At 65.7% G+C, this 55,635-nt stretch carries 50 protein-coding genes; 16 read left to right on the forward strand and 34 right to left on the reverse strand.

Features of this window, described 5'->3' with window-relative positions:
* Positions 1-49 precede the first annotated feature (49 nt).
* The 5 genes from C8C94_RS16470 to C8C94_RS16490 form a co-directional block, all read right to left on the reverse strand.
* On the reverse strand, positions 50-1,918 hold the full coding sequence (locus C8C94_RS16470) for a potassium transporter Kup (protein ID WP_121421466.1): 1,869 nt from the start codon (positions 1,916-1,918) through the stop codon (positions 50-52).
* A gap of 197 nt (positions 1,919-2,115) precedes the next feature.
* On the reverse strand, positions 2,116-3,411 hold the full coding sequence (gshA, locus tag C8C94_RS16475) for a glutamate--cysteine ligase (protein ID WP_055395416.1): 1,296 nt from the start codon (positions 3,409-3,411) through the stop codon (positions 2,116-2,118).
* 103 nt (positions 3,412-3,514) lie between these two features.
* Positions 3,515-4,981, reverse strand: coding sequence for a TrkH family potassium uptake protein (locus C8C94_RS16480; RefSeq protein ID WP_121421467.1), 1,467 nt, complete (start codon positions 4,979-4,981; stop codon positions 3,515-3,517).
* 24 nt (positions 4,982-5,005) lie between these two features.
* Positions 5,006-6,460 carry a Trk system potassium transporter TrkA gene (trkA, locus tag C8C94_RS16485; RefSeq protein ID WP_121421468.1) on the reverse strand — a complete coding sequence of 485 codons (1,455 nt, stop codon included), beginning with the start codon at positions 6,458-6,460 and terminating at the stop codon, positions 5,006-5,008.
* A 60-nt stretch (positions 6,461-6,520) separates the two neighbouring features.
* Positions 6,521-7,801, reverse strand: a complete 1,281-nt coding sequence (locus C8C94_RS16490) for a glutamate-5-semialdehyde dehydrogenase (RefSeq protein ID WP_121421469.1) — start codon at positions 7,799-7,801, stop codon at positions 6,521-6,523.
* Between the two features lie 63 nt (positions 7,802-7,864).
* Between C8C94_RS16490 and C8C94_RS16495 the strand changes: the two genes are divergently transcribed.
* Positions 7,865-8,149: a hypothetical protein gene (locus C8C94_RS16495; RefSeq protein ID WP_121421470.1), complete on the forward strand. Its 285-nt coding sequence runs from the start codon at positions 7,865-7,867 to the stop codon at positions 8,147-8,149.
* Positions 8,150-8,249: 100 nt separating this feature from the next.
* Here the strand turns inward: C8C94_RS16495 and holA are convergent, their stop codons facing one another.
* The gene (gene holA / locus C8C94_RS16500; RefSeq protein WP_121421471.1) at positions 8,250-9,305 is read right to left on the reverse strand and encodes a DNA polymerase III subunit delta; all 1,056 of its coding nucleotides are present in this window, start codon (positions 9,303-9,305) and stop codon (positions 8,250-8,252) included.
* 194 nt (positions 9,306-9,499) lie between these two features.
* On the opposite strand from holA, the gene rocF reads away from it, so the two are divergent.
* A complete protein-coding gene (gene rocF, locus C8C94_RS16505; RefSeq protein ID WP_121421472.1) occupies positions 9,500-10,450 on the forward strand; it encodes an arginase in 951 nt (316 codons plus the stop codon).
* Between the two features lie 96 nt (positions 10,451-10,546).
* Here rocF and lptE read toward each other — a convergent pair whose 3' ends face one another.
* The 6 genes from lptE to C8C94_RS16535 all read right to left on the reverse strand — a co-directional run bounded on the left by lptE (position 10,547) and on the right by C8C94_RS16535 (position 16,766).
* Positions 10,547-11,044 (reverse strand): LPS assembly lipoprotein LptE, encoded by a 498-nt coding sequence (gene lptE, locus C8C94_RS16510; RefSeq protein WP_121421473.1) that lies wholly within the window; start codon positions 11,042-11,044, stop codon positions 10,547-10,549.
* Between the two features lie 5 nt (positions 11,045-11,049).
* Positions 11,050-13,773 (reverse strand): leucine--tRNA ligase, encoded by a 2,724-nt coding sequence (gene leuS, locus C8C94_RS16515; protein WP_121421474.1) that lies wholly within the window; start codon positions 13,771-13,773, stop codon positions 11,050-11,052.
* 135 nt (positions 13,774-13,908) lie between these two features.
* Positions 13,909-14,358: a biopolymer transporter ExbD gene (locus tag C8C94_RS16520; RefSeq protein ID WP_121421475.1), complete on the reverse strand. Its 450-nt coding sequence runs from the start codon at positions 14,356-14,358 to the stop codon at positions 13,909-13,911.
* The gene (locus C8C94_RS16525) at positions 14,355-15,146 is read right to left on the reverse strand and encodes a MotA/TolQ/ExbB proton channel family protein (protein WP_121421476.1); all 792 of its coding nucleotides are present in this window, start codon (positions 15,144-15,146) and stop codon (positions 14,355-14,357) included. The genes C8C94_RS16520 and C8C94_RS16525 overlap by 4 nt, the downstream gene beginning before the upstream one ends.
* A 132-nt stretch (positions 15,147-15,278) precedes the next feature.
* Positions 15,279-16,124, reverse strand: coding sequence for a 4-hydroxy-tetrahydrodipicolinate reductase (dapB, locus tag C8C94_RS16530; protein ID WP_121421477.1), 846 nt, complete (start codon positions 16,122-16,124; stop codon positions 15,279-15,281).
* Positions 16,125-16,205: 81 nt separating this feature from the next.
* Positions 16,206-16,766 carry an outer membrane protein assembly factor BamE gene (locus C8C94_RS16535; RefSeq protein ID WP_055395435.1) on the reverse strand — a complete coding sequence of 187 codons (561 nt, stop codon included), beginning with the start codon at positions 16,764-16,766 and terminating at the stop codon, positions 16,206-16,208.
* A gap of 88 nt (positions 16,767-16,854) precedes the next feature.
* Between C8C94_RS16535 and fur the strand changes: the two genes are divergently transcribed.
* On the forward strand, positions 16,855-17,271 hold the full coding sequence (gene fur / locus C8C94_RS16540) for a ferric iron uptake transcriptional regulator (RefSeq protein ID WP_121421478.1): 417 nt from the start codon (positions 16,855-16,857) through the stop codon (positions 17,269-17,271).
* A gap of 160 nt (positions 17,272-17,431) precedes the next feature.
* Here the strand turns inward: fur and hprK are convergent, their stop codons facing one another.
* From hprK to C8C94_RS16560, 4 genes are all read right to left on the reverse strand, one after another.
* Entirely contained in the window at positions 17,432-18,388 is a 957-nt protein-coding gene (gene hprK / locus C8C94_RS16545; protein ID WP_055395437.1) for an HPr(Ser) kinase/phosphatase, read from the reverse strand.
* Between the two features lie 35 nt (positions 18,389-18,423).
* Complete coding sequence (locus C8C94_RS16550; RefSeq protein WP_055395439.1) at positions 18,424-18,891, reverse strand: PTS sugar transporter subunit IIA; 468 nt, start codon at positions 18,889-18,891, stop codon at positions 18,424-18,426.
* A gap of 113 nt (positions 18,892-19,004) precedes the next feature.
* Complete coding sequence (gene hpf, locus C8C94_RS16555; RefSeq protein WP_010464246.1) at positions 19,005-19,340, reverse strand: ribosome hibernation-promoting factor, HPF/YfiA family; 336 nt, start codon at positions 19,338-19,340, stop codon at positions 19,005-19,007.
* 237 nt (positions 19,341-19,577) lie between these two features.
* On the reverse strand, positions 19,578-20,804 hold the full coding sequence (locus C8C94_RS16560) for an MFS transporter (protein WP_121422916.1): 1,227 nt from the start codon (positions 20,802-20,804) through the stop codon (positions 19,578-19,580).
* A 271-nt stretch (positions 20,805-21,075) separates the two neighbouring features.
* Between C8C94_RS16560 and C8C94_RS16565 the strand changes: the two genes are divergently transcribed.
* Positions 21,076-21,996, forward strand: coding sequence for a phosphoribosylaminoimidazolesuccinocarboxamide synthase (locus tag C8C94_RS16565; RefSeq protein ID WP_121421479.1), 921 nt, complete (start codon positions 21,076-21,078; stop codon positions 21,994-21,996).
* Positions 21,997-22,072: 76 nt separating this feature from the next.
* Here C8C94_RS16565 and trxA read toward each other — a convergent pair whose 3' ends face one another.
* The gene (gene trxA / locus C8C94_RS16570) at positions 22,073-22,981 is read right to left on the reverse strand and encodes a thioredoxin (RefSeq protein WP_121422917.1); all 909 of its coding nucleotides are present in this window, start codon (positions 22,979-22,981) and stop codon (positions 22,073-22,075) included.
* A 157-nt stretch (positions 22,982-23,138) separates the two neighbouring features.
* Between trxA and purE the strand changes: the two genes are divergently transcribed.
* The 4 genes from purE (at position 23,139) to C8C94_RS16590 (ending at position 26,931) form a co-directional block, all read left to right on the forward strand.
* The gene (gene purE, locus C8C94_RS16575) at positions 23,139-23,630 is read left to right on the forward strand and encodes a 5-(carboxyamino)imidazole ribonucleotide mutase (protein WP_121421480.1); all 492 of its coding nucleotides are present in this window, start codon (positions 23,139-23,141) and stop codon (positions 23,628-23,630) included.
* Positions 23,631-23,709: 79 nt separating this feature from the next.
* Entirely contained in the window at positions 23,710-24,882 is a 1,173-nt protein-coding gene (locus C8C94_RS16580) for a 5-(carboxyamino)imidazole ribonucleotide synthase (protein ID WP_121421481.1), read from the forward strand.
* A 2-nt stretch (positions 24,883-24,884) separates the two neighbouring features.
* Complete coding sequence (locus C8C94_RS16585; protein ID WP_121421482.1) at positions 24,885-25,901, forward strand: L-threonylcarbamoyladenylate synthase; 1,017 nt, start codon at positions 24,885-24,887, stop codon at positions 25,899-25,901.
* Between the two features lie 76 nt (positions 25,902-25,977).
* Positions 25,978-26,931 (forward strand): SGNH/GDSL hydrolase family protein, encoded by a 954-nt coding sequence (locus C8C94_RS16590; protein WP_055395451.1) that lies wholly within the window; start codon positions 25,978-25,980, stop codon positions 26,929-26,931.
* A 124-nt stretch (positions 26,932-27,055) separates the two neighbouring features.
* Here C8C94_RS16590 and C8C94_RS16595 read toward each other — a convergent pair whose 3' ends face one another.
* The 3 genes from C8C94_RS16595 to dacB all read right to left on the reverse strand — a co-directional run bounded on the left by C8C94_RS16595 (position 27,056) and on the right by dacB (position 30,278).
* Positions 27,056-28,354 carry a lipase family protein gene (locus C8C94_RS16595; RefSeq protein WP_121421483.1) on the reverse strand — a complete coding sequence of 433 codons (1,299 nt, stop codon included), beginning with the start codon at positions 28,352-28,354 and terminating at the stop codon, positions 27,056-27,058.
* A gap of 131 nt (positions 28,355-28,485) precedes the next feature.
* Positions 28,486-28,755 carry a SemiSWEET transporter gene (locus C8C94_RS16600; RefSeq protein WP_055395455.1) on the reverse strand — a complete coding sequence of 90 codons (270 nt, stop codon included), beginning with the start codon at positions 28,753-28,755 and terminating at the stop codon, positions 28,486-28,488.
* A gap of 50 nt (positions 28,756-28,805) precedes the next feature.
* Entirely contained in the window at positions 28,806-30,278 is a 1,473-nt protein-coding gene (gene dacB / locus C8C94_RS16605) for a D-alanyl-D-alanine carboxypeptidase/D-alanyl-D-alanine-endopeptidase (protein WP_121421484.1), read from the reverse strand.
* Between the two features lie 97 nt (positions 30,279-30,375).
* On the opposite strand from dacB, the gene C8C94_RS16610 reads away from it, so the two are divergent.
* The 5 genes from C8C94_RS16610 to corA all read left to right on the forward strand — a co-directional run bounded on the left by C8C94_RS16610 (position 30,376) and on the right by corA (position 34,616).
* A complete protein-coding gene (locus C8C94_RS16610) occupies positions 30,376-31,374 on the forward strand; it encodes a DMT family transporter (RefSeq protein WP_121421485.1) in 999 nt (332 codons plus the stop codon).
* A 30-nt stretch (positions 31,375-31,404) separates the two neighbouring features.
* Complete coding sequence (gene tsaB / locus C8C94_RS16615; protein ID WP_121421486.1) at positions 31,405-32,121, forward strand: tRNA (adenosine(37)-N6)-threonylcarbamoyltransferase complex dimerization subunit type 1 TsaB; 717 nt, start codon at positions 31,405-31,407, stop codon at positions 32,119-32,121.
* Positions 32,122-32,140: 19 nt separating this feature from the next.
* Positions 32,141-32,620 (forward strand): ribosomal protein S18-alanine N-acetyltransferase, encoded by a 480-nt coding sequence (rimI, locus tag C8C94_RS16620; protein WP_121421487.1) that lies wholly within the window; start codon positions 32,141-32,143, stop codon positions 32,618-32,620.
* A 28-nt stretch (positions 32,621-32,648) separates the two neighbouring features.
* The gene (locus C8C94_RS16625; protein ID WP_199731280.1) at positions 32,649-33,431 is read left to right on the forward strand and encodes a uracil-DNA glycosylase family protein; all 783 of its coding nucleotides are present in this window, start codon (positions 32,649-32,651) and stop codon (positions 33,429-33,431) included.
* A gap of 198 nt (positions 33,432-33,629) precedes the next feature.
* Positions 33,630-34,616, forward strand: coding sequence for a magnesium/cobalt transporter CorA (gene corA, locus C8C94_RS16630; RefSeq protein ID WP_055398450.1), 987 nt, complete (start codon positions 33,630-33,632; stop codon positions 34,614-34,616).
* 294 nt (positions 34,617-34,910) lie between these two features.
* Here corA and C8C94_RS16635 read toward each other — a convergent pair whose 3' ends face one another.
* The 8 genes from C8C94_RS16635 to C8C94_RS16670 form a co-directional block, all read right to left on the reverse strand.
* Complete coding sequence (locus tag C8C94_RS16635; protein WP_121421488.1) at positions 34,911-35,678, reverse strand: 5'-methylthioadenosine/adenosylhomocysteine nucleosidase; 768 nt, start codon at positions 35,676-35,678, stop codon at positions 34,911-34,913.
* A 70-nt stretch (positions 35,679-35,748) separates the two neighbouring features.
* Positions 35,749-37,428 carry a long-chain-fatty-acid--CoA ligase gene (locus C8C94_RS16640; RefSeq protein WP_121421489.1) on the reverse strand — a complete coding sequence of 560 codons (1,680 nt, stop codon included), beginning with the start codon at positions 37,426-37,428 and terminating at the stop codon, positions 35,749-35,751.
* 91 nt (positions 37,429-37,519) lie between these two features.
* Positions 37,520-38,932 carry a Re/Si-specific NAD(P)(+) transhydrogenase subunit beta gene (pntB, locus tag C8C94_RS16645; protein WP_055398453.1) on the reverse strand — a complete coding sequence of 471 codons (1,413 nt, stop codon included), beginning with the start codon at positions 38,930-38,932 and terminating at the stop codon, positions 37,520-37,522.
* 35 nt (positions 38,933-38,967) lie between these two features.
* The gene (locus C8C94_RS16650; protein WP_121421490.1) at positions 38,968-40,569 is read right to left on the reverse strand and encodes a Re/Si-specific NAD(P)(+) transhydrogenase subunit alpha; all 1,602 of its coding nucleotides are present in this window, start codon (positions 40,567-40,569) and stop codon (positions 38,968-38,970) included.
* Between the two features lie 63 nt (positions 40,570-40,632).
* The gene (locus C8C94_RS16655; protein ID WP_121421491.1) at positions 40,633-41,367 is read right to left on the reverse strand and encodes a hypothetical protein; all 735 of its coding nucleotides are present in this window, start codon (positions 41,365-41,367) and stop codon (positions 40,633-40,635) included.
* A 317-nt stretch (positions 41,368-41,684) separates the two neighbouring features.
* Positions 41,685-42,749 carry a class II fructose-bisphosphate aldolase gene (gene fba, locus C8C94_RS16660; RefSeq protein ID WP_055398457.1) on the reverse strand — a complete coding sequence of 355 codons (1,065 nt, stop codon included), beginning with the start codon at positions 42,747-42,749 and terminating at the stop codon, positions 41,685-41,687.
* Between the two features lie 79 nt (positions 42,750-42,828).
* The gene (locus C8C94_RS16665; protein ID WP_121421492.1) at positions 42,829-44,220 is read right to left on the reverse strand and encodes a histidine kinase dimerization/phospho-acceptor domain-containing protein; all 1,392 of its coding nucleotides are present in this window, start codon (positions 44,218-44,220) and stop codon (positions 42,829-42,831) included.
* Complete coding sequence (locus tag C8C94_RS16670; RefSeq protein WP_121422919.1) at positions 44,217-44,924, reverse strand: response regulator transcription factor; 708 nt, start codon at positions 44,922-44,924, stop codon at positions 44,217-44,219. Before C8C94_RS16670 ends, C8C94_RS16665 begins: the two co-directional genes overlap by 4 nt.
* A 79-nt stretch (positions 44,925-45,003) precedes the next feature.
* Between C8C94_RS16670 and C8C94_RS16675 the strand changes: the two genes are divergently transcribed.
* A complete protein-coding gene (locus tag C8C94_RS16675; RefSeq protein ID WP_233573494.1) occupies positions 45,004-45,744 on the forward strand; it encodes a phosphatase PAP2 family protein in 741 nt (246 codons plus the stop codon).
* Between the two features lie 19 nt (positions 45,745-45,763).
* On the opposite strand, the gene pyk is transcribed toward C8C94_RS16675, so the two are convergent.
* From pyk to C8C94_RS16700, 5 genes are all read right to left on the reverse strand, one after another.
* Positions 45,764-47,200 (reverse strand): pyruvate kinase, encoded by a 1,437-nt coding sequence (gene pyk, locus C8C94_RS16680; RefSeq protein ID WP_055398460.1) that lies wholly within the window; start codon positions 47,198-47,200, stop codon positions 45,764-45,766.
* 113 nt (positions 47,201-47,313) lie between these two features.
* Entirely contained in the window at positions 47,314-48,099 is a 786-nt protein-coding gene (locus tag C8C94_RS16685; protein ID WP_121422920.1) for a CPBP family intramembrane glutamic endopeptidase, read from the reverse strand.
* A 14-nt stretch (positions 48,100-48,113) separates the two neighbouring features.
* Positions 48,114-49,511 (reverse strand): aminopeptidase P N-terminal domain-containing protein, encoded by a 1,398-nt coding sequence (locus C8C94_RS16690; RefSeq protein ID WP_121421494.1) that lies wholly within the window; start codon positions 49,509-49,511, stop codon positions 48,114-48,116.
* Positions 49,508-50,293 carry a nucleotidyltransferase family protein gene (locus tag C8C94_RS16695; RefSeq protein WP_121421495.1) on the reverse strand — a complete coding sequence of 262 codons (786 nt, stop codon included), beginning with the start codon at positions 50,291-50,293 and terminating at the stop codon, positions 49,508-49,510. The genes C8C94_RS16690 and C8C94_RS16695 overlap by 4 nt, the downstream gene beginning before the upstream one ends.
* Entirely contained in the window at positions 50,290-50,679 is a 390-nt protein-coding gene (locus C8C94_RS16700) for an S-adenosylmethionine decarboxylase family protein (protein WP_121421496.1), read from the reverse strand. Before C8C94_RS16700 ends, C8C94_RS16695 begins: the two co-directional genes overlap by 4 nt.
* A gap of 123 nt (positions 50,680-50,802) precedes the next feature.
* Between C8C94_RS16700 and tkt the strand changes: the two genes are divergently transcribed.
* Entirely contained in the window at positions 50,803-52,884 is a 2,082-nt protein-coding gene (tkt, locus tag C8C94_RS16705; RefSeq protein ID WP_121421497.1) for a transketolase, read from the forward strand.
* An 88-nt stretch (positions 52,885-52,972) separates the two neighbouring features.
* Positions 52,973-53,971 (forward strand): type I glyceraldehyde-3-phosphate dehydrogenase, encoded by a 999-nt coding sequence (gene gap, locus C8C94_RS16710; protein ID WP_121421498.1) that lies wholly within the window; start codon positions 52,973-52,975, stop codon positions 53,969-53,971.
* A 211-nt stretch (positions 53,972-54,182) separates the two neighbouring features.
* On the opposite strand, the gene C8C94_RS16715 is transcribed toward gap, so the two are convergent.
* The gene (locus tag C8C94_RS16715) at positions 54,183-55,331 is read right to left on the reverse strand and encodes a mechanosensitive ion channel family protein (protein ID WP_121421499.1); all 1,149 of its coding nucleotides are present in this window, start codon (positions 55,329-55,331) and stop codon (positions 54,183-54,185) included.
* Between the last annotated feature and the right edge of the window lie 304 nt (positions 55,332-55,635).

Raw genomic sequence — 55,635 nt, forward strand, 5'->3', positions numbered from 1 at the left:
AGATTTGAGGCCGCCAAGCGCCAGGGCCTGAAAACACCTTAGAACCTGTTCAAATCTCGATCTTGGACCCGAGTTCGACCACGGCATTGTTCGGCAGGTGCAGGAAGTCTGCCGCGCCGCTGGCGTTGTGGTGCATCTGGGCAAACAGCTTTTCGCGCCAGGGGGCCATGCCGCCGCCCATGGTGGGGATGACCGTATCGCGCGAGAGGAAGTAGCTGGTCGTCATGGCCTCCAGCTCGCAGCCCCGGCCGCGCAGCAGTTCCAGCGCGCGGGGCACATCGGGGTCGTTCTTGAAGCCGTAGTGGATCACCACCTGCCAGCAGTCGTGGCCCAGCGGTTCGACCTGCAGGCGCTTGTCCAAGCCGATCCAGGGGGTTTCGTGGTTGTGCACCGTGACGAACAGGTTCTGCTGATGCAGCACCTTGTTGTGCTTGAGATTGTGCAAAAGCGCATTGGGCACCGCGCCGGTTTCGGCAGTGAGGAACACTGCGGTGCCATCCACGCGCGTGGGCGGACTGACGAACACCGACTCTAGGAAGTCCTTGAGGTCGATTGCGTCGGCACGCAACTTGTCATTCAGCAGGCGGCGCCCTTCTTTCCACGTCATCATCAACGAGAACACGATGCCCCCAATCAGCAGCGGGAACCAGCCGCCCTGGAACAGCTTGAGCAGGTTGGACGCAAAAAACGCCAGGTCCACCACAAAGAAACAGCCGGTGGCCGCAATACACAGCGCCAGCGGGTAGCCCCAGCCATAGCGGATCACGAAGAAAGTCAGCGTGGTGGTGATCAGCATGTCCAGCGTCACGGCAATGCCGTAAGCCGCCGCCAGGTTGCTGGACGAGCGGAACATCACCACCGCAAGAACGATGGCGGCGAACAGCCCCCAGTTGACCAGCGGCATGTAAATCTGCCCCGTGTCGCGCACGCTGGTGTGCTGGATATTCAGTCGGGGCAGGTAGCCCAACTGAATCACCTGCTTGGTCACGCTGAAGGCGCCAGTGATAAGGGCTTGCGACGCGATCACCGTGGCCATGGTGGCCAGCACCACCAGCGGGATCAGCGCCCAGTCGGGTGCCATCATGTAGAAGGGGTTCTTCACGGCTTCGGGCTCGGCCAGCAGCAGTGCGCCCTGGCCAAAGTAATTGAGCGTGAGCGCCGGCATGGCCACGCCAAACCAAGCCAAGCGAATGGGCCGCTTGCCAAAGTGGCCCAGATCGGCATACAGGGCCTCGGCGCCGGTCACGCACAACACCACCGCACCCAGGATGATGAAGCTGGTGCCCGGGTTGGCCCACATGAACCCGACTGCATGGTGCGGGCTCAACGCCCAGAGGATTTCGGGGTGGCCCACGATGTGAGAGACCCCCAGGAGGGCAATGCTGAAAAACCACACCAGCGTGATGGGCCCGAAGAACTTGCCGATCCCGCTGGTCCCGCGCTTTTGTACGGCAAACAGGCAAAACAGCACGACCAGTGTGATGGGAATCACGTACTGCTTGAAGTGGGGCGAGACCACCTCAAGCCCTTCCACCGCCGACAACACCGAAATGGCGGGGGTGATGACGCCGTCACCATAAAACAGCGAGGTGCCGAAGATGCCCACTGCCAGCAGCACGCCACGCAGCCGGGGTTTGTCCTTCACGGCCTGCGAAGCCAGGGCCAGCATCGCGATCAGCCCGCCTTCGCCATGGTTGTCGGCGCGCAGCACCAGCACCACGTATTTCAGCGAAACAATGACGGTCAGCGTCCAGAAGAAGATCGAAAGAATGCCGTAGATGTTGTCTTGCGTGAACGGCACATGGCCGGACCCGAACACTTCTTTGACGGCATACAGCACACTGGTGCCGATATCGCCATACACAACACCGATGGCGCCCAGCGTGAGCGCTGCGAGCGATGACTTGGAGCTTTGCACTGACCGCACCCGGCACACAAGGGTCGCCGGGTTCCGTTACTTTTGGGAACGCTATTGTGCGCTTGCGCCCAATCAAGCGCCTGGAGGCCACACCCTATGTTGCAACGCAGCAACTCACCCTTGGCAGTCGTGGGCCGACGTGGCAGGCAGCGTCCCCTGCCTGGCAGGAACGCGCCGTGGGCAATTCAGGGAAGAGGCTAGTCGTACACCTCGGCGTCGGGGTTGGTGGCCTCCAGCTCATAGCTGGCTGCCAGCATCGCCAGGCGACCCACCACGCCATACATATAGAAGCGGTTGGGCGCACTCACCCCCGGGCGCACGCCAGGCTGGGGCATGTGGGTGCTGTGCTCAAAGGCCAGCGGCACGAAGCTGGCGCCCGGTGCATTGAGGTTTTCGTCCACGCCGCGCTCGGCATGCATGCGGTAGAAACCGCCCACCACATAGCGGTCCATCATGTAGACCACAGGCTCGGCCACGGCCTCGTGCACACGCTCTTGGGTCAACACGCCTTCCTGGATGATGAGGTCGTTGACCGGCTGGCCGTCCTTGATGACGGCCATCTTGTTCTTGGTCTTGCGGTTGACCGCGTCCAGCTCCTTGGCATCGCGCACGGTCATGATGCCCATGCCGTAGGTGCCGTTGTTGGCCTTGACGATGACAAACGGCTTTTCGTTGATGCCGTATTCCTTGTACTTGCGGCGCACCTTGGTCAAAAGCGCATCCACCGTGGTCTGCAGCTTGTCCATGCCTTTGTCTTCGGCAAAGTCCACCTCGTCGCACTGGCTGTACATGGGGTTGATGAGCCAGGGGTCGATGCCCAGCATCTTGCCAAAACGCTTGGCCACCTCTTCGTAGTTCTTGAAGTGGGTGCTCTTGCGGCGCACGCTCCAGCCCGCGTGCAGCGGGGGCAGCAGGTACTGCTCGTGGATGTCTTCCAGGATGCCGGGGGCGCCGGCCGAGAGATCGTTGTTGAGCAGGATGGTGCAGGGGTCAAAGTCCTTGAGACCCAGGCGGCGCTTGGTGCGCACCACGGGTTCCAGCGTCACCGTGTCTCCGTTGGGCAGCTCGATCAGCGTGGGCTTCTTGATTTCGGGGCTGATGGAGCCCACGCGCACGTTGAGCCCGGCCATGTTGAAGATGCGCTGCAGCTGCACCACGTTGGCCAGGTAGAAGGTGTTGCGTGTGTGGTTCTCCGGAATGATCAAGAGGTTGCGCGCCTCGGGGCAGATCTTCTCGATGGCAGCCATGGCGGCCTGCACGGCCAGGGGCAGCATCTCCTTGGTCAGGTTGTTCCAGCCGCCGGGGAACAGGTTGGTGTCCACGGGCGCGAGCTTGAAGCCGGCATTGCGGATGTCCACCGAGGTATAGAACGGCGGCGTGTGCTCCATCCACTCCAGCCGGAACCAGCGTTCGATGGCGGGCATCGAGTCGAGAACGCGCTGTTCGAGTTCGTTGATCGGCCCTGTCAGGGCCGTGATGAGATGCGGAACCATGGGAAGCCCTCAGAGGAGACGGGAACGATTGCAATCCATTGTAGGGTTGGGGCGTGACCGGCCTTCGCAAGCCCGCCGGGCGGATTATTCGGGCTGCCCCCGCTCAGCGCCGCCAAAACGCCGGGGTGAGCAAGGCCATGAAGCTCAGAATCTCCAGCCGCCCCAGCAGCATGGCCAGCGTGCACACCCACACCTGAAAGTCCGTCAATACGGCGTAGTTGGACGCTGGCCCCACGCTGCCCAGCCCCGGCCCCATGCAATTGACGCTGGCGATCACAGCGGAGAACGCGGTCACCGGATCCAGGTCGGTGAGCAGCAGCACCATGCTCAGGCCAATGATGGTGGCGCCATACACCAGCATGAAGGCGAGCACCGAGAAGATCACCCGGTTGTCCACCACCGCATCGCCCAGGCGCACCGGCTGCACGGCGCGGGGGTGCACCAGGCGGTTCATCTCGCGCCGCGCCTGCTTGAGCAGGATGAGCATGCGGACCATCTTGATGCCGCACCCGGTGGAGCCCGCGCTGGTCGCCACGCCCGACAGCAGCAGCATGAACACGGGCGCAAACACCGGCCAGCTCAGGTAGTCCACCGTGGCGTAGCCGGTGGTGGTGGCAATCGACACCAGGTTGAACATGCCGTAGCGCAGCGCATCGAGCGGCGCATACACGCCTTTCACCCACAGCAGCACCGACACCAGCAGCCCCCCGCCCACCAGCGTGAACAAGGTGGCGCGCAGTTCGGGGTCGCGCCAGAACCCCTGCCAGTGGCCTTTGCGAATAGCCACAAAATACAGCGCAAAGTTGCAACTGGCCACCAGCATGAAGCCCACGGCAATGGCTTCCAGCAAGGGCGACTGATAAAAACCGAAGCTGGTGTCGTGGGGCGACAGTCCCCCCAGGCTCACCGTGGAAAACATGTACATCAGCGCGTTCACCGGGTCCATGCCCCCCGCCCAGTACGCCAGCGCACACGCCGTGGAAAACAGCGCGTACACCCCCCACAGCCCTTTCGCGGTTTCGGTCATGCGCGGGGTGAGCTTGGCATCCTTCACCGGGCCCGCCGCCTCGGCCTTGAACAGCTGACTGCCGCCCACGCCCAGCAAGGGCAACACCGCCACGGCCAGGATCAGGATGCCCATGCCCCCCACCCACTGCAAAAAGGTGCGCCACACGTTCATGGACACGGGCAATGCGTCGAGCCCGGTGAGCACCGTGGACCCAGTGGTGGTCAGGCCCGACACCGCCTCGAAGTACGCATGGGTGAACGACATGGGCCGGCCGATTTCATGGGTGACCAGCATCAGCGGCAGCGCCGCAAACAGCGGCAGCAGCACCCAGACCAGCGTGACCAGCATCACGCCATGGCGCGGCTGCAGCTCGCGCCGAAACAGGCGCAGCTTCCACCACAGGCCGCAGCCTACGGCCAGGGTCGCAGCCATGGCCACGGGATAGATGTGCCACACCCCATCGCGCAGGAACCACGACACCGACAACGGCAGCCCCATGGTCAGCGCAAAGATCATGATCAGGATGCCCAGCACCCGCAGCACGGGAAACATGTCCACCATGGCGTCGTCCTCGCAGGCCCTGCGTCAGAAGAAAGTGGCGCTCACGCGGAAGAGCTTTTCCACGTCACGCACCAGCCGCTTGTGCGGCAGGAAGAACACCACGTGGTCGTTGCTCTCGATGACGGTGGAGCTGCGCGGGATGATCACTTGGGGTTCGCGCAAATCATCAGACGGCACGTCCGGCGAATCCGGCAGGCCGCGCACGATCAGGCCCATGTGCACCTCGTGCGGCAACTGCAGGTCGCTGACCTTGCGGCCGACCACGCGCGAGCTTTTGCGGTCGCCGCGCGCCACGATCTCCAGCGCTTCAGCCACGCCACGGCGCAGACTGTGCACGGCCTGCACATCGCCCTGGCGCACATAGGCCAGGAGCTCGCCCAGCATGGCCTGCGCAGGCGACAGCGCAATGTCGATCTGCGTGCCGTGCATCAGGTCGGCGTAGCTGCGCCGATTGATAAGGGCCAGCACCCGCTTGGCGCCCATGCGCTTGGCCAGCAGGGACGACATGATGTTGTCCTCGTCGTCATCGGTCAGCGCCAGGAAGAGGTCGATCTCTTCCACGCTCTCGCCGCCCAGCAGGTCTTCGTCCGTCGTATCGCCCTGCAGCACCAGCACATCGGACGGCAGACTGGACGCCAGCTCGATACAGCGATCAGGGTCGGACTCAATCATCTTGATGTGAAACCGCCCCGGCTCCTTGCTGAGCTGGCGCGCCAGCCGCAGCCCCACGCGGCCACCCCCGGCAATCATGATGCGCCGGACAGGCTGCCCCGGGCGGTCCCCGCGCCGGTGCAAGGCCGTGAGCACGTTGGCAATGTGGCCGCTGGCCGCCAGCACAAACACCTCATCGCCCGGCTCGATGCGCGTGTTGCCATCGCAGGCCACAAAGCGGTCCGGCTCGTCCTGAAACCGCCGGTAGATCGCCACCAGGCGCATGGCCACGTCGGGCAAGCTCTCGCGCAGCTCGCTGATGGTGTGGCTCACCATGGGCGCCCCGGCGCGCGCGCGCACCGACACCAGGCAGGCGCGGCCGCCCGCAAACTCGCGCACCTGCATGGCCTCGGGGTATTCGATCAGCTTGCCGATGTAGCGGGTCAGGGACTCTTCGGGGCAGATGATGCGGTCCACGCCAAAGCCCTCGGGGCCGGTCAGCCGCTCATCCAGCGTGAATCCGTTGGAACGCACCCGCGCGATGCGCTTGGGGATGTTGAACACCAGCTGCGCCACCTTGCAGCACACCAGGTTGGTCTCGTCCTGTGCAGCGCAGGCGATCAGCAGATCGGTGTCCTCGGCGCCCGCCTCGGCCAACACGGCCGGTTCGATGCCATTGCCCACCACACCGCGCAGGTCAAAGCGCGACTCCAGGTCGCGCAGGCGGGCGGCATCGGTGTCGATGACTGTGATGTCGTTGCGCTCGGACACCAGGCTGTCTGCCACGCTCTGGCCCACACGGCCCGCGCCGAGGATGATGATTTTCATAAGAAATTGGGCCTTAGCGCTTTACAGGTAAGCGCTAGCAGCTATGAAACAAGGAGCAAATCACCCCCGCACCTCACCCTCGCCCAGCACCACGTACTTGAGTGAGGTCAGCCCTTCGATGCCCACCGGCCCACGCGCATGGAACTTGTCGGTGCTAATGCCGATTTCGGCGCCCAGGCCGTACTCAAAACCATCGGCAAACCGCGTGCTGGCGTTCACCATCACGCTGGCCGAATCCACCTCGCGCAGGAACTGCTGGGCGTGCATGTGGTCACGCGTCAGGATGGCATCGGTGTGGTGGCTCGAATAGTGGTTGATGTGGGCAATGGCCTCGTCCACACCGGCCACCACCTTCACGCTGATGATCGGGGCCAGGTATTCCTCACTCCAGTCCTGCTCCGTGGCGGGGGTGAGGAGTGCGCCAGGCACGTCGGCCAGCAGCGCCAGCGACTCGGGGCAACCGCGCATCTCCACGCCCTTGGCGGCGTACACCACGCCGATCTGGGGCAAGAATTCGGCCGCCACCCCGCGCGCCACCAGCAGGCCTTCGCTCGCGTTGCAGGGGCTGTATTTGTTGGTCTTGGCGTTGTCGGCCACCTTCACCGCCATGGCGATGTCGCAGGGGTCGTCCACATAGGTGTGGCAGTTGCCGTCCAGGTGCTTGATCACGGGCACCTTGGCATCGCGGCTGATGCGCTCGATCAGCCCCTTGCCGCCGCGCGGGATGATCACGTCCACAAACTGCGGCATGGCAATCAGCTGGCCCACGGCCTCGCGGTCCGTGGTCTGCACCAGCTGCACGCCGTGCTCCGGCAGGCCCGCCTCCGCCAGTGCCTGCTGCACCAGCTTGGCCAGCGCCTTGTTCGAATCAATCGCCTCGGAGCCACCACGCAGGATGCAGGCATTGCCGCTTTTGATCGACAGCGACGCGGCCTCGATGGTCACATTGGGGCGGCTCTCGTAGATCATGCCGAACACGCCAATCGGCACGCGCATCTGGCCCACGCGGATGCCGCTGGGCTGCTGCTTCATCCCCAGGATCTCGCCAATGATGTCGGGCATGGCGGCGAGCTGCTCGCAGCCTTCGGCGCAGGTCTCCAGCACCTTGGGGCTGAGCTTGAGGCGGTCCACCATGGGCTCGGACAGGCCGTTGGCCACAGCGCGCTCCAGGTCTTTGGCGTTGTCGATCTGCAGCGCAGCCACGTTCTCACGCAGCAAGCGGGCCAGCGCCTTGAGCGCTTTGTTTTTGATAGCTGCTGGCGCTTTGGCCATCAGCGCAGAGGCCGTTTTGGCCTGGAGACCGAGAGAATGCGTGTATTCGGCGACGTTGAGGGCGTTCATCCAGCGATTTTGCCGCACTTGGCTTTACCCTTGCGGCCTTGCCCTACTCGCATATCCTTGGCCATGACCACCACCGCCCCCGCCCAGTTCGTCGCCCTGACCGAAGCCTTGCAGGCCTTTGAACGCGGCGACCACACCGCCGCCACCCTGAGCACCCTGGCCCGCCAGCAAACCACCCTGCTCGCCGCCCTGCCCCCACGCTACGGCGAGGTGCTGCTGAACCTGCTGGACCGGCTGGAGTCGAGCGCGCTGTTTTCGGAGGAAAGCTGCTCATTCAGCCAGAAGGATCTGGTGGCCAACCTGCGGATGTGGGCGGACAAAGCGCGCGGGGCGCTGGAGCAGCTCTGACGTCCACGTGCAGACAAAGCCGTCACTACATCTTTGATAGCTACTTGCGCTTTCTGGATAAGCGCCAGGGGCCAAAAACACTCAAATTTATCGGCCAACCTTACCGCGCGGCCTGGGTCAGCCTGCACACCTGCAGCGCAAGCCTCTGCAGCGCCTGCCACCCATCGGTGGGCCAATCGGGCTGCTTGAGCCCCTTGACGATGCCGTCCACGATATGCGCCGACTGCAGCAGGCGCGCCAGCGCCGCGTCGCTGGCCCTGGGCAGGATGCGTTCGTACAGCTTTTCCTTGGCGCCCCACACCCGGTTTTCGCGCAGGGCCATGGGCAGAGGGCGGCCGGCGTTCATGGCGTCTTTCACGCGCTTCAAGGCACGGATGTCTTCGGCCAGCGCCCAGTGCACCAGCACTTCGGCCTCGCCCTCGGCCTGCAGGCCGTCGAGCATGCGCTGCACGCGGGCGGTATGGCCTGAGAGCACGGATTCAGAGAGCTTGAACACGTCGTAGCGCGCGACGTTGAGCACAGCGGCTTCGACCTGGGCCTGCGCCAGCTCGCCGGGGGGGTGGAGCAATGCGAGCTTTTGGATCTCCTGGTGGGCAGCGAGCAGATTGCCCTCCACCCGGTCGGCAAAAAACTGCAGCGCGCGCTGGCCCTCCTCGCCCGCCACCACGCGCTGGCCCTGGGCGGCCAGGCGCTGGGCGATCCACTGCGGCAGCATGCCGCGCTCGATGGGGTCGATCTGGATCGATGTGCCGCTGGATTCCAGCGCCGCAAACCATGCGCCCGTGCGTGTGGCCTTGTCAAGGCGCGGCAACATCACCAGCGTGAGCGTGCTGTCGTTGCCCTTGGCGGATTCAGCAATCTGCTGCAGCGCCACGCCACCATCCTTGCCGGGCTTGCCCGAGGGGATGCGGATCTCGACGATCTGCTTGTCGGCAAACAGGCTCAAGCTGCCGCCAGCTGCCAGCACAGCGCTCCAGTCAAAGTGAGCGCCTGCTACCGTGTACGAGGTGCGTTCGGTATAGCCCTGGGCACGGGCCGTGGCGCGGATGGCGTCTGCCGCCTCCTGCTGCAGCAGGGGCTCGTCGCCATGCAACACGTAAAGCGGCGACAGGCCCCGTTGAAGATGCGGTGAGAGTTGGGCCAGGGCGACTTGCATGCGGCAAAGTTTATCGCCTGGGCAGGCCCGGCACTGTGCACATTGCCAGCAAATGCCCTCACAGTGCACAAGAGAGACCGCAAACTAATCAGCTGCAGTGCTATTCACTGGCGCCCAAAGCCCCGAGAATTCCCCCGGGGCGCGTACACGCGCCCGTACCGACATCGACTGCCTTCCCAGAAAGCCCCCGCACCATGCCACCCAACGCCCTGCGCAGCGCCCAGCCCACCAGCCTGATCGGCGCCCCCACCGACATCGGCGCCGGGGCGCGCGGCGCCTCCATGGGGCCCGAGGCCCTGCGCGTGGCGGGCCTGCAGGCAGCGCTGGAGTCGCACGGACTGCAGGTGTTTGACCGGGGCAACTTGAGTGGCCCCGCCAACCCCTGGCAGCCTCCCGTGGACGGTTATCGGCACCTGCCCGAGGTGGTGGAGTGGAACCAGCGGGTGTTTGACGCCGTGTATGCCGAGCTGCAACTGGGCCACCTGCCCATCCTGCTGGGTGGCGACCACTGCCTGGGCCTGGGCAGCATCAGCGCCGTGGCCCGCCATTGCGCAGAAATGGGCAAGAAGCTGCGGGTGCTGTGGCTGGATGCCCATGCCGACTTCAACACCAGTGCACTCACGCCCAGCGGCAATGTGCATGGCATGCCCGTGGCCTGCCTGTGCGGGTTCGGCCCCGAGGCGCTGACCGGGCTGGCCCGCATGCCGGGCGGTGGCGCGGCGCTCCGCCCGTCGCAGATCCGGCAGATCGGCATCCGCAGCGTGGACGCGGGCGAAAAGCGCTTTGTGCATGAGCAGGGCCTGGAGGTGTTCGACATGCGCTACATCGACGAGGTGGGCATGCGCCAGACCATGCAGCAGGCGCTGGCCGGACTGGATGCACACACCCACCTGCATGTGAGCTTTGATGTGGACTTTCTGGACCCCGACATCGCGCCCGGCGTTGGCACCACGGTGCCGGGAGGCCCCACCTACCGCGAGGCGCAGTTGTGCATGGAGATGATTGCCGACAGCGGGCGCCTGGCCTCGCTGGACATTGTGGAACTCAACCCCGCACTGGATGTGCGCAACCGCACGGCGGTGCTGGCGGTGGACCTGGTGGAGTCGCTGTTTGGCAAAAGTACGCTCATGCGGACATCCCCCTGAGCACCTGCGCCTCGCCCATCACGAACGCCCGGCACGGCGCTGTCGCTGCCTGCTGCTCTGCGCTACCGCCAAGAGGCCACAGCCCCACGCCTGGGCTCAGCGCTTGGCCGCTGCCAGGCGGCGCATAAGCTGCTGCACCAGGTCGGTCCGCATGTTGCGGTAGAGCAGCGCTTCCTCAGCCTCCTTGGCCAGGGCGATGGTTTCGTTGTAGCTGATGTCGCGCTGCTGCAGCAGCTCGGTCTCGGGAATCAGTTCGGCACCTGCCGGGGTACGCAGCCGGAACCTGATGCGCAGGCGCAGCTGCAGTTCGCGCACCTGGCCCGAGGCATTGAGCCCCACCACCGCGCGCTCCTGCTGCTCCTGCAGCAAATCCAGAATGGCATCGGCCGTGGGCATGGCCGCCGGGTCGCGCAGCAGCTGCAGCTTGCCGCCCGAACCCTCCAGCGTGCGCTGCAACTCCCGCGCGAGGGGCGAGCCTGCAGGTGCTGCGATGTAGAGCGAGTCAAACCCGAACTCGGGCACGCCCCGCAGCCGAAATCCGCAGGCGGACAGTAGGGCCACGGGCGCGAGAGAGAGCAGTGTGCGCTTGTTCATGGGGGCTATACCACCACGTTCACGAGGCGGCCAGGCACCACAATGACGCGCTTGGGCACAGCGCCTGCAGCCTGGGCCACAAACGTCTCGCTGGCCAAGGCAATGCGTTCGATCTCGGCCTTGTCGGCCTGTGCGGGCACATGAATGGAGCCGCGCAGCTTGCCGTTGACCTGCAGCATGAGCTCGATCTCGTCCTGCACCAGCGCGTTCGCATCGACCTGGGGCCAGGGTGCATCCAGCAGGTCGCCCAGTTCGGCCGCGTAACCCAGGCCGCTCCAGAGGCTGTGCGCAATGTGGGGGGTGGCCGGGTACAGGCAGCGCAGCAGGATGCCAAAGCCTTCGATCAGCGCCACCTGAGCACCAGCCGAGTCGGTGGCCTTGAAGTCTTCGAGCGCGTTGATCATCTTCATCGCGCCGGAGACCACGGTGTTGTACTGCATGCGCTGGTAGTCGTAGTCCACCTGCTTGAGCACGGTGTGGATCTCCAGGCGCAGGGCCTTGGCTTCTTTGCCAAATTCAACGTCTTTCAGGCTGCTGGCGCTTGCCACGCTTGCGCTTGCAGCTCCCATATCCATAGCAGACAGCTTGAGGCCGAAGTTCCACACCCGGCGCAGGAAGCGGTAGCTGCCTTCCACCGCCGCGTCGTTCCACTCCAGCGTGGCTTCGGGCGGGGCAGTGAACATGGTGTACAGGCGGGCGGTGTCGGCGCCGTACTTCTCGATCAGGTCCTGCGGGTCCACGCCGTTGTTCTTGGACTTGGACATGGTGCCCACGCCCTCGTAGTCGATGGGCGTGCCCACGGGCAACATACCGTCGCCGCTGGTGGCTTCGTTCTTCAGCTTGGCGCCGATGATCTTGCCGCCTTCGTCCAGCACGTGCTCCACATCGTGCGGCCAGAAGTAGTCCTTGCCGCCCTTGGCGGTGCGGCGGCTGTAGATGTGGTTGAGCACCATGCCCTGCGTGAGCAGCTTGGTGAAGGGCTCATCGACCTTGACCAAGCCCAGGTCACGCATGACCTTGGTCCAGAAGCGCGCGTACAGCAGGTGCAGGATGGCGTGTTCGATGCCGCCGATGTACTGGTCCATGCCGCTGCCGCCAGCGGCATGTTGCTGGTCCCGCATCCAGTAGGCGGTGCCGTCGGCCACCATCGCGTCGGCATTCTTGGGGTCGCAGTACCGCATGAAGTACCACGAGCTGTCCACGAACGTGTCCATGGTGTCCGTCTCGCGGCGGGCAGGCTTGCCGCACACGGGGCAGGTCACGCCCGCGTGGAAGCCTTCGTGCTTGTGCAGCGGGTTGCCCGAGCCATCGGGGATACAGTCTTGCGGCAGCACCACGGGCAGGTCTTTTTCGGGCACGGGCACGGCGCCGTGTTCATCGCAGTGGATGATGGGGATCGGCGTGCCCCAGTAGCGCTGGCGGCTCACGCCCCAGTCGCGCAGGCGCCAGGTGGTCTTCTTCTCGCCCAGGCCCTTCTGCTCCAGCGCATGGGCCACGGCGTTCACGGCTTCCTTGTACGACAGGCCGCTGAAGCTGTCGGAGTTGATGGTCACGCCGCGTTGCTTGTCGCCGTACCAGTCGTTCCATTGGTGGTAGTCGAAGTGTTCGCCATCGACCAGCACGACCTGCTTGATCTCGATGCCGTACTTGAGGGCGAACGCGAAGTCGCGCTCGTCGTGCGCGGGCACGCCCATCACGGCGCCGTCGCCATAGCCCATCAACACGTAGTTGCCGACCCAGACCTCGACCTTTTCGTCGGTGAGCGGGTGGGTGACGAACAGGCCCGTTGGCACGCCCTTCTTCTCTTGGGTAGCCAGCTCGGCCTCGGTAGTGCCGCCGCTCTTGCATTCTTCGATAAAGGCTCTGAGAGCAGGATTGGTCTTGGCGGCGTGGGCGGCCAGCGGGTGCTCCGGCGCCACGGCGCAGAAGGTCACGCCCATGATCGTGTCAGCACGCGTGGTGAACACGTACATCTTGCCGTCGCCGATCAGCGCACCGTCATCGCCCGCAATGTCGTGCGTGAAGGCGAAGCGCACGCCCTCAGACTTGCCGATCCAGTTCTCCTGCATCAGCTTCACGCGCTCGGGCCAGCCGGGCAGCTTGTCGCCGGTCACAAAATCGAGCAGCTCTTCGGCGTAGTCGGTGATCTTGAGGTAGTAGCCGGGGATCTCGCGCTTTTCGACCACCGCACCCGTGCGCCAGCCCTTGCCGTCAATCACCTGCTCGTTGGCCAGCACGGTCTGGTCCACCGGGTCCCAGTTCACGACCTGGGTCTTGCGGTAGGCAATGCCCTTTTCGAGCATTTTCAGGAACAGCCACTGGTTCCACTTGTAGTAAGTGGGGTCGCAGGTGGCCACTTCGCGGCTCCAGTCGATGGCCAGGCCCATGGCCTGCATCTGCTTCTTCATGTACGCGATGTTTTCGTACGTCCACTTGGCAGGGGGCACACCATTCTTCAGCGCCGCGTTCTCGGCGGGCAGGCCGAAGGCGTCCCAGCCCATGGGCATCAGCACGTTGTAGCCGTTCATGCGCAGGTAGCGCGTGAGCATGTCGTTGATGGTGTAGTTGCGCACGTGGCCCATGTGCAGCTTGCCGCTGGGGTACGGCAGCATCGAGCAGGCGTAGAACTTCTTCTTGTTGGCGTCTTCCGTCACGCGGTAGGCATCGGTGGCGGTCCAGTGGCCGTGGGCGGCGCGCTCGACGTCTTGGGGAGAGTATTTGTCTTGCATGGGGGCTCGGGGGTGAGAGGGAGGTGCAGCCGCAGGGCCGCGCTGCGCAGATTTTAGGCTGTCAGGCCCCGCCTTCCGCGCCTGCCGCCGCCAGTGGCCTGTGCAGACCGGCTGGCACGGCGGCGCACGGCGGTTTCAGGGGGCCTTGGCAGGGGCAGACGGCGCGCCTGCGGCCGGTGGCTCGGCCACAAAGCCGATGCGCTGCAGCCCGGCCAGATGCGCTGCGCCCATGACCTCGACCACGCGCCCATAGGGCACTGCGGCGTCAGCGCGCAGCTGGATTTCGGTGTCGGGCAGTTCGGCGCCGATGCGGCGCAGGCGCTCAGCCAACGCGCTCTGCGACAGCGGCTGGTCGTCCAGAAAGGCTTGGCCCGACGCATCGACCACAAGGGTAACGAACTGCGGCGCACTACCGGGCGTGGCGCCCTCGGAGCGTGGCAGGTCGAGCCGGATGGAACTGGCCAGCAGCGGTGCCGTGAGGATGAAGATGACCACCAGCACCAGCATCACATCGACCAACGGCGTCATGTTGATGTCGCTCATGGGCTGTGGCCCGGTGGTGCGTTCGAGTCTGCCGAAACTCATGCCCCCACGCTCCCCGCTGCGCGTGGTTCGCTGCCCCCCATGGGGGCGGACCCGCCTTGGGGCGGCCCGGCGGCGGGTCGGCTCGCATTGCTCAGACCTTCTGTGGTGCCTGCCAAACTCTGGAGTGCCGCCGTGTCAATGACCAGTTCGCGCAGGTCGCGCGCAAACCCTTCCAGGTCCGCCTCGATGCGGCCGATCAGCCGCCCAAACACGTTGTAGGCCAGCACCGCGGGGATGGCCACGGCCAGCCCGGCCGCCGTCATGACCAGGGCCTCGCCCACGGGGCCGGAGACGCGGTCGATGGTGATCTGGCCCGCGCCCGCCATGGCCGTCAGCGCATGGTAGATGCCCCACACGGTGCCCAGCAGCCCCACGAACGGCGCGGTGGAGCCCACCGTGGCCAGCAGCACCTGGCCAAACTGCAGGCGCCCCAGCACGCCATGCAGGGCATCGCGCAGCACCCGGGTCAACCGCTGAGACAGGCTGCCCGCGCTGGCCAATGAGGCCGGGGCATCGGGCAGAGAATGATTTGCTATTGAATTTGCAGCAACCACCAGAGGCAAGACCAGCGCAGCGCGGTCAAAAGACTGCAAACGTTGTGCTGCAACCTCCATGGATGGCGCCTGCCAGAACGCCGCAGTGCAGCGGGCCACGTCGGCACTGGCCTGGCGCATGAGCCGCAGCTTCCAGACGATGACCACCCAGCTTGCCACCGACATGGCCAGGAGCACCAGTGCGGCACCCTGCGTGACGGCGTCGCCCTGGCGCCACCAGTGGAGAGCGTCCATCAATACCTCGTTATTTGGCGCATCGCCCGCAACTGGCGCGCCCGAAGCCAGTGCCACCGTGGAACTGGCTTCGCCAGGCCATGGGTGGCGTCCCCCTGCAGGGGGAAGATGCGAAGCATCTCAGGGGGTTTCTCATTGCAGACCGAGCACGTCGAACATGTCGAACATGCCCGTCTTGTGCCCAGCGAGGAACCGCACCGCCCGCAGGCTGCCCTGTGCATAGGTGGAGCGGCTGGAAGACTTGTGCGTGATCTCGATGCGCTCGCCGATGCCCGCGAACAGCACGGTGTGATCGCCCACGATGTCACCACCCCGGATGGTGGCAAAACCGATGCTCGACGGATCGCGCTCACCAGTGACACCTTCGCGGGCGTACACGCCACATTCCTTGAGATCGCGCCCCATGGCGTCGGCAATCACCTCGCCCATCTTGAGCGCGGTGCCCGAGGGCGCATCCACCTTGTGGCGATGGTGGGCTTCGATGATCTCGATATCGTAGCCCGTGGCCATGGCCTTGGCCGCCATCTGCAGCAGCTTGAGGGTGACGTTCACGCCCACGCTCATGTTGGGCGCCATGACGATGGCGGTGCGCTGGGCAAAGACGGCAATCTCGGCCTTTTGCGCATCGGTGAAGCCCGTGGTACCCACCACGGCTTTTACCCCGAGTTCGCAGCACACGGCCAGGTGGGCCAGGGTGCCCTCAGGGCGTGTGAAATCAATCAGAACGTCGGCGTTTTTCAGGCCCGCAGCAATGTCGGCGGTGATGGCAACACCGCTGGCATGGCCCAGAAACGCGGTGGCATCCGAACCGATGCCGGGGCTGGACGGCACGTCCAGCGCGCCTGCCAGCACACAGTCGTCACTGGCGCGAAGGGCCTCGATCAGCATGCGGCCCATGCGACCGGAGGCACCGGCAACGGCAACACGGAGGGGGCGCGAGGGCGTGGATGCGGGGGCAGGCGAAGGGGTCCCTGTCATGAGTGTCCTGTACGTTGTCGTTGGCTTTGAAGTGAGGCGGGCATCGATCTACCCGTTGCCCCACCGGCCAGATCGCGAAAATCAGCGTGCTGGCGCTTCCAGCGGCGGGTAACTGACAGAAGCAGGCTCCAGCGGGGGCGCAGTCGGGGAGGCTGATGGCCGTTGCGACGCAGGGTAGCGGGCCAGTTGCTCCGGTGTGGCCTCCAGCACAGGCACCTTGCTTTTGGAGCCACGCGAGCCCAGTGTGGCCACGAACTCGGTCTCTGTGGGCATGGGGTCGCCTTCGGAGCGGTCCAGCCCATCGCCCTTGAAATACACGGTCAGCTTGCGGGTCTGGGCTTCTTCACCGGGGCGCTTGAGCGTGAACACGTATTCCCAGCGGTCTGCATGGAACAGGCTGGTGACCAGCGGCGTACCGAGGATTTCACGCACCTGCTGGCGGCTCATGCCGGGCTGGAGCGCCTCGACCTGCTCGCGCGACACAAAATTGCCCTGCACCACATCGATTTTGTAGGGAGTGACAATGCTGGCAATGCGGGTACTGGCACCATCCAGACTACTGCAACCGGCCAGGGCTGCCACGCTGGCACCGACCAAAAGGACCAGGCCCAGGCGGGCGCTGCAACGGGCTTTGACGGGCATGGGTAAAAGGGCTGAGGATATGATCGCCCCATTGTAGCGGCAGGCCTTCTGACCTTGAGGCCGGGCCCGCATCCCGAAAGACCATGCCATGACCAACATCGACGAACTCAAAAGCACGGGACTCAAGGCCACGCTGCCCCGCCTGAAGATTCTGGAGATCTTCCAGAAAGGCGAGCAACGCCATATGACGGCCGAAGATGTGTTCCGCGTGCTGCTGGAAGAGCGTTCGGACATTGGCCTGGCCACGGTCTACCGCGTGCTCACGCAGTTCGAGCAGGCCAGCATCCTGATCCGCAGCAATTTCGAGAGCGGCAAGGCGGTGTACGAACTCAACGAAGGGCAGCACCACGACCACTTCATCTGCACGTCGTGCGGCAAGGTGGAGGAGTTCTACGACCCCGAGATTGAAAAACGCCAGCAGGCCGTGGCCAAGGCCAAGGGCTGGCTGGTGCAGGACCACACCATGGCCCTGTATGGCCAGTGCGCTGCCTGCGCAAAGAAGTGAGCTCCCCCTGAGGCGCTGCGCGCCTTCCCCCTGAGGGGGACGCCCCCGGTGCGGCGGGGCGGCCCTTGCACGGGAGCGCTGGCATCGGGCGGTGGTGGTGCCAACAGTGCGCCCCAGCTTGTTTTGGGGCTGGACTCCTGGCAACCCGACGTTGGCGAACTCAACCGCCGGTGTCACGCTCCATGGCGCGGCGATGGCGCTCCACAAATTCCTGGTAGGTATCAATGCCGCGCAGTTGCAGGATGGTGTTGCGCACGGCGGCTTCGACCAGCACGGCGATGTTGCGGCCAGCCACCACCTGGATCACCACCTTGAGCACGGGCACGCCCAGCACGTCTTGCGTGAGTGGCTCGTAGGGCAGGCGCTCGTAGTCGCGCTCCAGGGTCTCCTTGCGCACCAGGTGCACGATGAGTTTGAGGCGCATCTTGCGGCGCACGGCCGTCTCGCCAAAGATGGCTCGGATATCGAGCAGACCGATGCCGCGCACTTCCAGCAGGTTCTGCAGCAGATCGGGGCACTTGCCTTCGATGGTGGTCTGGTTGATGCGGTACAGGTCCACCGCGTCGTCGGCCACCAGGCCGTTGCCGCGCGAAATCAGCTCCAGGCCCAGCTCGCTTTTCCCCAGGCCAGATTCGCCGGTGATCAGCACCCCCAGGCCAAGAATGTCCATGAACACGCCGTGCATGGTGGTGCGGTCGGCAAAGTGCTTGGACAGGTAGGCACGCAGCACGTCGATCACAAACGCCGAGGACTCGTGCGTGGAGAACATCGGGATCTGCGCGCGTTCGCACATCGACACCAGCGCATCGGGGGCGGTCTGGTCGTCGGCCAGCACCAGCACGGGCGGCTCCAGCGTCACGATGCGGGCAATGCGACGCTTGCAATCGTCGGGAGACGCGCTGCTCAGATAGGCAATCTCGCGCTCGCCCAGGATCTGGACGCGGTAGGGATGGATGTAATTGAGGTAGCCGACCAGATCGGCCCCGGAGCGCGCGGACCGCACGGCCACTTCGTCAAAGCGCCGCTCGGAAGCGCCCAGCCCGGCCACCCACTCCCACTTCAGGGGGCCGCGAAATTCCTCAAACAGAACATCGGCGCTGACAACATTGGGCTTCACGGCGAATCAGCGAAAGTGCGCAGCGCCAGACAGGCTCAAGCCGTTTGCGTGGACTGCCAGCCGGCAATCATGCCGTGCAGTTCGGCAGCATCGGTGCAGGCCTTGAGCCTTTCACGCAGGGCCGAATCGCTGAGCAGTTCGGCAATCTCGGAGAGGATTTCAAGGTGCTTCTGTGTGGCGGCTTCAGGCACCAGCAGAAAAATCAGCAGGCCCACAGGCAATTCGTCTGGCGCATCGAACCCGATGGGGTTCAGCAGCTGGAACACGGCAGCCATCGGTGCCTTGAGGCCCTTGATGCGCCCGTGGGGAATGGCCACGCCATGGCCCAGACCGGTGGAGCCCAGGCGTTCACGCGCAAAGAGGCTGTCGGTGATCAGCGCGCGCGAGAGACCGTGCTGGCTCTCGAACAGCAGACCCGCTTCTTCAAAAGCACGCTTCTTGCTGGTGGCGTCAACGCTCACAAGCACTTGAGCGGAGGGCAGGATGGAGGCGAGTCGGTTCATGGTCAAGGGTAACAATTATGCACATATTGGCGAAAACCCTGAGCGCGGCGCTGTGGGCAACAAAAAAACCGCCCGAAAGGGGCGGCTGCTGTGCCAGGCTCAGGGCTGGCGCATCAAGCGTGCAGTTCGCGCTTGGCGGCTTCGTGGTGGTGGTCCTGCAGGCGATCCTTGTGGCGCACCACCTGACGGTCCATCTTGTCGACCAGTTCATCCACGGCAGCATACAGGTCGGCGTGGGAGCTTTCGGCAAACAGGTCGTTGCCCTTCACATGGATATTGCATTCCGCTCGCTGCCGCTTTTCCTTCTCCTTTTGCTTCTCTACCGTCAGCAGTACCTTGACGTCGACAACTTGGTCAAAATGGCGGGTGATCCGGTCCAGCTTGGTGGTGACGTAGTTGCGCAAGGCTGGGGTAACTTCGAGGTGGTGACCGCTGATCGTCAGGTTCATAAATAAGTCTCCTGTAACACTCTCTGTGGAAGAAGCGCCGCCCTGGATCAGAGGAGCGGCCCGGCGAACTTGGATGCATCCCGTTGACGTGAAGTCACTATGCCCCCGCCCTTCCTGAAAAGCAATCCCATTCCGCCCCGACCCGCTGGGTTATGCCCGCCAAGGTGCCAAGCCCCCAAAAAGCGCGCACAATGGCTGAGTTGCCGGGGAGCACACGCCCCGCCAGTCGGCAGTTGCTCAGCGTGCCGAAGGCGCTGCGCCATGCAGCGTCAACCGCCCTGCCACCACCATCGACAGCAGGCTCGCGGCAATACCCACCAGCGCCGCCATCCAGTAGTTCTGCACCAGTCCCTGCGCGTCGCGGCTGATCAGCATCCCGCCCACCAAAGACGCCGCCCCCATGGCCGCAGACTGCACCGATGCGTTCAAGGTCATGAAGGTACCGCGCAGCGGTGCCTGCGCCGCAGAGGCCACGATGGCCATGCCCGGAATCATCCGGCCGCTCACAAAGGCAAACATCAGGGTGGACACCGCCAGAATGCCCCACAGCGGCAGCCCCTGCACCAGCGTGATGCCCAACAGGCAGGGCGCCGCAGCCAGGGCCAGCCAGCGAAAGGTTCGCACCTTGCCGCGCAGGTCCGTCAACCGGCCAAACAGGCGCGCGGTGAACAGGGTCGCGACACCTCCACACAGGTAGGCCACCGGAATCTGGTCGGCCCGCACACCAGCATTGGTCTGCATGTAGATGGTGATGTAGGGAATCACCGTAAAACCTGTAAACATGAGCAACGCGGAGAACAGGAACGCCCAGCGATGGTTCGGGTCGACAAGCACTTGTCCGATGCCGCCCAGCGCCGTTCGTCCGCTGGCCGCCTGCACATGGGCCGTCATCGCCGGCATGGTGCGCGCCGCCAGCACGGCCAGCAGCCCCACCATCGCGGCAATCGCAATGAACGGCATGTTCCAGCCGCCCACCTCGGCAAGGATCAGCCCCAGCGGAACACCGGCCACGGTCGATACCGAGAACGAGGTCATCACGATGCCCATCGCACGGCCGCGCCGCTCGAACGGGATCACGTCAGCCACGATGGTTTGCGACAGGGCCGACAAGACACCCCCGAATGCCCCCGCCAAAACGCGCGCCACCATGAGCGTGCCGTAGGTGGGCGCCACGCCACAGGCCAGTGTGGCCAGCCCAAACAGGACGTAGAGGACCAGCAGCAGCCGCTTGCGCCCGAACCGGTCGATGTAGGTGGAGGCCAGCAACCCCGACACCCCGGCCGACAGCGTGTAGGCCGAGACCAGCAGCCCGAACTGCGCGTCGCTGATGGAAAACAGCTGCGTGAACCGGGGCCCCAGCGGCATCATGATCATGAAGTCAAGGATGTGGGTGAACTGAATGCCCGCCAGGGTGAGCAGCAGCCAAAGTTCGCGGCGGGGAGTGAGCGCAGAGGTGGAGGGCACAGGGGGCGCGGCCAAACGTGGCGCTGTCAGATTCAGGGCCACACAGTGTGCCGCAAGCTCACCGAGCGCGCAGGTCCGCACTGGAGCCCTCATGCACGCCGGTACATGCCCCTGCCGAGCCCCCACCGAGCCCTTGCCGCAGACACGCGTCAGACCCGCGCGTAAAATCCAAAGGTTGCGCGCACGCACTTGAAGACTTCACCAGGTCCCGCGCTTCACTCCCCGTTTTGCGGCCTGCCTGCAGCGCACATCGATCGCCCACACCGACACCATGACCCAGCCCAGCTCCAACGCCCTGCACACCTCCGCCCTGACATCGCTGCCCCTGCTGGCACGCGGCAAGGTGCGCGACAACTACGCCGTGGGCGACGACCGCATCCTGATGGTGGCAAGCGACCGCCTGTCGGCCTTTGACGTGATCATGGGCGAGCCCATCCCGGGCAAGGGCGAGTTGCTCACGCAGATGGCGCTGTTCTGGTTCGACAAGCTCGGGGATATCTGCCCCAACCACCTGACGGGCGACGCGCCGGAAAGTGTGGTGTCTCCGGAAGAAGCCCCGCAGATCCGTGGCCGGTCCATGCTGGTGCAGCGGCTGCAGCCCATCCCAGTCGAAGCCGTGGTGCGCGGCTACCTGGCCGGCAGCGGCTGGAAGGAATACCAGGAATCACGCGCAGTGTGCGGGGTATCCCTGCCGGAAGGGCTGACCAATGCCGCCAAGCTGCCCGAGCCCATCTACACCCCGGCCGCCAAGGCCGCTGCGGGCGAGCACGATGAAAACATCACGTTCGAGCGCACGGTGGAGATGATTGGCCTGGACCTGGCCACCCGCATCCGCGACCTGAGCATTGCGATCTACAAGGCTGCTGCCGATATCGCGCTCGCCAAAGGCATGATCATTGCCGACACGAAATTCGAGTTTGGCCTGGCGCCCGATGGCACGCTGGTGCTGATGGACGAAGTGCTCACGCCCGACAGCTCGCGCTACTGGCCCGTGGAAGGCTACGAGGCCGCCCTGGCCGCTGGCCAGAACCCACCGAGCTACGACAAACAATTTGTGCGCGACTGGCTGGAGCAAGCCCAGGTGAACGGCAAGCCCTGGGACAAGACCGCGCCCGCCCCCCGCCTGCCGCGCGAAGTGATCGAAAAGACCGCCGCCAAGTACCGTGAAGCGCTGGAGCGGCTGACGGCCTGACGCCTCCGTCTGTTCTGTACAAAAGCAAAGGCCCTTCCCGGGCCTTTTCTTTTTGGTGGGGTGAACCCCGCTCAGCTCAACTGAGCACCACGCTCGACAAACGGCGGCGGTAAGTCGCCACCACCGGGTCGTCGGGCGGGATCTGGCCGTCGGCCACCTTCACCTTGGGCGGCTCGATGATTTCAAGGATGGCCACATAGGTCTTGCGGGCGGCCTCTTCGTCCCAGGCCTTGTCGCGCATGAGGATTTCGAGCAGTTCGTCCATGGCGTCCGTCCAGCGCTGGTCGGCCATGAGCCAGCGGGCGCGGGCGTAGCGGGTGTCAAAGTCGCGCTTGTTGGCGGCGATTTTTGCATCAAAATCGGCACCAGCGCTTTCCCCATAAGCGTTAGAAGCTACGAAATCAATAGCATCCATCCAGGCTTTCAATGCACCCAGCTTGCGCGAGGCTGCGGCCTTGGCGATGACGGGGGCAAAGGCGACCTTGGCGTCGTCCTCGCGACGCAACTGCAGCAGCAGCTTGACGTAGTCGAAGCGCGCGTCGTCATTGGAAGGATCGGTCACCACGGCGTGCTGCAGCTTCTCCAGCGCGGTACTGGTGTCGCCTTCGGCCAGGGCGTCCTGGGCTTCTTCTTCCTCGATTTCCGCCACCAGTTCTTCGGCGGTGGGGATGTGCTTGTCCAGGAAGGCGCGCACCTGGCCTTCGGGCAGGGCGCCCATGAAGCCATCCACGGGCTGCCCATTCATGAGCAGCACGCAGGTGGGAATGCTGCGGATGCCGAACATGCCCGCCAGCTGCTGCTCCTGGTCCGAATCGATCTTGACCAGCTTGAAGCGGCCCGCGTAGTCGGTCTCCAGCTTTTCCAGCACAGGCCCCAGCGACTTGCAGGGGCCACACCAGGGCGCCCAGAAGTCCACCAGCACGGGCACGTTCATCGAGGCAGCAACCACCTCGGCTTCAAAATTTTCTACGGTGACGTCAATCATGGCGGTGTGGAGGCCAGGGGCCTGTGGAGCGGTTTGCGCGCTATTTTGGCCCATCGAAACAGCCCCATGCCGGGAAGGGAGGCGCAAAAAGTAAAATCGCGGGTTCCACCTACAGCGGCATAGCAGGCGCAACCGGCCCGCCAGCGCCCTCCACACCATGAAACCCATCCAGATCGGCGTGGTCATGGGTTCCAGCAGCGACTGGGACACCATGCAGCATGCAGTGCAGATTCTTGAACAGTTCGGCATCGCGCACGAGGCCCGCGTGGTCTCGGCCCACCGCATGCCCGACGACATGTTTGCCTACGCCGAGGCCGCCGCGGGCCGGGGCCTCAAAGCCATCATCGCGGGCGCCGGTGGCGCCGCCCACCTCCCCGGCATGATTGCCGCCAAGACCACCGTGCCCGTGCTGGGCGTGCCCGTGGCCAGCCGCCACCTGCAGGGTGTGGATTCGCTGCACAGCATCGTGCAGATGCCCAAGGGCATCCCCGTGGCCACGTTCGCGATCGGCACGGCGGGCGCTGCCAATGCGGCCCTGTTCGCCGTGGCCCTGCTGGCCAACGAAAGCCCCGAACTGCGCCAGCGCCTGGAAGCATTCCGTGCCGAGCAGACGGAAGTGGCCCGCAACATGACCTTGCCGCCCGCATGAACACGACCCCCACGCTCCACCGCTGCGCGGGTCGCTGCCCCCCGAGGGGGCCGCTTTTTCATCTTGGGGCGGCCCGGCGATGAAAAAATCCACCCATCAACCCCTTCTGCCCGGTAGCACACTGGGCGTGCTCGGCGGCGGCCAGCTGGGCCGCATGTTCGTGCACCAGGCGCAGGCCATGGGCTACTTCACGGCCGTGCTCGACGCCGATCCCACCAGCCCCGCCGGGCTGGTGAGCCACCACCACATCCAGACCGGCTATGAAGATCCGCAAGGCCTGGCCGAGCTGGCCCGCCTGTCGGATGCGGTGACCACCGAGTTCGAAAACGTACCCGCTGCCGCGCTGGCCGCCCTGGCTGCGCAACGCCCCGTGTCGCCCGCCGCCAGCGCTGTGTCGGTGGCGCAAGACCGTGCGCGGGAAAAGGCCCACTTCGTGGCCTGCGGCGTGCCTTGTGCGCCGTATGCGGTGATCGAAACGGCGGAGCAACTGGCTGCAGTTTCTTCTGATCTGTTACCAGGCATCCTGAAGACGGCCCGCATGGGCTACGACGGCAAGGGCCAGGTGCGCGTGAAGACGCCCGCCGAGCTGGCCGCTGCCTGGGACTCTGTCGGCAAGGTGCCCTGCGTGCTGGAGAAGATGCTGCCGCTGGCGCTGGAATGCTCGGTGATCGTGGCGCGCGGCGCGGACGGCGCCACCGTGCACCTGCCCGTGCAGCGCAACCTGCACCGCGACGGGATTCTGGCGGTGACGGAGGTTTTTGAACAAAATCTGCCTCCAGCGCTTGCCCAGCAAGCGGTAGCAGCTGCAGTTTCGATAGCAAATGGTTTGCAATACGTCGGCGTGCTCTGCGTGGAGTTCTTTGTGCTGCAGGACGGCAGCCTGGTGGTGAACGAGATCGCCCCGCGCCCACACAACAGCGGCCACTACAGCCAGAACGCCTGCGATGTGTCGCAGTTCGAGCTGCAGGTACGCACCATGGCGCGCCTGCCGCTCACGCAGCCGCGCCAGCACAGCCCCGCCGTGATGCTCAACCTTCTGGGCGACCTGTGGTTTGCGCACGGCGACGCCGCGCAGATGCCCCCCTGGGCCGAGGTGCTGGCCCTGCCCGGCACACACCTGCACCTGTATGGCAAGCGCGACGCCAAACGCGGCCGCAAGATGGGGCACCTCAACATCACCGCAGCCACCCCGGAAGCAGCGCGCACCACGGCCCTGCAGGCGGCAGCCCTGCTGGGCATTGCGCCGTTCTGACCATGATTCTTGACGGCACCCAGCCCGCATCCATCGCCGCCGCAGCGCGGGCCGTGCGCAGCGGCGCGCTGCTCGGCCTGCCCACTGAGACGGTGTACGGCCTGGCGGCCGACGCCAGCAGCGATGCCGCCGTGGCGCAGATCTTTGCGGCCAAGGGGCGCCCCAGCGACCACCCCCTGATCGTGCATGTGGCCAATGCCGAGGGCATTGCGCACTTCGCCAGCGAAGTGCCGGGCTTTGCGCAGAAGCTGGTCGATGCCTTCTGGCCCGGCCCGCTCACGCTCATCCTGCCGCGCCTGCCCGGCGTGGCCAGCGCCGCCACGGGCGGGCAGGACAGCGTGGGACTGCGCTGCCCCGCCCACCCCGTGGCCCATGCCCTGCTGCTGGCCTGCGCCGCACCCGGCGACAGCGACGCCCAGGGCGGCCCGCCCGTGTGGGGCGTGGCCGCCCCCAGCGCCAACCGCTTTGGCCGCGTGAGCCCCACCACCGCCCGGCACGTGCAGGACGAGCTGGGCGCCGAGCTGCTGGTGCTCGACGGCGGCCCGTGCGAAGTGGGCATCGAAAGCACCATCGTGGACTGCACGCGGGGCGTGCCCGTGCTGCTGCGCCCCGGCGCCATCACGCGCGAGCAGATCCGGGCGGCCTGCGGCATTGCCCCGCTGTCCAAGGACGACATGCCCGCGCTCACGCCGCGCGCCTCGGGCACGCTCGAAGCGCACTACGCGCCCGCCGCCAAGGTGCGGCTGATGGACGCCAAGGCGCTGCAGACCGGCCTGGACCTGCTGGGCGCCGACGCCGCCCACATCGCGGTGTATGCCCGTGCTGCGCTGCGCACCCAATCGTCCAAGCTCGTCATGCGCCGCATGCCCGACGACGCCACCGCCACGGCCCAGCAACTGTTCGCGGTGCTGCGCGGCTTTGACGACGATGGCGTGAAACTGATCTGGATCGAGACCCCACCCACCACCCCCGAGTGGGAAGGCGTGCGCGACCGACTGCAGCGTGCGTCTGCAGCGTGATTCCGGCCGCGCCAGGCGGCTTTACATGCGTTGACGTTGCACCGCTAAACTACCCCCCACTTTTCTGGAGAAATACATGGCAGCAAATTGGATGCGCCGCACCGTACTGGTCGCCGCATGTGCGTCGGCCGCGTTGCTCGCGGCCTGCGGTTCCAGCACCACCGAATCGGCCATCGCGCCCGAGCGCTTCATCGCGTTTGGCGATGCCAACAGCGATGTGGGGCAAAAAGGAACGCGCTATACCGTTAACGACGGCAGCGTGAACAACTGGACCCTGCAGGTGGCTGCCAACTACGGCAAGCCCCTTGCGGCCGCCTCTGCGGGTGGCAAGAGCTATGCCGTAGGCAATGCCCGCGTGAAGATCAAGCCCGACGCGGCAGGCAACGCCAGCACCCCCACCATCACCGAGCAGATCGACACCTTTTTGGCCAGTGGCAGCTTTGGCGCCAGTGACGTGGTGTTTCTGAGCGGCGGCATCAGCGACGTGATTGCCGGCATGGCCGCCGTGCAGGCCGGCACCCAGACCGAGGCCGCCATGGTGGCCGCAGCCCGCCAGGCGGGTGAAGACATGGCCGCGCAGGTGCGACGCCTGGTCGCCGCAGGCGCCAAATATGTGGTCGTGACGGGAACCTACGACCTGAGCAAGACCCCCTGGGCCAAGACCATTGGCCGTGAAGCCCTGTTGGCCGACGCCAGCAGCCGCTTCAACGACGGCCTGCTCGTGGGCATCGTGGACCTGGGTGCCAACGCGCTGTATGTGGACCTGGCTTACTACGTGAACCTGTACACCGGCGTGCCCGCCAACTACGGTTTCAACAACGCCACCACGGCCGTGTGCACCTCGGTGGATGCCACCAACGGCATCGGCATCGGCGCAGGACAGGTCAACTCTGCCCTGTGCACCGCCTCCACGCTGCTGCCAGGCGCCAGCCAGACCTCCTACGTGTTTGCCGACCCGGTGTACCTCACGCCCTCGGCGCAACGCCAGTTCGGCACCTACGCTTACGACCGCCTGCGCGCACGCTGGTAAGGGGCTGCTGACTCGCCCCCAGCCGCCGCTGAGCCTGCTGCTGTGCAGGGGCAGCGGCCCACAAAAAAAGCCGACCCTTGGGTCGGCTTTTTGCTGTGCGGCTTGCTGTGGCAAGCCAGCTGCCTTACTTGACCATGTCGAACACAGCGCGCGCCTGGGCGTGGCAGAACGGGGGTTCGTAGGTGCCATGGTAGGCGCCGTAGTAGGTGGCAAACGCGGCCGATGCGGGGTCGGTGGGGGCCTGGCCACCCGGGCCAAAGGTGGCCTGGATGGCGGCATCGACGTCGACCGAGGTCACGTTGGTCAGGCCCCGGCTGTCGAAGTCGGCCTTCATCACGCGCTGGTGAATGGCTGGCGGCACTGTGGGGTCACCCGCGCCGCCGCACAGCAGCACGCGGGCCTTGGGGCTCCAGCCCAGCAGGTCGTTCTTCTTGGCCGCCAGGTACAGCGGGTGGGTGGTGCTGGTCTGCGAGCCCGTGATGAAGGCGGACTGGAACAGCGCGTCGCGCGCCTGGTTGGGCGTGCCTGCGGGGAGGGTGCCCGAGGTGAGCAGCGTGGTGTAGGTCATCGTGGGGTTGGGCAGCAGATTTTCGATGTAGCCCGAGTACGGTGCCTTGAAGACCTGCTTGACGTCCGTGTAAACGTCGCCATAGACCTTCTGCCAGGCCGTCACCAGATACGGCACGAAGAACTGCACCCCGGCAATCGCATCCGGAATGCGCAGCGAGCCCGACAGGTTGTACGGGCCCGCCAGGTGGGCACCTGCGACCACATTGAATTCGCTGCCGTAGTCGCGTTCCGCAGCGCGGTGTGCGGCCATCGACGAGTGCCCGCCCTGCGAGTAGCCCGTGAACATGACCTTGCCCGACAGATTGGCCCCCACGGTGCCCGCTGCATTGCGCGCGGCACGCACCGAGTCGATGACCGTGGTGGCTTCCGAATCGGCATGCAGGTAGGGGTGGTAGCTGTAGCCCGACTTGGCAAAGCCCAGGTAGTCGGTGGCCACCACGGCATAGCCCTGGGCGGCGTACATGGCGGCGAGCAGGAAGGTTTCGCTGTCCTGCGGGTTGGCCAGGGTGCGGGGCTTTTGCACATCGGTGCCCTTGGCGTAGGCAATCAGCGGTGCGGCCGTGCTGCAGCTGCCAGCGGGCACCAGCATCACGCCCGAGGCGTTGGTGTTCTCTCCGGCCTTGGCGCCGACGGTGGCGTAGTTGAGCGCCACCACCTTGACATCACACTTCGCCTTGCCCGTGATGGCCTGCAGGCCGCTGCTGGAGGTGCCTGCGTCGATCTGCGCGGCCGTCAGCGTGGTCATCACGGCAGGGGGGTCGATCAGCGAGCCACGGTCTGGATCGTCAGAGCCACCGCAGGCGACAAGCAGCACCGCAGCAGCGGCAACACAGGTAAGGCGGAAATACTTCATGGATGGATACCTCAGGTCAAGAAACAACGACGCATCGTGCGCGCACCTGCACTGCACCATCCATAGGGGATAACGCGGACCGAACCAGCGGGCAGACGCCTAGGTGACAGCAGCCCGCCAGCAGTGGCCGCTCAACGATGGCCACGCGCCCCGTAGACCAGCTTCATCCCCAGGATCGTCCCCGCCAGTGCGAGCGTGATGGCGTTGGCCACCACGATGGGCCACGCAGCCAGGACGACGCCATACACCAGCCACAGCGCCACCCCCGCCGTGAACACGCTGTACATGCCCAGAGAGATGCCCCGGACATCGCGGGTGCGGAAGGTGTGCAGGGCCTGCGGAACGAAGCTGCAGGTGGTCAGGAAGGCGGCAACGTAGCCGATCAGCTCGGTGGTGGACATGAAGGGAGGCGGGTGACTGCGCGGCGGATGGCTGCGCGAGTGCGCATTATTCACTGGTCGCGCGCGGTCCAGTCGATCAGGCTGTCGAGCACGGGCCGCGCAGCGCCGGCATTGGCATGGTTGACCACGGCCACCAGCACATACCGCCGCCCGCTGGCCGCGTGCACGTAACCGGCCACGGCCATCACATCGCGCAGGCTGCCCGTCTTGAGGTGGGCCGTGCCCGCACGGCTCTGGCTGCGGCGCAGCGTGCCGTCCACCCCAGAGATGGGCAGCGACGCCACCAGCTCCGGCATCACGGGCGATACCCAGGCCACCTGCAGCATGCGCGCCAGTGCCTGGGCGGTGATGCGCGCATCGCGGCTGAGCCCCGCGCCGTTGTCTGCCAGCGGCAGCTCTGCGTCCCCCATGCGCGATACCCACCACTGGCGCAGTGCCTCGCGGGCGCCGTCGAAGGTGGCCACGCCGTTCTTTTGCAGCGCAAGGGTCAGAAAGACATGCTGCGCCATGACGTTGTTGCTGTACTTGTTCACGTCGCGCACGACCTCGGCCAAGGCTGGCGACGTGACCACAAACGCGGGTTTGAGGCCCGCAGGCACCTTGCCTTCGCGCACGCTGCCCGTGAGCTTGCCGCCCAGTTCGCGCCACATGCCCTCCACGGCCTTCGCCGCAAAGCCGCGCGGGTCGGCGGCGGCCACGGGCCACACCCGCTCCCCGCAGGACGCGGGGTACACGCCCTGAAAGCTCACCTTGGCAGGGTCGGCCAGCTCCGCCCGCAAGGCACCACGCCAGTCGCCACACTCGGTGCCCGGCGCGGCCAGCGCCACGGTGGCCTGGCGCTGCACACCCGCCAATGGCGGGTCGTACTGGATGCGCGCCAGGCCTGCGGCGGCATCCGGCACAAAGGTCATCACCGACGATTTGTAGTTGAGCAGCAGCGCGTCGGGCGCGGCGTTGTAGGGGCGCAGGGGCTCGCCATCAAATCGCGCTGGATCGTGGTCGGGCACCTCAAAGGCGGTGCGGTCGAGCACGATGTCGCCCACGATGACCTGGATGCCCTGGCCCTGCAGGCGGCGCATCAGCAGCCACAGGCGCTCCATGACCAGCTTGGGGTCTCCCTGGCCCTGGATGTAGACGTTGCCCCGCAGGCTGCCGTCCTGCACCGTGCCCTGCAGATAGACCGGGGTGTTCCACACATAGGCGGGGCCCAGTTGCTCCAGCGCGGCGTAAGTGGTCACCAGCTTCATCACCGATGCCGGGTTCACCGGCAACTGCGCACGGTGCGCCAGGCGCACAGGCGAAGTCTTGCCGCCCTGGGCATCCAGCACCATCACCGACAGGGCCTCGCGCGGCAACCTGGCGCGGGCCAGGGCGGCTTCGACCTCGGGCGGCAGCGGGGTGGCGGGCGCCGCCGCCTGGGCCTGGGCCGTGTCAACAGCCCCCACCAGAGCCAACCAGGCCACAACAACACCCAGGGCCCCACGCAGCGCAGCGCGGCGCCAAAAAACAGGAAGCAAAAGCATGGAGCGAGTCTATCGCCCGGCAGGAAGCCCACCTGGGTCGCGCCTGCGTCCAGACCCGCTGCAAGCGCCGCCGCCCCCACCCACCGATAATCCCCCGATGCGTTTTTCTCCTCGTGCCATCGGCCTGCTGGCGGCAGTCGTGACGGTCACCATCTGGACGGGTTTCATCGTCATTGCCCGCGCCTCGGCCCAGCGCACACTCACCCCGTTCGACATTGCGCTGCTGCGCATCGTGGGCGCCAGCCTGGTCCTGCTGCCCTGGGGCTGGTGGATGGTGCGGCAGCGCACCACAGCACTGGGCTCTGCGGCCCCGCCCTCCAGCCTGGCAGGTATCTCGCCCCTGCCGCTGCGCACCACGGTGCTGCTGGGCAGCTTTGGCGGTCTGCTCTACGCCATGCTGGCCTATGCGGGGTTCTTCCACGCGCCCGCCACCCATGCAGCAGTGCTCATGCCGGGCAGCCTGCCGCTGTGGACGGCACTGCTGGCGGCCGTGCTGCTGCGCGACCACATCACCCCGCTGCGCGCGGCGGGCCTAGCGCTGATCGTGGCAGGCGACCTGCTGGTGGGCGGGCGCAGCCTGCTGGCAGCGTTTTCGGGCGGTGATGTGTGGAAGGGCGACGTGCTGTTCATGCTGGCCGCCTCCTGCTGGGCCACCTACAGCGTGCTGGCCCGGCGCCACGCCGTGGACGCCGTGCAGGCCACCATCGCCATCACCGCGTTTGCCTGCCTGGTCTATGTTCCCAGCTATGCCCTGCTGATTGCGCTGGGAACCGTCACCAGCCACCTGGCCATTGCGCCGTGGAGCGAGATCGTCTTTCACATGGCGTTCCAAGGTGGCGGGTCGGTGGTGATCTCGGGCATTGGCTTCACCCGCATGATCCAGCACTATGGCCCTGTGCGCTCCACCATGATCACGGCCCTGGTGCCCGGCCTCTCGGCCATCGGCGCGGTGATTTTTCTGGACGAGCCGATGTACTGGAACCTCGTCGCCGGCCTGCTGCTGGTGACTGCCGGTATCCTGCTGGGCGTGCTGCGCAGGAGCCAGGCGCCTGCGGTCACCCCGCCCACGCCCGTGCCTGGCCCTACCGTCCCCTGACCTCCTTTGCCGCGCAACCCCACTGGCCCCATGAATCTGCTCGCTTTCGACACCAGCACCGACACCCTATCCATTGCCGTCCAGCACGGGGATGCCGTGTGGCAGCACACGGGCCCCGGGGGCGCACAAGCGTCGGCCACCCTGATCCCGACGGTGCGCAACCTGATGGCGCAGGCCGGCCTGTCGTTCGACACGCTGGAGGCCATTGTGTTTGGCCGGGGCCCAGGCTCCTTCACCGGCCTGCGCACCGCCTGCGCCGTGGCCCAGGGGCTGGCGTTTGGCGCGCGCGGGGGCCAGGGTGTGCCGGTGCTGCCCGTGGACACCCTGCTGGCCGTGGCCGAGGAAGCGCGCCACGCGCACGGCTGCACGCAGGTGGTGGCGGTGCTGGACGCGCGCATGGACGAGGTCTACCACGCGCGCTGCGAATGGGTCGCTGCCGAGGGCCGCTGGCACACCGAGGCCGACTTTGGCCTCGGCGCACCGGAATCCGTGCTTGCCCCCGCAGGGTGGACGGTGGCGGGCAATGCGCGCACGCCCTATGGCGAGCGGCTGGCGCCCATGGCCGCCCACGTGGCCGCGCTGCCCACAGCCACGGCGCTGCTGCGCCTGGCACCGGCCTTGCTGGCAGCGGGCGAAGGTGTGCCGGCCAGCGATGCGCTGCCGCGCTACATCCGCGATAAAGTGGCACAAACCACCGCCGAGCGGGCTGCGCTGCGCGCCGCCCAGGCGGTGCCCGCTCCTCTGTGAATCCTTTCTGCCAGACCCCATGAGCGCCCTGCCCACCCCGTCTGCCGGCGCGCCCGAGGCGCGCTTTGAAGCCCTCACGCTCGCGCGGCTGGATGCCGTGCTGGCGGTGGAACAACGTGCCTATTCGCACCCCTGGACACGCGGCAACTTCACCGATGCCATGGCATCGGGCTACCAGGCACAGGTGCTGATGGCGGACGAACACCTGCTCGGCTACTTCGTGGCCATGATGGGGGTGGACGAGGTGCACCTGCTCAACATCACCGTCACCCCCGAGTTCCAGCGCCAGGGCTGGGCGCGGGTGCTGCTGGACGCGCTGGCCCTGTGGTCACGCGGGCGCGGCGCCCAGTGGCTGTGGCTAGAGGTGCGCGTGAGCAACCTGCGCGCCCAGCACATCTACCAGACACACGGGTTCCGACGCGTGGGCGAACGCAAGCGCTACTACCCCGCGGACCTGGGCCAGCGCGAAGATGCCGTGGTCATGAGCCTGGCACTGTGAGCAACACCTTCAACCGGCCCTTTTTTCCATGAGCCTTCACCTCGATGCGCGGCAGCGCGCCATGCTGCAAGAAATGGGCGTCACCGTGTGGGTGCAGCCGGAGGCACCCGTAGCCCGCACCACAGCCGGGGCCCCCGCCGTCGCCGTAGCGGCGCCCGCCCCTGCCGCCCGCATGGCGCCCCCCACCGCCCCGGCACCCGCCGTGGCCAGCCCTCCTGCTGCGCGAGCGCCCCAGCCAGCGGCCCCGCGAGCACCCGCACCGGCACCTGCGGTAGAGAACGCAGGCGCAGCACCGGCCATCCCCAGCTTGCGGCTGCATGCGCCCCAGGTGCTTTACCCCAGCGCCGACCCATCGCAGACCCCGGCCGGGCTGGGTGGAGGCTGGTTGATCGTGACCGAGAGCCTGACGCCGGGCGAGCCGCTGGGTGGCGACGCAGGCCGGCTGCTGGACAACATGCTGCGCGCCATGCAGCTGCACAAGCACCCCCGTCTGTTCCTTGCTGCGCTGGAGCGCACTGCAGCCGGCGCAGAGACCGGTGGCGACAGCAACATCCCCGCCGCGCTGGCCGACGCCGTGGCTGAGTTACAACCCGCCCTGGTCCTGGTGCTGGGCCATGTGGCGGCGCGGGCGGCGCTGGGGCGCACCGAGCCGCTGGGCCGCCTGCGCGCGGGCCCGCACCAGCTGGCGGAATGCCCGGCCGTGGTGACCTACGACCCCGCGTTTCTCTTGCGCTCGCAAGACGTCAAGGCCGCCGCCTGGGCCGACCTGTGCCGGGCGCTGGCCATCGTGCGCCAGGCTTCGCCCGGCTGACCGCTGAGGGCGCGGGCATTTGCAACGACTCCACTGCAGCCGCAGTGCCATAATCCGCCGCCTGTCCATTTTTTTACGGAGAAAGCTCCTTGGAAACCTACCCGAGTTGGTAGCTTTCAGCTCCCCGGCCTGCCGCTGTGGGGTTGAAAGCACCCGATCCCCCACACCGCAGATGCCATACAACAAGGGAGTGAGCCCATGCTCAACATCTTCACGCTCGCCAATGGCCGGCTGTTCCAGGAAGAAATTGAATCGCTGGAAGAGCTGACCAAGTTCCAGCCGATCTGGGTGGACCTGGAAGCCCCCACGCTCGAAGAAAAACGCTGGATCAAGCAGCACTACGGCCTGTCCATCCCCGAGGATGCGATGGACGAGGACATCGAGGAATCCGCCCGCTTCTACGAAGAAGACAACGGCGAGCTGCACATCCGCAGCGACTTCTTGATTGACGACGACGAAGACCCCCGCTCGGTGCGCGTGGCCTTCATCCTGAACCAGCACAACGCCAACCTCAAGAGCCGGGGCGTGCTGTTTTCCATCCACGACGAAGACGTGCCGGTGTTCCGCCTGCTGCGCATGCGCGCACGCCGCGCGCCGGGCCTCATCGAGGACGCCAAGGAAGTTCTGCTCAAGCTGTTCGATGCCGACGCCGAGTATTCGGCCGACACGCTCGAAAACATCTACGACGAGCTGGAGAAAGTCAGCAAGCAAGTGCTGGCCGGCGACGTGACCGACGCCCTTGCTGGCGAGGTGCTGGGCGCCATTGCCCGCCAGGAAGACTTGAACGGCCGCATCCGCCGCAACGTGATGGACACCCGCCGCGCGGTGAGCTTCATGATGCGCAGCAAGATGCTCAACTCCGAGCAGTTCGAGGAAGCCCGCCAGATCCTGCGCGACATCGAATCGCTGGACAACCACACGGCGTTCCTGTTCGACAAGATCAACTTCTTGATGGACGCCACGGTCGGTTTCATCAACATCAACCAGAACAAGATCATCAAGATCTTCTCGGTGGCCAGCGTGGCGCTGCTGCCGCCCACGCTGATCGCCAGCGTGTACGGCATGAACTTCAAGTTCATGCCCGAGCTGGACTGGTCGCTGGGCTACCCGTATGCGCTTGCACTGATGGTGGCCAGTGCGCTCGGGCCCATGTGGTATTTCCGCAAGCGCGGCTGGCTTAAATAGGCTTCCCCCTGTGGCGCTGCGCGCCTTCCCCCTGAGGGGGACTCCTCCAGCGGCCCGGCAAAGCCGGTTCCGCGGTGGCGCTGGTATTTGGGGTGCGCCGGTTTCACGGCGCGGGGGCGAACTTTGTCGCCCCTGAAGCTCTTGCTGATTCTTTGAATCCACGCCCTGCCCGTTCGGGCTGAACCTGTCGAAACCGAAGCGAAGCTGGTGATCGGTTCGTCGTTTATCTCAACGCAAAATATGAGTCAAATTGACCTCTAGCGCTTATCCATCAAGCGCTAGTAGCTATCAATTTCATAGTTTCTGCATGAGGGCAAGCACCATGTGCTCGGCATAGCGGCTGGCTACGGTCTGCACGAAGAGGGGGAAGTCCACGTGCGCGGTGTCGTCGGCGCGGTCGGAGATGGTGCGCACCGCGGCGAAGGGGATGCCGTAGTCGTGACACACCTGGGCGACGGCGGCGCCTTCCATTTCTACGGCCAGCACGTTGTGGCCAGCGTCGTGCAACGTGGTGCGCAGACGGTGGGCTTCATCGGCGGCAGAAACAAAGCGGTCCCCGCTGGCAACCAGGCCGTGGTGCGCGCGGTGCAGGGCATCTTCCGATGTACTCTGCGGCACATACTCCAAGCCAAATTGGCCTCTAGCGCTTGATACACAAGCGTGAGCAGCTTCCAAAAGCGTAGCAGACAATGCCGCATCACAGACCAGGCGGCTGCGTGCGTAGCCCGGCACTTCCCAGCGGGGGAACAGGGGAGAGGCGTCCATGTCGTGTTGGAGGTAGTCCTGCGCTACCACCACATCGCCCACATTCACGCCATCGCCCACACCGCCCGCAACCCCGGTGAAGACGATGCGCGCCACACCGAAACGCTCGATGAGCGCCGTGGCCGTGGTGGCCGCCGCCACCTTGCCGATACCCGACAGCGCCAACACCACCGGGCGGCCCTGCAGATCACCCAGCCAGAAAGCCCGGCCTGCGTGCATCACCCGCTGAGGGTGCAAGAGGTGATCAACCAGCGAGCTTTGCTCTTCGGGCAAGGCGCTGAGGATGGCGGTGGTCATGGGTTCTCCCTGAAAAACAAAGGCGGCCGAGGCCGCCTGGATTGTCAAGCGGGGCACGTGGCCCCACGGGTCACTTCTTGTCCCGAAGTTCGCGGCGCAGGATCTTGCCCACGGGGGTCTTGGGCAGCTCGGTGCGGAACTCGATGACCTTGGGCTGCTTGTAGCCCGTGAGTTCAGCGCGGCAGAACTCCTTGACCTGCGCTTCGGTGAGCGCGGGGTCTTTTTTGACGATCACGAGCTTGACGGCTTCGCCGGTCTTCTCGTCGGGCACGCCCACCACGGCGCATTCGAGCACGCCGGGGCAGTTGGCCACGACTTCTTCCACCTCGTTGGGGTAGACGTTGAAGCCACTGACCAGCACCATGTCCTTCTTGCGGTCCACGATCTTGAAGAAGCCGCGCTCGTCCATGACACCGATGTCGCCGGACTTGAAGAAGCCGTCGTCGGTCATGACCTTGGCGGTTTCATCGGGGCGCTGCCAGTACCCGGCCATCACCTGCGGGCCCTTGATAGCGATCTCGCCGGGCTGGCCGAGGGTGGTGACTTCCTTGCCGTCGTCGTCGATCAGCTTCATCAGGGTGCCGGGGAGCGGCACGCCAATGGTGCCCGTGAACTCCTTGGCGGTCACGGGGTTGCAGCTGACCGAGGGGCTGGTCTCCGACAGGCCGTAGCCTTCGCAGATGGGGCAGCCGGTCTTCTCCAGCCACAGTTTGGCCACAGCGCCCTGCACGGCCATGCCCCCGCCTACCGAGACCTTGAGGTTCTTCCAGTTGACGGTATTGAAATCGGGGTGGTTGGCCAGGCCGTTGAACAGCGTGTTCACGGCCGGGAAGCTGTGGAAGGTGTGCTTGGACAGTTCCTTGAGCACGGCAGGCAGGTCGCGCGGGTTGGGGATCAGGATGGTCTTGCCGCCCGTGCGCATGCTCAGCATCATGTTCACGGTGAACGCAAAGATGTGGTACAGCGGCAGCGCGCAGATGCTGGTCTGCTGTTCGCCTGCGGGCACCTTCTTCATCACGGGGTCATTCCACGCCTCGGACTGCAGCACGTTGGCGATCACGTTGCGGTGCAGCAGCACGGCGCCCTTGCTCACACCCGTGGTGCCGCCGGTGTATTGCAGCAGCGCGATGTCGTCGGGCTTGATGTCGGGCTTCTTGAGCGTGCCGCGCGTGCCCTGGGCCACCGCGTCATTGAAACGCACGGCACCCGGCAGGTTGTAAGCGGGCACCATCTTCTTGACGTTGCGCACCACATAGTTGACGAGCGCGCCCTTGAGCAGGCCCAACTGGTCGCCCATGGCGCACAGCACCACGTGCTTGACGGGCGTGTTCGCAATGCAGCTTTGCAGCGTGGTGGCGAAGTTTTCGATGATGACGATGGCCTTGGCGCCCGAGTCCTTGAGCTGATGCTCCAGTTCGCGCGGCGTGTACAGCGGGTTCACATTGACCACCACAAAACCTGCGCGCAGGATGGCGGCCACCGTGACGGGATACTGCGGCACGTTGGGCATCATGATGGCCACACGGTCGCCCTTGACCAGGCCCAGGCCCTGCAGGTAGGCCGCAAACGCACTGCTCAGGGAGTCGGTCTGGGCATAGGTCACTTCCTTGCCCATGAAGCTGTAGGCCACGCGGCCCGCGTACTTGGTGAACGCCTCGTCCATGAGGGCCACGAGCGACGGGTATTGCGTGGTGTCGATGTCTGCGGGGACGCCTTGCGGATAGGCAGTCAGCCAGGGGCGATGGGTCATTGTTGTCTCCTAATAAGTTTTATTGAGGTCGTGAAATCCGTGCTGCGCCTAACAGCACGGTCGTGCTTTTTTTGCGGTGGAATTATGCCCGTCACCCCTTGAGCGCGGAAAGAACTTCGTCGAGCATTTTCTTGGCGTCGCCAAACAGCATGCGATTGTTGTCCTTGTAGAACAGAGGGTTGTCCACCCCCGCATAGCCCGACGCCATGGAGCGCTTCATCACGATCGAGGTCTTGGCCTTCCACACTTCGAGCACCGGCATGCCGGCGATGGGGCTGGACGGATCGTCCAGCGCGCTCGGGTTCACGATGTCGTTGGCGCCGATGACCATGGCCACGTCGGCATTCGGGAAGTCCTCGTTGATCTCGTCCATCTCCATCACGATGTCGTAGGGCACCTTGGCCTCGGCCAGCAGCACGTTCATGTGGCCGGGCATGCGGCCTGCCACGGGGTGGATGGCAAAGCGCACCTCCACGCCCTTCTCGCGCAGGGTCTTGGTGATCTCGTACACCGTGTGCTGGGCCTGGGCCACAGCCATGCCGTAACCGGGCACGATGATCACACTCTTGGCGTCGCGCAGCAGCTCGGCCGTCTCGGCGGAGCTGACGGGTACGGCCTCGCCCTGTGGCTCGGTGGCCTCGCCTTTTTTGGCGGGAGTTCCAGCGCCCGAGCCAAAGCCGCCCGCGATCACGCTGATGAAGTTGCGGTTCATCGCGTTGCACATGATGTAGGACAGGATGGCGCCCGAGGAGCCCACGAGCGCGCCCGTGACGATGAGCAGGTCGTTGGACAGCATGAAGCCCGTGGCCGCCGCTGCCCAGCCCGAGTAGCTGTTGAGCATGGACACCACCACCGGCATGTCGGCGCCACCAATGGCCATCACCATGTGAATGCCGAACAGCAGCGCGATCGCCGTCATCACCATCAGCGGCACCATGCCTTGTTCAATGGTCTCGGCGCGCAAAAACTCGCGGCCAAACCAGATCACGATCAGCAGCGCAGCCAGGTTCATCCAGTGGCGGCCGGGCAGCAACAGCGGCTTGCCACCGATCTTGCCGTTGAGCTTGCCAAAGGCGATCAGTGATCCGCTGAACGTGATGGCGCCGATCAGGATGCCGACATAGATCTCCACCTCGTGGATGATCTTCTCCGCGCCTTGCAGCTGGATCGAGGTATCCACATAGCTGGCAAACCCCACCAGGCAGGCCGCAAGACCCACCAGACTGTGCATGAGCGCGACCAGCTCCGGCATCTGCGTCATCTTGACGACCTTGGCCGCATACAGGCCGATGCCGCCGCCAATGACCAGCGCGCCGACGATCCAGGCCACCCCTGCGGGGCTGACGCGCGGGCCGAACACCGTGGCCAGCACGGCCAGCGCCATGCCGACCATGCCGAACAGGTTGCCCCGGCGCGAGGTTTCGGGGTTGGAGAGCCCACCCAGGCTCAGGATGAACAAAATGGCCGCGCCCAGGTAGGCCACGGTAGCGAGACTTTGGGACATGTTCTGTGCTCCTCGTTGTTCTTGTCGTTATCGGATTACTTGCGGAACATGGCGAGCATGCGGCGCGTGACCGCAAAGCCACCGAACATGTTGACGGCCGTGAGCACCAGGGCGGCAAAGGCAAGCCACAGGATGAGCCCATCAGGGCGCCCATTGATGCCCGCATCGGGCGGCGCAATCTGCACCAGCGCGCCGATGGCGATGATGCTGGAGATGGCGTTGGTCACGCTCATCAGCGGCGTGTGCAGCGCGGGCGTGACGTTCCACACCACCATGTAGCCGATGAAACAGGCCAGCACGAACACCGTGAAGTGCCCCAGGAAGGCCACAGGCGCATAGGCACCGATGGCCCAGAACAGCACGGCCAGCACAGCAAAAACAATGGTCAGCGTCTTGGCGGACATGGGTGCACCGGGGCCATGGCTGGATTTCTTGGCGGCCACGGGTGCCGCCGCAGCCTTGGGTGCCGGTGCAGGGGCCTGCTTGAGCGGTGGCGCAGGCCAGGTGATGGCACCATCCTTGACCACGGTAAGGCCCCGGATCGCGTCATCCTCCATGTTGACCACGGCCACGCCGTCCTTGGCCTTGCACAGCTCTTCTGTCAGTCGCAGCAGGTTGGTGGAATACAGGGTGGACGACTGCTTGGCCAGGCGCGAGGCCAGGTCGGTGTAGCCGACGATGGTCACACCATGGCGCACCACGGCCTGGCCGGGCACCGTCAGCTCACAGTTGCCGCCTTGCTCGGCGGCCATGTCCACGATCACGCTGCCGGGCTTCATGCTCTGCACCATCTCGGCCGTGATGAGCTTGGGCGCGGGCTTGCCGGGGATCAGCGCGGTGGTGATGATGATGTCCGCGTCCTTAGCTTGCTCCGCGTACATCTTGCGCTGCGCGGCCTGGAAGCCCTCACTCATGACCTTGGCGTAACCGCCGCCGCCCGAGCCTTCTTCCTCATAGTCCACCTTGACGAACTCACCGCCCAGCGACTTGACCTGGTCGGCCACCTCGGCACGTGTGTCGTTGGCGCGCACGATGGCGCCCAGGTTGGCCGCCGTGCCAATGGCCGCAAGACCCGCCACGCCAGCGCCTGCAATGAACACCTTGGCGGGCGGCACCTTGCCCGCCGCCGTGATCTGGCCGTTGAAGAAGCGGCCAAAGGCGTTGGCCGCCTCGATGACGGCGCGGTAGCCGCTGACGCCTGCGGTGGAGGTGAGTGCGTCCATCTTCTGCGCGCGGGAGAGCGTACGTGGCAGGCAGTCGATGGCGAGCACCGTGGCCTTCTTCGCGGCCAACTGCTGCATCAGTTCCGGGTTCTGGGCGGGCCAGATGAAATCGATGAGCGTCGAACCCTCGCGCATCAGCGCCACTTCGTCGCTGCTGGGCGGGCGCACCTTGAAGACGATATCGGATGCAGCCCACAGCGCGGCAGCGTCGCCCACGATCTGGGCCCCGGCGGCGCGGTAGGCGTCATCGCTGAATTTGGCGCCATCCCCAGCCCCCGACTCCACCGTGACCGCGAAGCCCAGCTTGATCAGCTTTTCCACCACATCGGGCACGGTGGCCACGCGCTTTTCACCGGGGAAGGTCTCCCTGGGCACGCCGATACGCTGCGGCTGCGGGACGGGGGTTGTCTGCATTAGAGGTCTCCTCGAGTTTCGTAATCGTTATGCAAGGCCGCCAGGCAGGGAAAAACTGGCGAGCTAGGGCCTGGATGTGGGCGTGGGGAACGGGAAAGGCGGAATGGCCAGGTGGCCGTCCACCATGCCGGCGCTCAGGCGCGCAGCCTGGGCCAGGTCATAGGCCCACTGCTGGAAGGGCAGACCTGCGAGCAGGAACTCTTCGTTGTTGCGCGGCCGGACGCTGATCAGCCGCTGGTCCACCAGGGCATCCACCGCCACCCAGACACCCGCTTCGGTGACGTAGCGGTAGCTCACATGCGCATAGGGGGTGCTCAGCGCGATCTGGCGGCTGGCCATCCATTGGCCCAGATCGGGTCGGTTCTTTTCAAGCCACTTGGGGCTGCTCGCCCAAAGCTTGAAGCGCAGGCAGTCGGCGCGCACGGGACTGCCATCCGCGGGATCTTTGACCACGACGTCCTGTTGCGGCGGGCAGTACCCCACCCCTTGCGGAGACCCGCGCAGATCGCCTGTGCGGTTGGTCTGCACGCGCACCGCAGCCAGCCATTCGCCTTGTGCACCCCGCAGCGCCACCGCACGCGTCTGGAGCGGGGTACGGCCTGCGGGGCTGGATGTGGCTTCTTCGGAGGTTCCCAGGTCCTGCCACGCCCCCGGCGGCAACACCAGACGGGCGCGACCCACGGGATATTCGGACTTGGGAGGAACGGTCAGGGGCGCGCACGCCACCGTGAACACCGTCACAGCCAACACAGGCAAGAGAGGCAACAGCCGCCGGAACTTTGAAATTGTCAGAGTCATAGAGAAAGGTTCATACGAATTCGCCTTCAATCATCCCACGGCACCCGAGTCCGTCCATCGACGGCTTCTGCCATGCAACAACCAGCTCGGTGTAGCTGGTGAGAAATGTGTTGAAAGCGCCCTGGTATCGGACACTTCTTGCGGCGCTGCCGGTGGGCAAGCTGACCGCGAGCTTACATGAAGAAGATCTTGTCGCTGTCACCTTTGTCTGCTGTAGAGGGAACTCCCCAGTCACTGCATGCAGACAGGCAAAAAAAAGCCTGGCAGCACAACGCAGCCAGGCTGGGCAGCGGCCCCGCAGGGCCTCATGCCAACGATCAGTTCACCACTTGGGCCAGCGTACCCGCAGCGTACTGGGCGGCCACAACCTGGAGGCTCAGGCCCTTGATCTTGCTGCCCTGGCCTTCGCAGCCGAACTCCAGGTAACGCTGCTTGCAGACCTGCTTGGCAGCTTCGCGGGCAGGCTTGAGCCATTCGCGGGCGTCGAACTTGTCGGGGTTCTCAGCCAGGAACTTGCGCACCGCGCCGGTCATGGCCAGGCGGATGTCGGTGTCGATGTTGATCTTGCGCACGCCGTGCTTGATGGCTTCCTGGATTTCCTCGACTGGCACGCCGTACGTTTCCTTCATCTTGCCGCCGTACTGGTTGATGATGGCCAGCAACTCGGCGGGCACCGACGAGGAACCGTGCATTACCAGGTGGGTGTTGGGGATGCGCTGGTGGATTTCCTTGACGCGGCTGATGGCCAGGATGTCGCCCGTGGGCTTGCGGCTGAACTTGTAGGCGCCGTGGCTGGTGCCGATGGCAATGGCCAGGGCGTCCAGTTGCGTGGCCTTGACGAACACGGCGGCTTCTTCAGGGTCGGTCAGCATCTGGCTGTGGTCGAGCTTGCCTTCAGCGCCAATTCCGTCTTCTTCACCGGCTTCGCCGGTTTCCAGGTTGCCCAGGCAGCCCAGTTCGCCTTCGACCGTGACGCCCACCTTGTGCGCCATGTCCACCACCTTGCGGGTCACTTCCACGTTGTACTCGAAGGAGGAAGGCGTCTTGCCGTCTTCCATCAGCGAGCCGTCCATCATCACCGAGCCAAAGCCCAGGTCGATGGCGCCCTGGCAGACCTTGGGCGAAGTGCCGTGGTCCTGGTGCATGACGAGCGGAATGTGCGGGAAGGCCTCGACCGCTGCCTGGATGAGGTGCTTGATGAAGGGCTCACCCGCATATTTGCGGGCACCGGCGCTGGCCTGCAGGATGACCGGGGCGCCCACTTCGTCGGCGGCGGCCATGACGGCCTGGACCTGCTCCAGGTTGTTGACGTTGAAGGCAGGGATGCCATAGCTGTTGGCAGCGGCATGGTCGAGCAGTTCGCGCATCGAAACGAGGGGCATGGTCGTAGGGTCCGTTGAGGGTTGGGGAAGGCGCTGTAAGCCGGGCTTGGCGGTGGTAACCGCTTGGTAACTCGCAATTTTAACCGGGGGGCGTGACCGCCGAAGGGGGCAAATCCAACCGAAAACAGGTGGTAAAGGGCGGGGCGGCAGGCGCTGGCCCGAAATAGCCACCATGAATGTCTGCGACCCGCCGCAGGATCTCGTGGCCCAGATGCAGGCTGTCCGAGGGGTTTCTCGGCCCCGGAGCGGCAGATGCATCGCCCTGGCGCCGCGCGCCGTCGTCGCACACCTGCAGCCATGCACCCGCCCCGTCAGAGGCACCTACCTGAACGGCGATGTGCGTGCCGTCTGGTGTGTGTTTGAGCGCGTTCTCCACCAGATTGCGTGCCGCGATGTCCAGCAGCAGCGCATGCCCAGACACCCACAGCGCCGGTGGCGCCGACAGTGCGATGTCGTTGCCCCGCTGCCAGGCCGCCTGGGCATAGTCGGCACACACCTGGCGCGCCACCGCGCACAGATCCACCGGCGCCTTGGCCTCATGCAGTTCGGCCCGGCTCGCGCGCGCCAGGGCCAGCAGCTGGTTGAGCACATGCCCTGCACGCAGGGCATCCTGGCCAATGCGGGCGATGGCCTGCGCCCGGGCGGCCGCATCCAGTTCGCCGCCCAAAGCACTAGCCTGCAGCGCAATGGAGGACAGGGGCGTGCGTAATTCGTGCGCGACTTCATTGGCCAGCCGGCGCTCGCGCACCATCGCCGCCTGCTGGCGGTCCAACAGGGTGTTGATCGATGCGACCACGGACTCGAACTCGTTCCAGGCATGGCGTGACGCCAGGCGCTGGGTGCTGGCGGGGTCGAGCGCCGCCACGTCGGCCGACAGGGCATACAGCGGGCGCAGACCGCGCCACAGCGCAAGCCCGAGGGCCAGGGACACCACGGGCAGCAACCACAGGCCAGGCTCGATCATCTGCTCGGCAATGTCCTGGGCCAGCTCGTCACGCTCGCGCAGCTCCAGCAGCACCATGATCTTGTGCGTGCGTGCCGCGTCCCACTGGGAAAAACTGCGCCACACCACACCCTTCGCCCCCAGCGCCATGTTGGCGAACCCCTCGGCGGCGCTGAAAGCAGGAACGGGCGCCGTACCGCTGTGATGGAGCAGACGCCCCTGCGCATCCCACTGGACGACGCTGAGCGATTGCTGGTAGTCGTGCGATTTGAGCCAGGGTGTGGCGACCCGCTGGGTGACCTGGGGCCCCTCGGCAGCCTCGTTCGCACGCAGGTTCAGCAACAGGGCGGCCACGCTGGCCAGGTGCCCGTCGGTCAGTTCATCCGCCTCGTGCACCCCCGTCTGGTAGCCCATGAACACAAAGCTGCCCCACACCAGCACCAGCGCGCCCAGGGACCACAGCAGCAGCTGCCGGGTCAGCGACGGCCTGCGCGCACTCCCCCCGGGCGTTGCGGCAGCAGCGCTCATGCGGCCGCCTCCTGGGGCATGAAGTAGCCCACACCGCGCATGGTCTGGATACATGCGCTGCCCAGCTTGCGCCGCAGGTGGTGAATGTGGACCTCCACCGCATTGCTCTCGATGGCAGCATCCCAGCTGTACAGGCGCTCTTCGATCTGCTGGCGCGAGAGCACCCGCCCCCGCGCCTCCAGCAACACCAGCAGCACCGAAAACTCCCGGGGCGACATCTCCACCAGCTTGCCGCCCTGGTGCACCGTGCGCGCCGCAGGGTCCATCTCGATATCGCCATAGCGGATGGTGGGCGAGGCGCGCCCGGCGGCCCGGCGCAGCAGGGCGCGCAAGCGCGCATCCAGCTCGTCCATGTCAAAAGGCTTGGCCAGGTAGTCATCCGCCCCCTGGTCCAGCCCCGCAATGCGCTGGTGAACCTGGTCACGGGCGGTCACGATGAGCACAGGGGTGGAGGGATCGGGCAAAACCTGCGCAGAAGCCGTCCCCCCCGGCGCCGGGCTCAGGCGCAACCGCCGCAGCAGATCGCCGCCATCACCATCGGCCAGCCCCAGATCGAGCAGCACGGCATCAAAGCGCTCCGCGCGCAACGCCCCCCAGGCACTGGCCACGCCATCACACACATCCACCGCATAGCCACGTTGCTGCAGGTTCGTGCGCAGGCCTGCGGCAATGCCGGCATCGTCTTCGACAACGAGTATTCGCATGCAGCGATTGTCGCCGGGCGCGGCCACCTGCGCAGGGTCATTAAGGCGGCGTTAAGTGGCGCGCCCTATGGTCGGTGGAATGCTGCCCACGCCTTCCTCGCCCCGCCGCTTCGCCCACGACCACCGTACCTTGCTCCTGTGGACCCTGGGCATCCTGATCGCCATAGTGGCGTGGGACGCTGGCGGGCAAGACATCCCCCTGGCCCGCGCGTTTGGCTCGGCCAACGGGTTCCCACTGCGAGAACAATGGTTCTTCGTGCAGGTGCTCCACGAAGGGGCCCGCCGCCTGGGATGGCTGCTGGTGCTGCTGCTGGCGCTGGGCGTGTGGTGGCCCTGGGGGGTGCTGCGGCGTCTGGATATGGGTGAGCGCCTGCAGATGGCCATCAGTGCCTTGCTGGCGCTGGCGGCCGTGAGCGTGGGCAAGAACCTCAGCACCACCAGCTGCCCCTGGGACCTGGCGGAGTTCGGCGGTGTGGCGCGGTATGCCTCCCACTGGGCGCTGGGCGTGGTCGATGGCGGCGGTGGGCGGTGCTTTCCGGCGGGCCATGCCTCGGCGGGTTTTGCCTTCGTGGGGGGCTACTTCGCGCTGCGCCACAAGGCACCGGCTGCCGCGCGCTGGTGGCTGGCTGCGGCGGTGCTGGCAGGCTTGGTGCTGGGTGGAGCCCAACAGGTGCGGGGCGCGCACTTCATGAGCCACACGCTGTGGACGGGCTGGCTCTGCTGGACGATGGGCTGGCTGTGCGACCTGGGAGCGTTGGCACTGCGCCCACGCCTGGCGGCGTTGTCTCTCGCCAACGACCCGCCACACGCGGCCAGCTAACGACTCAGAACCTGGCTATTCAGCTCGCCACGCAGATCTTCAGCATATTGGTCCCGCCCGGCGCACCCATGGGTTCGCCGCAGGTGATGGCATAGACATCGCCCTTTTGCACGATGTTGCGGTTCTTGAGGTGGCGCTCGGCCTGCTCAAGGGCCGTATCGCGGTCAGCACTGGTGTCCATGAGCAGGGGGCGCACGTTGCGGTACATGGCCATCTTGCGCTGCGTGGTCACCTTGGGCGTGAGCGCATAGATGGGGATGCGGATGCTGTGGCGGCTCATCCACAGCGCCGTGGCACCGCTGTCGGTCATGGCCACGATGGCCTTGGCGCCCAGGTGGTGGGCGGTGAACAGTGCGCCCATGGCAATGGACTGGTCGATGCGGCCAAAGGTCTGGCCGGTGAAGTCCGCGTCCAGGTGATGGTCTTCCGCCGCCTCGGCCGCTGCGCAGATGGTGGCCATTTCTTCCACGGTTTCGAGCGGGTAGCGGCCTGCGGCCGTCTCGGCGCTCAGCATCACGGCGTCGGTGCCGTCCAGCACGGCGTTGGCCACGTCACTCACCTCGGCGCGCGTGGGCACGGGGTTGGTGATCATGCTTTCCATCATCTGCGTGGCGGTGATGACGACCTTGTCCAGCTCGCGCGCCATGCGGATCATCTTCTTTTGCAGCGCGGGCACGGCCGCGTTGCCCACTTCCACCGCCAGGTCGCCGCGCGCCACCATGATCCCGTCGCTCACGCGCAGGATGGCTTCGAGGTGCGGGATGGCCTCGGCCCGCTCGATCTTGGCGATCAGGCCCGGCTTGTGGCGGTACTCGGACGCGGCCACATTGCACAGCTGGCGCGCCATTTCCATGTCGGTCGCGTTCTTCGGAAAGCTCACGGCCACGTAGTCGGCCTGGAAGCTCATCGCCGTGCGGATGTCTTCCATGTCCTTGGCCGTGAGGGCCGGTGCCGTGAGGCCCCCGCCCTTCTTGTTGATGCCCTTGTTGTTGGACAGCTCGCCGCCCACCTTGACGGTGGTGTGCACTTCCTCGCCGCGCACCGCATCCACCGTGAGCACGATCAGCCCGTCATTGAGCAGCAGCAGGTCGCCCGCCTTCACGTCGCGTGGCAGCTCCTTGTAGTCGAGCCCCACGCCTTCGATGTCGCCCAGTTCGGTGCGCGATGCATCCAGCACAAACTTGGCGCCCGACTCCAGCTGCACCTTGCCCTCGGCAAACTTGCCCACGCGGATCTTGGGGCCCTGCAGGTCGGCCATGATGGCCACCTCGCGGCCCGCGCGCTGGGCAGCGGCACGCACGGTGGCGGCGCGGTCGATATGGTCCTGCGCCTTGCCGTGGCTGAAGTTCAGCCGCACCACGTTCACCCCCGCTCGGATCATGGCCTCCAGCAGTGCCGGGTCGCTGGAGGCGGGGCCCAGGGTGGCAACAATCTTGGTGGCGCGGCGGGTAGGCATGGGTTTGTCTCTTTCTCTCGTTTGTCTGGTGGATGTAATCGAGTTTCAATTCTCACACGAAGCGGTTACAGGCGAGTTACCCCTTGCATCCGCCCTGCAGTCCAAAAGCCCCATCAGAGCAACGGGGATGACAACAGATGCGCCAGCACATGCGCCAGGATCGCCGCCTCCAGCCCGTGGCGCGCGTAGAGCCAGCCTGCCACCAGGCCAAAGGCCGTGTTGCCCACCAGCACAAACACCACGACGGGCACCGTCAATGCGCCCGCCAGCGCCTGCGCGGCAGGCAGATGCCCCAGCGCAAACAGCAGCGCACTGAGCAGCACCGCGCCAGCCACCAGCCCCTTGCCCGGCTGGCCCTGTCCGCCCTGCACCACGCGCCAGCCCAGCCACATCAGCAAGGTCATCACGCCCCAGCGCACCAGCAGCTCTTCGGTGATGCCGCCATACAGCAGCTTGACCACCAGCGGCATGGCGCTGGCAGGGTCCGACGGCTGGAGCGCTGCGGGCGCCACCTGGGACAGCACCCACAACCACGCGGCACCCACCACACCGCCCACGATGCCAGGCAGGGACTGGACACGCAGCGCGGGGCCGATGGGCTGGCCGACCAGCCAGGAAGACACCACGGGCGCCCGCAGGCCCACGCGGGGCGCGAGCCACACGCCCACCGCCACAGCCAGCGCCAACAGCACGGCCGTCTGCAGCCCGCTGAGCAGCACCACCGCCCAGAGCGGCAACGGCAGCAGCGCCTCGTTGGCCTTCAACGGTGGCAGCAGCGCCCACACCACCGCCACCACGCCAGGCATGCCCAACAACCACAGCGCACCGCCCAGTCGCCACTTCGCGGGTTGCCCCGGGGCACCCGCCGATTCCGCCAACACAGCGTTGTCCACGGCCATGGGTTTGCCCACGCTCAGGCGCGCATCAGCGCTTCGATCTCGTCGGCCTTCACGGGCACGCCACGCGTGATCAGCTCGCAGCCCGTGTCCGTGACGATGGCATCGTCTTCAATGCGGATGCCGATGTTGTGGAACTGCTCAGGCACGCCATCGGCGGGGCGCACATAGATGCCGGGCTCGATGGTCAGAACCATGCCCGGGCGCAGCACACGGCTGGGGCGGTTGGTGATGGTCTCGCCCGAGAGCGGGTCCTTGCGCTCGCTCACCTGGCCGACTTCGCCGGGCTCCACGTAGCTGCCGCAGTCGTGCACATCCATGCCCAGCCAGTGGCTGGTGCGGTGCATGTAGAACTGGAAGTACGCGCGCTTGTCGATCACGTCCTGCGCCGACCCCACCTTGTTCTTGTCAAGCAAGCCCAGGTCCAGCATGCCCTGCGCCAGCACAGCCACCGTTGCGTCGTGCGGGTCGTTGAAGCGGGCACCCGCCTTGGTGGCAGCCACGGCCGCTTCCTGGCTGGCCAGCACCAGGTCGTACAGCGCACGCTGGGGGCCTGTAAATGTGCCGTTGGCGGGGAAGGTGCGGGTGATGTCGCTGGCGTAGCTGTCCAGCTCGCAGCCCGCGTCGATCAGCACCAGCTCGCCATCGCGCACCGGGGCCGCATCGGCGCGGTAGTGCAGCACGCAGGCGTTCGCGCCCGCCGCCACGATGGAACTGTAGGCCGGGTACTGCGAGCCTGCGTCTCGGAACGCGTGCAGCAGCTCGGCATCGAGGTGGTATTCGCGCACATCCTCCCCGGCGCGCAGCATGCGGGCCGAGCGCTGCATGGCGCGGATGTGGGCCTGCGCGCTGATGCTGCTTGCGCGACGCATGATGTCCTGCTCATGCGCGTCCTTGAACAGGCGCATCTCGTCGAGCAGCGTGCACAGGTCGTTCTGTTCTGCGGGGCAGATGGCGCCATAGCGCACACGGCCGCGCACCACGTTGAGCCAGCCCTCCACCCGCGCCGCCAAGCCGCTGTGCGTGGCAAACGGGTACCAGACGCAGGCCGTGTTTTCGAGCAGGCGCGGCAGCTTGCCGTCCAGCTCGGCCATCGAATGTGCCGCGTCCACTCCCAACGCAGCGGGCGCGGCGGCCGGGCCGAGGCGGTAGCCATCCCAGATCTCGCGCTCCAGGTCCTTGGGCTGGCAAAACAGCGTGCTGCGGCCGTCGTGGGCCAGCACCAGGCAGGCGCCCGGCTCGGTGAAGCCGGTCAGGTAGTAGAAGTAGCTGTCGTGGCGGAACAGAAAGTCGCTGTCCCGATTGCGCGGACGCTCCAGCGCCGTAGGAATGATGGCGATACCCCCGGGGCCCAGCTGGGCAGCCAGGTGCGCGCGGCGCTGGGCGTAGACAGAGGCAGGCACGGTGGTGTTCATGGCGCGTTGGAAGAAAAGGAGTTGAGTTCGGCCAGCCGCTCTGGCGTGCCCACATCGGTCCAGCGGCCGGTGTAGAGCTGCGCACTGACGCGGCCATTGTCCATTGCACGGCGCAGCAGCGGCGCCAGCGGGGCTTTGATGCCGCTGGGGTTTCCGGGCGGAATGTCGCACCACGGCGCTGCAAACAGCTCGGCGCGCAGCAGGGCGATGGTGCTGTAGGTGTAACGCGGTGCGGGGTCGTCGGCGGGCAGGTTCAGCGCCAGGCCGTCGGCCGACAGGCCAAAGTCGCCACGCGGGTTGTGGGTGGGGTTGGGCACCAGCCACAGGTGGGCCAGGTGGTGGCTGGCTTCAAAGGCCGCCACGGCGGCGCTGTCGAACACGAAGTCGGGGGCAAACACATCACCTGCCGCCAGCCAGAACACGGGGCCCAGCTGGGGCAGCGCGCGCGCGATGCCACCGGCGGTTTCCAGCGCACCGCCAAAGTCCACGCCTTCGTGCGAGTATAAAATTGATAGCTGCTTACGCTTGTCCATCAAGCGCTGGAGGCCAAAAACACCTAGAAAATGGTCGCTGATCTGCGCCCCCAGCCACGCGGTGTTGATCACCACCTGTTCCACACCCGCCTCCTGCAGCGCCGCCAAGTGCCACTGCAGCAGCGGCTGGCCCTGCACCGGCAGCAGAGGCTTGGGGGTGGTGTCGGTCAACGGGCGCATGCGCTCGCCACGGCCGGCGGCCAGCAGCAACGCGGGTACCTGGTGATGGGAGGCGGCACTAGAACTCATGCTGCCACCTCGTTCACAGCACCCCGTTGCAGCGCATGGCGTTCCACCGTGGTGGGGTCGAACAGGGCCAGCAGCGCGTCCATCAGCGCCCGCGCCTTGCCCGAATGGTCGGCGCCAAAGTTGCACACATACACATCCAGCGTCACCGCGCGCTGCTCGGGCCAGGTGTGCATGCACAGGTGGGATTCTGCTAGCAAAACAGTAGCGGTCACCCCTCCAGGGCCATGCGCCGTGGCCGGAAATTCATGAAATAACTGCCCCACGGGCTGCAGCCCGGCGGCGTGCACCGCATCGGTACAGGCGCGGCCCAGGGCGGCGGCGTCCAGCAGCCAGGCAGGGGCACAGCGGCAGCCATGGAGATCGGCGGTGAGGTGCAGTCCTTGCATGGCTCGCACTGTAGTGCATTGCCACCGGGCTTCCGGCTTGCAGCCTGCGAATTCAGGTGGGCGAAAGCCGCCCCGGTAAAATGCCGGGTTTCCCCCGAATCACCCACCCTGAACCCTCCCCCCATGGCCAACACCCAGCAATCCCAACAGATGGCAAATGCGATCCGCGCATTGGCCATGGACGCCGTTCAACAAGCCAACTCCGGCCACCCCGGCGCCCCCATGGGCATGGCCGACATGGCCGTGGCGCTGTGGAGCCGCCACCTCAAGCACAACCCTACCAACCCCCAGTGGTTTGACCGCGACCGGTTTGTGCTGTCCAACGGCCACGGCTCGATGCTGCTGTACGCGCTGCTGCACCTCACGGGCTACGACCTGCCGATTGGCGAGCTGAAGAACTTCCGCCAACTGCACAGCAAGACGCCCGGCCACCCCGAAGTGGGCTACACCGCTGGCGTCGAGACCACCACCGGCCCCCTGGGCCAGGGCATCACCAATGCCGTGGGCTTTGCGCTGGCCGAAAAGCTGCTGGCCGCCGAGTTCAACCGCGAAGGCCATGCCGTGGTGGACCACCACACCTACGCCTTCCTGGGCGACGGCTGCCTGATGGAAGGTATCAGCCACGAAGCCGTGTCTCTGGCAGGCGCCTGGAAACTCAACAAGCTGATCGCCCTGTACGACGACAACGGCATCAGCATCGACGGCCAGGTCGCTCCCTGGTTTGCCGACAACACCCCCCTGCGTTTTGTGGCCAGCGGCTGGAACGTGATCGGCCCCATCGACGGCCACGATGCTGACAAGGTGGCCGCAGCCATCGAAGAAGCCAAGAAGCAGACCGAGCGCCCCACCCTGATCGTGTGCAAGACGCACATCGGCAAGGGCAGCCCCAACCGCGCCAACACCGCCAAGGCCCACGGCGAACCGCTCGGCGCCGAAGAAATCGCGCTGACCCGCGAAGCCCTGGGCTGGGCCAGCGAACCCTTCGTGATCCCCGAAGACGTGTACGCCAGCTGGGACTGCAAGGCCAACGGCCAAGCTTTTGAGGCCGCCTGGAACGAGCGTTTTGCCGCCTACACCGCCGCCTTCCCCGAGCTGGCTGCCGAGCTGACGCGCCGCATGAACGGCGACCTGCCCGCCAACTTTGCCCAGGTGGCCGTGGACACCGTGGTGGCCGCCCACACCAAGGGCGAAACCGTGGCCAGCCGCAAGGCCAGCCAGCTGGCGCTGGAAGCCTTCACCGCAGCCCTGCCCGAACTGCTGGGTGGCAGCGCCGACCTGACCGGCTCCAACCTCACCAACACCAAGAGCACGCCCAACCTGCGCTTTGACATGCAGGGCAACGTGGTCAAGACCGAAGCCGCGAATGGCGACAAGGTCGGTGGCCGCCACATCAACTACGGTGTGCGCGAATTCGGCATGGCCGCCATCATGAACGGCGTGGCGTTGCACGGTGGCTTCATCCCCTACGGCGGCACCTTCCTCACGTTCAGCGACTACAGCCGCAACGCCATCCGCATGGCCGCGCTGATGAAGCAGCGCGTGATCCACGTGTTCACGCACGACTCCATTGGTCTCGGTGAAGACGGCCCCACGCACCAGTCCATCGAGCACGTGGCCAGCCTGCGCCTGATTCCGAACCTCGACGTCTGGCGCCCCGGTGACACGGCCGAAACCGCCGTGGCCTGGAGTGTGGCACTGTCCAACCGCAACAAGCCCACCGTTCTGGCCCTGTCGCGCCAGAACCTGCCCTACGCTCCCAAGCGCGACCTGGGCGACATCTCGCGCGGCGCCTATGTGCTGTCAGAACCCTCCGACGTGGGCATCAAGAAGAAGCCCGTGGCCGTGATCATTGCCACCGGCTCCGAAGTGCAGCTGGCCCTGAAGGCCCAGCGCCTGCTGGCCGACAAGAAGATCGGCGTGCGCGTGGTCTCCATGCCCAGCACGACCACCTTCGACCGCGAAGACGCCAAGTACAAGAGCAGCGTGCTGCCCGCCGGCGTGCCCCGCGTGGCCGTGGAAATGGGCGTGACCGACGGCTGGTGGAAATACGGCTGCGCCGCCGTGGTGGGCATCGACACCTACGGTGAATCGGCCCCCGCGCCGGTGCTGTTCAAGCACTTCGGCTTCACCGAAGAGAACGTGGCCGACGCAGTGCTGGTGGCCATCGGCGCGGCCCGCCTGAAGCCCGCCAAGAAGGCCCGTTAAAACGCCCTTTGCCCGCTGCGCACCGCTGCCAGCGGGCGCGCGGCGGCAGATTCCCGATTTCGACTTTGCAACTTTGAAGAGGCTCCCTATGACGATCAAGATTGGTATCAACGGCTTCGGCCGCATCGGCCGCAACGTGCTGCGCTCGGCCATCCAGAACTTCAGCGACATCGAAGTCGTGGGCATCAACGACCTGCTGGAGCCCGAGTACCTCGCGTACATGCTGCAGTACGACTCGGTGCATGGCCGCTTCAAGGGCGAAGTCTCGGTCGAGGGCAACACCCTGGTCGTCAACGGCAAGAAGATCCGCCTGACGCAAGAGCGCGACCCCGCCAACCTGAAGTGGAACGAAGTCGGCGCCGACGTGGTGATCGAATCCACCGGCCTGTTCCTGGACAAGGTCACCGCGCAGAAGCACCTGGACGCTGGTGCCAAGAAGGTCATCCTGTCGGCCCCCTCCAAGGACGACACCCCCATGTTCGTGTTCGGCGTGAACCACGACACCTACGCGGGCCAGGCCATCATCTCCAACGCATCGTGCACCACCAACTGCCTGGCTCCCGTGGCCAAGGTGCTGAACGACAAGTGGGGCATCAAGCGCGGCCTGATGACCACCGTGCACGCTGCCACCGCCACGCAAAAAACCGTGGACGGCCCTTCGAACAAGGACTGGCGCGGCGGCCGCGGCATTCTGGAAAACATCATTCCCTCCAGCACTGGCGCTGCCAAGGCCGTGGGCGTGGTGATCCCTGCGCTGAACAAGAAGCTGACCGGCATGTCTTTCCGCGTGCCCACCTCCGACGTGTCGGTGGTGGACCTGACGGTTGAACTGGACAAGGCTGCCACCTACGATGAAATCAAGGCCGAGATGAAGGCCCAGTCCGAAGGCGCCCTGAAGGGCGTTCTGGGCTACACCGAAGACAAGGTGGTGGCCACCGACTTCCGTGGCGACACCCGCACCTCGATCTTCGATGCCGACGCTGGCATTGCCCTGGACGGCACCTTCGTGAAGGTCGTGAGCTGGTACGACAACGAATGGGGCTACTCGAACAAGTGCCTGGAAATGGTGCGCGTGGTATCCAAGTAAGTACGACTTGCGCAAAAGGGGATCAGGCGCCATGCTTGGTCTTAGAACGCAACGGCGGACGCCTCCCTGTTTGCGCGGGTCTTGAAAAGTTTTCCCTTTGAAGATGAAGAAGCGCTAGTAGCAACTACCCTGTTCAAGCCGGTCGCCTGCAAAGGCCACCGGCTTTTTTTTGCCCGCCCTCCGCGCATAGCAGGTACGGACCACCTGGCATTCAACGGTCACCACCCCCAAGAGCTGCCGCTGCTGAGGCCGCCATAGCCAACGGCGCGGGCCCCGGCACCGGCCCTGGAGCACTGGCAATGTGCACCGTGCGGGTGGGGAAAGCAAACTCCACCCCCATGGCCTTGAACTCGCGCAGCAGCCCGAGGTTGATGGACTGCTGCAGGTCCATGTACACGTTGAAGGCTGGGTCTTCGACGATATAGACCACCTCGTAGTCGAGCGAACTGGCGCCAAACGCCTTGAAATGCGCGCGGTCAAAACGCAGCTGCGGCTGGGCTTCGATGAGCTTGCGCACCACACCCGGAATGGCCTCAGCCTGCTCGGGGGTGGTGTCATAGGCCACGCCAAACGTGAACACGATGCGCCGCCGCTCCAGCATGCGAAAGTTGCTGATGGTCTGCTTGAGCAGGTCGGTGTTGGACATCACGATCTGCTCGCCCTGCAAGCTGCGGATGCGTGTGGTCTTGAGACCAATCACCTGCACCGTGCCCGACACATTGCCCACCACGATGAAGTCGCCCACCTCAAACGGCTTGTCCACCGCGATGGCGAGCGAGGCAAACAGGTCTCCCAAGATGTTTTGCACCGCCAGCGCCACCGCAATGCCGCCCACGCCCAGGCTGGCGATGAAGGCCGTGATGTTCACGCCCACATTCGACAAGATGGCCAGCAGCACCACGCTCCACAACAGCGTGCGCAGCCCCCAGGACATCAGCGTGGCCGAGGCACTGACCTGCGTCATGCCACTGGACGAGTGCCGCTCCACATAGCGGCGCACGCCAATGCCAATGGCACGCATGCCCCACAGGCCCATCTGCAGCGCCACGGCCACAAACCACAGCTGGCTCAGGCGACTCTCCCAGCGGCCGGGCAGGTCCAGCAGGCTCGCGCCCACGAGCAGAGCCACCACCAGCATCAGTGTGCGGCTGGTGCCTTCCAGCACATCCACCATGGTCAGCGCCATGCCGCTGTGCGACTGCGTGGCCCACACCTTGGCGCGGCGGGTCAGCAGGTGCAGCACCACAAGGATGGCTGCATAGGTGGCCGTGGTGGCTGCCAGGGCCACGCACAGGCTCCACAACGGCACGCCGGCAAAGGTGGTCTCCTGGACCCAGGTCATAAAGGTGGATGGCTGCATGCGGGGACTCTCCTCTTCGTGGTGCAGTGACGGGATGGGGCGCGCGGGGGCGGGACTGATACACGGGGTCGACCCGTGACCTCGGCCATGCAGGGCGCTTCAGCCCCGCAATGGAGCGCTGAGCTGCGCAACGTCCTTGATCGAGACCCCGTGGAAGTCAGAGTTCCGCAGTTGATCAGGCAACGGCCAAAGCGCCGCTGGTCTGCCCCCGTTTGCAAGTGTTCGTAAGACATGCCCCACAGCAATACAGAGGCAGGGCCTACGCCCCGGTAATGCGCGGCCCCCAACAATGCATCAACACCAG

It is taken from the genome of Acidovorax sp. 94, assembly GCF_003634645.1.
GTDB lineage: Bacteria > Pseudomonadota > Gammaproteobacteria > Burkholderiales > Burkholderiaceae_C > Acidovorax > Acidovorax facilis.

What these genes read in the sequence shown, in the direction of transcription:
- gshA (WP_055395416.1), bottom strand. Translation starts at nt 3,411, where the DNA reads ATGGTTCCGCATCTCATCACGGCCCTGACAGGGCCGATCAACGAACTC.
- C8C94_RS16480 (WP_121421467.1), bottom strand. Translation starts at nt 4,981, where the DNA reads ATGGTGGACATGTTTCCCGTGCTGCGGGTGCTGGGCATCCTGATCATG.
- trkA (WP_121421468.1), bottom strand. Translation starts at nt 6,460, where the DNA reads ATGAAAATCATCATCCTCGGCGCGGGCCGTGTGGGCCAGAGCGTGGCA.
- C8C94_RS16490 (WP_121421469.1), bottom strand. Translation starts at nt 7,801, where the DNA reads ATGAACGCCCTCAACGTCGCCGAATACACGCATTCTCTCGGTCTCCAG.
- C8C94_RS16495 (WP_121421470.1), top strand. Translation starts at nt 7,865, where the DNA reads ATGACCACCACCGCCCCCGCCCAGTTCGTCGCCCTGACCGAAGCCTTG.
- holA (WP_121421471.1), bottom strand. Translation starts at nt 9,305, where the DNA reads ATGCAAGTCGCCCTGGCCCAACTCTCACCGCATCTTCAACGGGGCCTG.
- rocF (WP_121421472.1), top strand. Translation starts at nt 9,500, where the DNA reads ATGCCACCCAACGCCCTGCGCAGCGCCCAGCCCACCAGCCTGATCGGC.
- lptE (WP_121421473.1), bottom strand. Translation starts at nt 11,044, where the DNA reads ATGAACAAGCGCACACTGCTCTCTCTCGCGCCCGTGGCCCTACTGTCC.
- leuS (WP_121421474.1), bottom strand. Translation starts at nt 13,773, where the DNA reads ATGCAAGACAAATACTCTCCCCAAGACGTCGAGCGCGCCGCCCACGGC.
- C8C94_RS16520 (WP_121421475.1), bottom strand. Translation starts at nt 14,358, where the DNA reads ATGAGTTTCGGCAGACTCGAACGCACCACCGGGCCACAGCCCATGAGC.
- C8C94_RS16525 (WP_121421476.1), bottom strand. Translation starts at nt 15,146, where the DNA reads ATGGACGCTCTCCACTGGTGGCGCCAGGGCGACGCCGTCACGCAGGGT.
- dapB (WP_121421477.1), bottom strand. Translation starts at nt 16,124, where the DNA reads ATGACAGGGACCCCTTCGCCTGCCCCCGCATCCACGCCCTCGCGCCCC.
- C8C94_RS16535 (WP_055395435.1), bottom strand. Translation starts at nt 16,766, where the DNA reads ATGCCCGTCAAAGCCCGTTGCAGCGCCCGCCTGGGCCTGGTCCTTTTG.
- fur (WP_121421478.1), top strand. Translation starts at nt 16,855, where the DNA reads ATGACCAACATCGACGAACTCAAAAGCACGGGACTCAAGGCCACGCTG.
- C8C94_RS16550 (WP_055395439.1), bottom strand. Translation starts at nt 18,891, where the DNA reads ATGAACCGACTCGCCTCCATCCTGCCCTCCGCTCAAGTGCTTGTGAGC.
- hpf (WP_010464246.1), bottom strand. Translation starts at nt 19,340, where the DNA reads ATGAACCTGACGATCAGCGGTCACCACCTCGAAGTTACCCCAGCCTTG.
- C8C94_RS16565 (WP_121421479.1), top strand. Translation starts at nt 21,076, where the DNA reads ATGACCCAGCCCAGCTCCAACGCCCTGCACACCTCCGCCCTGACATCG.
- trxA (WP_121422917.1), bottom strand. Translation starts at nt 22,981, where the DNA reads ATGATTGACGTCACCGTAGAAAATTTTGAAGCCGAGGTGGTTGCTGCC.
- purE (WP_121421480.1), top strand. Translation starts at nt 23,139, where the DNA reads ATGAAACCCATCCAGATCGGCGTGGTCATGGGTTCCAGCAGCGACTGG.
- C8C94_RS16580 (WP_121421481.1), top strand. Translation starts at nt 23,710, where the DNA reads ATGAAAAAATCCACCCATCAACCCCTTCTGCCCGGTAGCACACTGGGC.
- C8C94_RS16585 (WP_121421482.1), top strand. Translation starts at nt 24,885, where the DNA reads ATGATTCTTGACGGCACCCAGCCCGCATCCATCGCCGCCGCAGCGCGG.
- C8C94_RS16590 (WP_055395451.1), top strand. Translation starts at nt 25,978, where the DNA reads ATGGCAGCAAATTGGATGCGCCGCACCGTACTGGTCGCCGCATGTGCG.
- C8C94_RS16595 (WP_121421483.1), bottom strand. Translation starts at nt 28,354, where the DNA reads ATGAAGTATTTCCGCCTTACCTGTGTTGCCGCTGCTGCGGTGCTGCTT.
- C8C94_RS16600 (WP_055395455.1), bottom strand. Translation starts at nt 28,755, where the DNA reads ATGTCCACCACCGAGCTGATCGGCTACGTTGCCGCCTTCCTGACCACC.
- dacB (WP_121421484.1), bottom strand. Translation starts at nt 30,278, where the DNA reads ATGCTTTTGCTTCCTGTTTTTTGGCGCCGCGCTGCGCTGCGTGGGGCC.
- C8C94_RS16610 (WP_121421485.1), top strand. Translation starts at nt 30,376, where the DNA reads ATGCGTTTTTCTCCTCGTGCCATCGGCCTGCTGGCGGCAGTCGTGACG.
- tsaB (WP_121421486.1), top strand. Translation starts at nt 31,405, where the DNA reads ATGAATCTGCTCGCTTTCGACACCAGCACCGACACCCTATCCATTGCC.
- rimI (WP_121421487.1), top strand. Translation starts at nt 32,141, where the DNA reads ATGAGCGCCCTGCCCACCCCGTCTGCCGGCGCGCCCGAGGCGCGCTTT.
- C8C94_RS16625 (WP_199731280.1), top strand. Translation starts at nt 32,649, where the DNA reads ATGAGCCTTCACCTCGATGCGCGGCAGCGCGCCATGCTGCAAGAAATG.
- corA (WP_055398450.1), top strand. Translation starts at nt 33,630, where the DNA reads ATGCTCAACATCTTCACGCTCGCCAATGGCCGGCTGTTCCAGGAAGAA.
- C8C94_RS16635 (WP_121421488.1), bottom strand. Translation starts at nt 35,678, where the DNA reads ATGACCACCGCCATCCTCAGCGCCTTGCCCGAAGAGCAAAGCTCGCTG.
- C8C94_RS16640 (WP_121421489.1), bottom strand. Translation starts at nt 37,428, where the DNA reads ATGACCCATCGCCCCTGGCTGACTGCCTATCCGCAAGGCGTCCCCGCA.
- pntB (WP_055398453.1), bottom strand. Translation starts at nt 38,932, where the DNA reads ATGTCCCAAAGTCTCGCTACCGTGGCCTACCTGGGCGCGGCCATTTTG.
- C8C94_RS16650 (WP_121421490.1), bottom strand. Translation starts at nt 40,569, where the DNA reads ATGCAGACAACCCCCGTCCCGCAGCCGCAGCGTATCGGCGTGCCCAGG.
- C8C94_RS16655 (WP_121421491.1), bottom strand. Translation starts at nt 41,367, where the DNA reads ATGACTCTGACAATTTCAAAGTTCCGGCGGCTGTTGCCTCTCTTGCCT.
- fba (WP_055398457.1), bottom strand. Translation starts at nt 42,749, where the DNA reads ATGCCCCTCGTTTCGATGCGCGAACTGCTCGACCATGCCGCTGCCAAC.
- C8C94_RS16665 (WP_121421492.1), bottom strand. Translation starts at nt 44,220, where the DNA reads ATGAGCGCTGCTGCCGCAACGCCCGGGGGGAGTGCGCGCAGGCCGTCG.
- C8C94_RS16670 (WP_121422919.1), bottom strand. Translation starts at nt 44,924, where the DNA reads ATGCGAATACTCGTTGTCGAAGACGATGCCGGCATTGCCGCAGGCCTG.
- C8C94_RS16675 (WP_233573494.1), top strand. Translation starts at nt 45,004, where the DNA reads ATGCTGCCCACGCCTTCCTCGCCCCGCCGCTTCGCCCACGACCACCGT.
- pyk (WP_055398460.1), bottom strand. Translation starts at nt 47,200, where the DNA reads ATGCCTACCCGCCGCGCCACCAAGATTGTTGCCACCCTGGGCCCCGCC.
- C8C94_RS16685 (WP_121422920.1), bottom strand. Translation starts at nt 48,099, where the DNA reads ATGGCCGTGGACAACGCTGTGTTGGCGGAATCGGCGGGTGCCCCGGGG.
- C8C94_RS16690 (WP_121421494.1), bottom strand. Translation starts at nt 49,511, where the DNA reads ATGAACACCACCGTGCCTGCCTCTGTCTACGCCCAGCGCCGCGCGCAC.
- C8C94_RS16695 (WP_121421495.1), bottom strand. Translation starts at nt 50,293, where the DNA reads ATGAGTTCTAGTGCCGCCTCCCATCACCAGGTACCCGCGTTGCTGCTG.
- C8C94_RS16700 (WP_121421496.1), bottom strand. Translation starts at nt 50,679, where the DNA reads ATGCAAGGACTGCACCTCACCGCCGATCTCCATGGCTGCCGCTGTGCC.
- tkt (WP_121421497.1), top strand. Translation starts at nt 50,803, where the DNA reads ATGGCCAACACCCAGCAATCCCAACAGATGGCAAATGCGATCCGCGCA.
- gap (WP_121421498.1), top strand. Translation starts at nt 52,973, where the DNA reads ATGACGATCAAGATTGGTATCAACGGCTTCGGCCGCATCGGCCGCAAC.
- C8C94_RS16715 (WP_121421499.1), bottom strand. Translation starts at nt 55,331, where the DNA reads ATGCAGCCATCCACCTTTATGACCTGGGTCCAGGAGACCACCTTTGCC.